General features: G+C 63.4%; 55 protein-coding genes and 5 tRNA genes (2 of these 60 cut by a window edge). 25 read left to right on the top strand and 35 right to left on the bottom strand.

Going from position 1 to position 54457, the window contains the following annotated elements; genetic code table 11:
• Positions 1-283, top strand: the 3' portion of a protein-coding gene (locus ACWKWX_RS01055) for a DUF6124 family protein (RefSeq protein ID WP_483826838.1). It extends 41 nt beyond the left edge of the window; 283 of the gene's 324 nt are visible here — the last part of the coding sequence; the start codon falls outside the window, past its left edge; its stop codon occupies positions 281-283.
• A gap of 139 nt (positions 284-422) precedes the next feature.
• The gene (locus ACWKWX_RS01050) at positions 423-2114 is read left to right on the top strand and encodes an acid phosphatase (RefSeq protein WP_483826837.1); all 1692 of its coding nucleotides are present in this window, start codon (positions 423-425) and stop codon (positions 2112-2114) included.
• A 103-nt stretch (positions 2115-2217) separates the two neighbouring features.
• Here ACWKWX_RS01050 and ACWKWX_RS01045 read toward each other — a convergent pair whose 3' ends face one another.
• Positions 2218-2904: a TerC family protein gene (locus tag ACWKWX_RS01045; RefSeq protein WP_483826836.1), complete on the bottom strand. Its 687-nt coding sequence runs from the start codon at positions 2902-2904 to the stop codon at positions 2218-2220.
• Between the two features lie 93 nt (positions 2905-2997).
• Between ACWKWX_RS01045 and ACWKWX_RS01040 the strand changes: the two genes are divergently transcribed.
• Positions 2998-3939, top strand: coding sequence for a 2-hydroxyacid dehydrogenase (locus ACWKWX_RS01040; RefSeq protein ID WP_483826835.1), 942 nt, complete (start codon positions 2998-3000; stop codon positions 3937-3939).
• Positions 3940-3942: 3 nt separating this feature from the next.
• Here the strand turns inward: ACWKWX_RS01040 and ACWKWX_RS01035 are convergent, their stop codons facing one another.
• Positions 3943-4341 carry a tautomerase family protein gene (locus ACWKWX_RS01035; RefSeq protein ID WP_483826834.1) on the bottom strand — a complete coding sequence of 133 codons (399 nt, stop codon included), beginning with the start codon at positions 4339-4341 and terminating at the stop codon, positions 3943-3945.
• Positions 4342-4446: 105 nt separating this feature from the next.
• Here ACWKWX_RS01035 and ACWKWX_RS01030 point away from each other — a divergent pair, with 105 nt between their 5' ends.
• Positions 4447-5304 carry a LysR family transcriptional regulator gene (locus ACWKWX_RS01030; RefSeq protein ID WP_483826833.1) on the top strand — a complete coding sequence of 286 codons (858 nt, stop codon included), beginning with the start codon at positions 4447-4449 and terminating at the stop codon, positions 5302-5304.
• Here the strand turns inward: ACWKWX_RS01030 and ACWKWX_RS01025 are convergent.
• Positions 5296-5883: a D-Ala-D-Ala carboxypeptidase family metallohydrolase gene (locus ACWKWX_RS01025; RefSeq protein ID WP_483826832.1), complete on the bottom strand. Its 588-nt coding sequence runs from the start codon at positions 5881-5883 to the stop codon at positions 5296-5298. The genes ACWKWX_RS01030 and ACWKWX_RS01025 overlap by 9 nt on opposite strands.
• 190 nt (positions 5884-6073) lie before the next feature.
• Here ACWKWX_RS01025 and ACWKWX_RS01020 point away from each other — a divergent pair, with 190 nt between their 5' ends.
• Positions 6074-7234 carry a hypothetical protein gene (locus ACWKWX_RS01020; protein WP_416426918.1) on the top strand — a complete coding sequence of 387 codons (1161 nt, stop codon included), beginning with the start codon at positions 6074-6076 and terminating at the stop codon, positions 7232-7234.
• Between the two features lie 99 nt (positions 7235-7333).
• Here the strand turns inward: ACWKWX_RS01020 and can are convergent, their stop codons facing one another.
• Complete coding sequence (gene can / locus ACWKWX_RS01015; protein ID WP_416426919.1) at positions 7334-7969, bottom strand: carbonate dehydratase; 636 nt, start codon at positions 7967-7969, stop codon at positions 7334-7336.
• 148 nt (positions 7970-8117) lie between these two features.
• Here can and ACWKWX_RS01010 point away from each other — a divergent pair, with 148 nt between their 5' ends.
• Positions 8118-8531, top strand: a complete 414-nt coding sequence (locus ACWKWX_RS01010) for a serine kinase/phosphatase (protein WP_416426920.1) — start codon at positions 8118-8120, stop codon at positions 8529-8531.
• Between the two features lie 41 nt (positions 8532-8572).
• Here ACWKWX_RS01010 and ampE read toward each other — a convergent pair whose 3' ends face one another.
• The 3 genes from ampE to ACWKWX_RS00995 are packed head-to-tail and all read right to left on the bottom strand — an operon-like array spanning position 8573 to position 12226.
• On the bottom strand, positions 8573-9409 hold the full coding sequence (gene ampE, locus ACWKWX_RS01005) for a regulatory signaling modulator protein AmpE (RefSeq protein WP_483826831.1): 837 nt from the start codon (positions 9407-9409) through the stop codon (positions 8573-8575).
• On the bottom strand, positions 9406-9969 hold the full coding sequence (gene ampD / locus ACWKWX_RS01000) for a 1,6-anhydro-N-acetylmuramyl-L-alanine amidase AmpD (protein ID WP_416426922.1): 564 nt from the start codon (positions 9967-9969) through the stop codon (positions 9406-9408). The genes ampE and ampD overlap by 4 nt, the downstream gene beginning before the upstream one ends.
• Positions 9970-10000: 31 nt before the next feature.
• Complete coding sequence (locus ACWKWX_RS00995) at positions 10001-12226, bottom strand: DUF1631 domain-containing protein (protein WP_483826830.1); 2226 nt, start codon at positions 12224-12226, stop codon at positions 10001-10003.
• Positions 12227-12597: 371 nt separating this feature from the next.
• Here ACWKWX_RS00995 and nadC point away from each other — a divergent pair, with 371 nt between their 5' ends.
• Together nadC and ACWKWX_RS00985 are read left to right on the top strand one after the other, a co-directional pair.
• Positions 12598-13446, top strand: coding sequence for a carboxylating nicotinate-nucleotide diphosphorylase (nadC, locus tag ACWKWX_RS00990; RefSeq protein WP_416426924.1), 849 nt, complete (start codon positions 12598-12600; stop codon positions 13444-13446).
• Between the two features lie 43 nt (positions 13447-13489).
• Positions 13490-13753, top strand: a complete 264-nt coding sequence (locus tag ACWKWX_RS00985) for a hypothetical protein (RefSeq protein ID WP_416426925.1) — start codon at positions 13490-13492, stop codon at positions 13751-13753.
• Positions 13754-13847: 94 nt separating this feature from the next.
• On the opposite strand, the gene ACWKWX_RS00980 is transcribed toward ACWKWX_RS00985, so the two are convergent.
• Entirely contained in the window at positions 13848-14624 is a 777-nt protein-coding gene (locus ACWKWX_RS00980; protein WP_416426926.1) for an EAL domain-containing protein, read from the bottom strand.
• A 289-nt stretch (positions 14625-14913) separates the two neighbouring features.
• On the opposite strand from ACWKWX_RS00980, the gene ACWKWX_RS00975 reads away from it, so the two are divergent.
• Positions 14914-15303, top strand: coding sequence for a hypothetical protein (locus ACWKWX_RS00975; protein ID WP_473004492.1), 390 nt, complete (start codon positions 14914-14916; stop codon positions 15301-15303).
• Positions 15304-15334: 31 nt separating this feature from the next.
• On the opposite strand, the gene ACWKWX_RS00970 is transcribed toward ACWKWX_RS00975, so the two are convergent.
• From ACWKWX_RS00970 to ACWKWX_RS00960, 3 genes are all read right to left on the bottom strand, one after another.
• Positions 15335-15410, bottom strand: a tRNA-Thr gene (locus tag ACWKWX_RS00970).
• Between the two features lie 55 nt (positions 15411-15465).
• Positions 15466-15882: a pilin gene (locus ACWKWX_RS00965; RefSeq protein ID WP_483826829.1), complete on the bottom strand. Its 417-nt coding sequence runs from the start codon at positions 15880-15882 to the stop codon at positions 15466-15468.
• A 55-nt stretch (positions 15883-15937) separates the two neighbouring features.
• Positions 15938-16351, bottom strand: a complete 414-nt coding sequence (locus tag ACWKWX_RS00960; RefSeq protein WP_483826828.1) for a pilin — start codon at positions 16349-16351, stop codon at positions 15938-15940.
• A gap of 224 nt (positions 16352-16575) precedes the next feature.
• Here ACWKWX_RS00960 and pilB point away from each other — a divergent pair, with 224 nt between their 5' ends.
• The 5 genes from pilB to yacG are packed head-to-tail and all read left to right on the top strand — an operon-like array spanning position 16576 to position 21189.
• Positions 16576-18273, top strand: coding sequence for a type IV-A pilus assembly ATPase PilB (gene pilB, locus ACWKWX_RS00955; RefSeq protein ID WP_483826827.1), 1698 nt, complete (start codon positions 16576-16578; stop codon positions 18271-18273).
• A gap of 3 nt (positions 18274-18276) precedes the next feature.
• Positions 18277-19497, top strand: coding sequence for a type II secretion system F family protein (locus ACWKWX_RS00950; protein WP_483826826.1), 1221 nt, complete (start codon positions 18277-18279; stop codon positions 19495-19497).
• Positions 19497-20366 carry a prepilin peptidase gene (locus tag ACWKWX_RS00945; protein ID WP_473004498.1) on the top strand — a complete coding sequence of 290 codons (870 nt, stop codon included), beginning with the start codon at positions 19497-19499 and terminating at the stop codon, positions 20364-20366. The genes ACWKWX_RS00950 and ACWKWX_RS00945 overlap by 1 nt, the downstream gene beginning before the upstream one ends.
• On the top strand, positions 20366-20989 hold the full coding sequence (gene coaE / locus ACWKWX_RS00940) for a dephospho-CoA kinase (RefSeq protein ID WP_416426933.1): 624 nt from the start codon (positions 20366-20368) through the stop codon (positions 20987-20989). Before ACWKWX_RS00945 ends, coaE begins: the two co-directional genes overlap by 1 nt.
• On the top strand, positions 20986-21189 hold the full coding sequence (yacG, locus tag ACWKWX_RS00935; RefSeq protein ID WP_416426934.1) for a DNA gyrase inhibitor YacG: 204 nt from the start codon (positions 20986-20988) through the stop codon (positions 21187-21189). Before coaE ends, yacG begins: the two co-directional genes overlap by 4 nt.
• A 127-nt stretch (positions 21190-21316) precedes the next feature.
• On the opposite strand, the gene ACWKWX_RS00930 is transcribed toward yacG, so the two are convergent.
• Together ACWKWX_RS00930 and ACWKWX_RS00925 are read right to left on the bottom strand one after the other, a co-directional pair.
• Complete coding sequence (locus ACWKWX_RS00930; RefSeq protein ID WP_473004500.1) at positions 21317-21994, bottom strand: energy-coupling factor ABC transporter permease; 678 nt, start codon at positions 21992-21994, stop codon at positions 21317-21319.
• Entirely contained in the window at positions 21991-22458 is a 468-nt protein-coding gene (locus tag ACWKWX_RS00925; protein WP_473004501.1) for an FAD/FMN-containing dehydrogenase, read from the bottom strand. Before ACWKWX_RS00925 ends, ACWKWX_RS00930 begins: the two co-directional genes overlap by 4 nt.
• A gap of 111 nt (positions 22459-22569) precedes the next feature.
• On the opposite strand from ACWKWX_RS00925, the gene ACWKWX_RS00920 reads away from it, so the two are divergent.
• From ACWKWX_RS00920 to hutC, 5 genes are all read left to right on the top strand, one after another.
• On the top strand, positions 22570-23199 hold the full coding sequence (locus tag ACWKWX_RS00920; RefSeq protein ID WP_416426936.1) for a DUF1780 domain-containing protein: 630 nt from the start codon (positions 22570-22572) through the stop codon (positions 23197-23199).
• A 175-nt stretch (positions 23200-23374) separates the two neighbouring features.
• A complete protein-coding gene (locus tag ACWKWX_RS00915) occupies positions 23375-23548 on the top strand; it encodes a DUF3094 domain-containing protein (RefSeq protein ID WP_483826825.1) in 174 nt (57 codons plus the stop codon).
• A 63-nt stretch (positions 23549-23611) separates the two neighbouring features.
• Positions 23612-24907: an NAD(P)/FAD-dependent oxidoreductase gene (locus ACWKWX_RS00910; protein ID WP_416426938.1), complete on the top strand. Its 1296-nt coding sequence runs from the start codon at positions 23612-23614 to the stop codon at positions 24905-24907.
• Positions 24908-25131: 224 nt separating this feature from the next.
• Positions 25132-26667: a histidine ammonia-lyase gene (hutH, locus tag ACWKWX_RS00905; RefSeq protein ID WP_483826824.1), complete on the top strand. Its 1536-nt coding sequence runs from the start codon at positions 25132-25134 to the stop codon at positions 26665-26667.
• On the top strand, positions 26664-27386 hold the full coding sequence (gene hutC / locus ACWKWX_RS00900) for a histidine utilization transcriptional repressor HutC (protein ID WP_416426940.1): 723 nt from the start codon (positions 26664-26666) through the stop codon (positions 27384-27386). The genes hutH and hutC overlap by 4 nt, the downstream gene beginning before the upstream one ends.
• A 171-nt stretch (positions 27387-27557) precedes the next feature.
• Here hutC and ACWKWX_RS00895 read toward each other — a convergent pair.
• The 7 genes from ACWKWX_RS00895 to rluD form a co-directional block, all read right to left on the bottom strand.
• Positions 27558-27634, bottom strand: a tRNA-Pro gene (locus tag ACWKWX_RS00895).
• Positions 27635-27730: 96 nt separating this feature from the next.
• Positions 27731-27806, bottom strand: a tRNA-Lys gene (locus ACWKWX_RS00890).
• Between the two features lie 5 nt (positions 27807-27811).
• Positions 27812-27888 (bottom strand) — tRNA-Pro (locus tag ACWKWX_RS00885).
• 10 nt (positions 27889-27898) lie between these two features.
• Positions 27899-27974: transfer RNA gene (locus ACWKWX_RS00880), tRNA-Asn, on the bottom strand.
• 416 nt (positions 27975-28390) lie between these two features.
• A complete protein-coding gene (clpB, locus tag ACWKWX_RS00875) occupies positions 28391-30955 on the bottom strand; it encodes an ATP-dependent chaperone ClpB (RefSeq protein WP_416426941.1) in 2565 nt (854 codons plus the stop codon).
• 246 nt (positions 30956-31201) lie between these two features.
• Positions 31202-31942, bottom strand: a complete 741-nt coding sequence (gene pgeF / locus ACWKWX_RS00870) for a peptidoglycan editing factor PgeF (protein WP_416426942.1) — start codon at positions 31940-31942, stop codon at positions 31202-31204.
• Positions 31939-32901, bottom strand: coding sequence for a 23S rRNA pseudouridine(1911/1915/1917) synthase RluD (gene rluD, locus ACWKWX_RS00865; RefSeq protein WP_416426943.1), 963 nt, complete (start codon positions 32899-32901; stop codon positions 31939-31941). The genes pgeF and rluD overlap by 4 nt, the downstream gene beginning before the upstream one ends.
• A 149-nt stretch (positions 32902-33050) precedes the next feature.
• Between rluD and ACWKWX_RS00860 the strand changes: the two genes are divergently transcribed.
• The 4 genes from ACWKWX_RS00860 to ACWKWX_RS00845 all read left to right on the top strand — a co-directional run bounded on the left by ACWKWX_RS00860 (position 33051) and on the right by ACWKWX_RS00845 (position 37412).
• A complete protein-coding gene (locus ACWKWX_RS00860; protein ID WP_416426944.1) occupies positions 33051-34076 on the top strand; it encodes an outer membrane protein assembly factor BamD in 1026 nt (341 codons plus the stop codon).
• Between the two features lie 177 nt (positions 34077-34253).
• Positions 34254-34487 carry a PP0621 family protein gene (locus tag ACWKWX_RS00855; protein WP_473004506.1) on the top strand — a complete coding sequence of 78 codons (234 nt, stop codon included), beginning with the start codon at positions 34254-34256 and terminating at the stop codon, positions 34485-34487.
• Positions 34477-36069, top strand: coding sequence for a sensor histidine kinase (locus ACWKWX_RS00850; protein ID WP_416426946.1), 1593 nt, complete (start codon positions 34477-34479; stop codon positions 36067-36069). Before ACWKWX_RS00855 ends, ACWKWX_RS00850 begins: the two co-directional genes overlap by 11 nt.
• Positions 36070-36071: 2 nt before the next feature.
• Positions 36072-37412 (top strand): sigma-54-dependent transcriptional regulator, encoded by a 1341-nt coding sequence (locus tag ACWKWX_RS00845; protein ID WP_416426947.1) that lies wholly within the window; start codon positions 36072-36074, stop codon positions 37410-37412.
• A gap of 53 nt (positions 37413-37465) precedes the next feature.
• Here ACWKWX_RS00845 and thiO read toward each other — a convergent pair whose 3' ends face one another.
• The 7 genes from thiO to ACWKWX_RS00810 form a co-directional block, all read right to left on the bottom strand.
• Positions 37466-38569 (bottom strand): glycine oxidase ThiO, encoded by a 1104-nt coding sequence (thiO, locus tag ACWKWX_RS00840; RefSeq protein WP_483826823.1) that lies wholly within the window; start codon positions 38567-38569, stop codon positions 37466-37468.
• Positions 38570-38594: 25 nt separating this feature from the next.
• Positions 38595-38999 carry a type IV pilin protein gene (locus tag ACWKWX_RS00835; protein WP_416426949.1) on the bottom strand — a complete coding sequence of 135 codons (405 nt, stop codon included), beginning with the start codon at positions 38997-38999 and terminating at the stop codon, positions 38595-38597.
• 12 nt (positions 39000-39011) lie between these two features.
• Positions 39012-42131 (bottom strand): pilus assembly protein, encoded by a 3120-nt coding sequence (locus ACWKWX_RS00830; protein WP_483826822.1) that lies wholly within the window; start codon positions 42129-42131, stop codon positions 39012-39014.
• The gene (locus tag ACWKWX_RS00825; RefSeq protein WP_483826952.1) at positions 42121-42582 is read right to left on the bottom strand and encodes a pilus assembly PilX family protein; all 462 of its coding nucleotides are present in this window, start codon (positions 42580-42582) and stop codon (positions 42121-42123) included. Before ACWKWX_RS00825 ends, ACWKWX_RS00830 begins: the two co-directional genes overlap by 11 nt.
• A 65-nt stretch (positions 42583-42647) precedes the next feature.
• Complete coding sequence (locus tag ACWKWX_RS00820; protein ID WP_483826821.1) at positions 42648-43370, bottom strand: PilW family protein; 723 nt, start codon at positions 43368-43370, stop codon at positions 42648-42650.
• A complete protein-coding gene (pilV, locus tag ACWKWX_RS00815; RefSeq protein ID WP_483826951.1) occupies positions 43367-43855 on the bottom strand; it encodes a type IV pilus modification protein PilV in 489 nt (162 codons plus the stop codon). The genes ACWKWX_RS00820 and pilV overlap by 4 nt, the downstream gene beginning before the upstream one ends.
• Positions 43852-44316 carry a GspH/FimT family pseudopilin gene (locus tag ACWKWX_RS00810; protein ID WP_483826820.1) on the bottom strand — a complete coding sequence of 155 codons (465 nt, stop codon included), beginning with the start codon at positions 44314-44316 and terminating at the stop codon, positions 43852-43854. The genes pilV and ACWKWX_RS00810 overlap by 4 nt, the downstream gene beginning before the upstream one ends.
• A 143-nt stretch (positions 44317-44459) precedes the next feature.
• Here ACWKWX_RS00810 and ACWKWX_RS00805 point away from each other — a divergent pair, with 143 nt between their 5' ends.
• Positions 44460-44975, top strand: a complete 516-nt coding sequence (locus ACWKWX_RS00805; RefSeq protein WP_483826819.1) for a GspH/FimT family pseudopilin — start codon at positions 44460-44462, stop codon at positions 44973-44975.
• Here the strand turns inward: ACWKWX_RS00805 and ispH are convergent.
• From ispH to murJ, 6 genes are all read right to left on the bottom strand, one after another.
• Positions 44955-45899, bottom strand: a complete 945-nt coding sequence (gene ispH, locus ACWKWX_RS00800; protein WP_483826818.1) for a 4-hydroxy-3-methylbut-2-enyl diphosphate reductase — start codon at positions 45897-45899, stop codon at positions 44955-44957. The two genes, ACWKWX_RS00805 and ispH, sit on opposite strands and share 21 nt — an antisense overlap.
• Positions 45900-45932: 33 nt before the next feature.
• A complete protein-coding gene (gene fkpB, locus ACWKWX_RS00795; RefSeq protein WP_416426955.1) occupies positions 45933-46370 on the bottom strand; it encodes an FKBP-type peptidyl-prolyl cis-trans isomerase in 438 nt (145 codons plus the stop codon).
• Positions 46363-46878, bottom strand: a complete 516-nt coding sequence (gene lspA / locus ACWKWX_RS00790; protein ID WP_416426956.1) for a signal peptidase II — start codon at positions 46876-46878, stop codon at positions 46363-46365. The genes fkpB and lspA overlap by 8 nt, the downstream gene beginning before the upstream one ends.
• Entirely contained in the window at positions 46871-49702 is a 2832-nt protein-coding gene (gene ileS / locus ACWKWX_RS00785) for an isoleucine--tRNA ligase (protein WP_483826817.1), read from the bottom strand. Before ileS ends, lspA begins: the two co-directional genes overlap by 8 nt.
• Position 49703: 1 nt before the next feature.
• The gene (ribF, locus tag ACWKWX_RS00780) at positions 49704-50657 is read right to left on the bottom strand and encodes a bifunctional riboflavin kinase/FAD synthetase (protein WP_483826816.1); all 954 of its coding nucleotides are present in this window, start codon (positions 50655-50657) and stop codon (positions 49704-49706) included.
• Positions 50658-50765: 108 nt separating this feature from the next.
• Positions 50766-52304 (bottom strand): murein biosynthesis integral membrane protein MurJ, encoded by a 1539-nt coding sequence (gene murJ, locus ACWKWX_RS00775; RefSeq protein WP_476301114.1) that lies wholly within the window; start codon positions 52302-52304, stop codon positions 50766-50768.
• Between the two features lie 254 nt (positions 52305-52558).
• On the opposite strand from murJ, the gene rpsT reads away from it, so the two are divergent.
• On the top strand, positions 52559-52834 hold the full coding sequence (gene rpsT / locus ACWKWX_RS00770) for a 30S ribosomal protein S20 (RefSeq protein ID WP_027981210.1): 276 nt from the start codon (positions 52559-52561) through the stop codon (positions 52832-52834).
• Between the two features lie 69 nt (positions 52835-52903).
• On the opposite strand, the gene ACWKWX_RS00765 is transcribed toward rpsT, so the two are convergent.
• Positions 52904-53659 carry an autoinducer binding domain-containing protein gene (locus ACWKWX_RS00765; RefSeq protein ID WP_483826815.1) on the bottom strand — a complete coding sequence of 252 codons (756 nt, stop codon included), beginning with the start codon at positions 53657-53659 and terminating at the stop codon, positions 52904-52906.
• A 470-nt stretch (positions 53660-54129) separates the two neighbouring features.
• Positions 54130-54457: the 3' portion of a CreA family protein gene (locus ACWKWX_RS00760; protein ID WP_483826814.1), read on the bottom strand. The gene runs 137 nt beyond the window's last position; the window shows 328 of its 465 coding nt (coding positions 138-465); the start codon falls outside the window, past its right edge — the gene reads right to left on this strand; the stop codon is at positions 54130-54132.

Raw genomic sequence — 54457 nt, 5'->3', positions numbered from 1 at the left:
CGCAGCCCCCAGCGAACGCTTCTTCACCACCCACACCGAACCTCACAACGACGAACACCACCTCTTCACCGTGCGCGAAGGCATTGGCATCGACGACATCCTGCAGCACGCCAGCGAACTGCTGACCTGCACCGCCAGCTCAGCCTACGAACTCGCCGACAACTACATCGGCGACCAACGCGGCCAGGCCATGGCCCTTTACCATCTGGTGAACATGGCGAACACTCTGGTGGGTGCTGCGCTGGAAAGCCGTGATCGGCAGGGCAATCGGCTGGGGCAGTAAGCGGGTAATCATTACCTTGGGAAAGGCCTTCGCTTTTCCCGAGGGAACCCGCTGAAACAAACCCGCCCCACAACCGTCACAAACCACTGCTACCCTCCCGACCAGTATTTTTTTGTTACGCCTGACCAGGGATGCCGTGATGAGTGACAAGACTGACGATATCCAAGCCCCCTCCTCCCCCTTGCTGCCCGACACCAGCCGCCGCCGTTTCCTGGGTGGCGTGGCGGTGCTGGGCGTGGGCGCGGCGACGCTGAGCGCCTGTGGCAGCACCAATGACCAGCCGGGCAAGGCCGACGAGCACCCGCTGTCGCCCAGCGAGCTGGACAAGGCGCTGGCCGACAACGTCAAGACGGTGGTGGTGATCTACGCCGAGAACCGCAGTTTCAACAACTTGTTCGCCAACTTCCCTGGCCTGGAACAACCGCTGGCGACGCTCAAGCCCGAGGAGCACCAGCAGCGCGACCGTGACGGCAGCCTGCTCAAGACCCTGCCACCGGCCTGGGGCGGCACCCTGCAGCTTGGCCCGCAAACCGTGGATGGCGTGACCTACGCCCCGGGCGTGCAGTACCAGGAAAACCTGCCCAACGCGCCGTTCGCGCTGAAAGGCCCGAACCAGGAAGACCTGCCCCTGGGCGTGGTGACCCGCGACCTGTGGCATGTGTTCTACCAGAACCAGATGCAGATCAACGGCGGCAAGAATGACCAGTTCGTGGCCTGGGCCGACTCCGGCGGCCTGACCATGGGCTACTACGCGCAGACCCAGTATTCCCTGCGCCTGTGGGACGTGGCGCGCGAGTTCGTGCTGTGCGACAACTTCTTCCAGGGCGCCTTCGGCGGCTCGTTCCTCAACCACCAGTACCTGATCAGCGCCACCGCGCCGTTCTACCCCAACGCCAGCAGCTCGGTGGCCAAGGAGCAGATCGCCACGCTGCAGAGCGATGACCCGCTGGACACGCGCCTCAAGCCCCTGGACAAGTCCCCGGCCAGCGCCATGACCGGCGCCCCGGCGTTCGGCCCCAGCGCGCTGACCCCGGACGGCTTCGCCGTGAACACCATGGCGCCGCCCTACTGGCCAACCTGGATCCGCGACCCGGAACGCCCAGACTACTCCAAGCCGGACCTGGCCAGCGTGCTGGTACCCCAGAGCCACGAACACATCGGCGACAAGCTGAGCAAGAAGAACGTCGACTGGGCCTGGTACGCGGGCGCCTGGCAGGCCACCCTGGACCAGTACAAGGACTCGGGCGGCATCCCCAAGATCCCCAACTTCCAGTATCACCACCAGCCGTTCAACTACTTCAAGCAGCAAGGCCCGGAGAACCCGGCCGAGCGCCAGAAGCGCCTGCGCGACGGTGGCCTGGGCGACGAGCCCGGCAGCAACAAGTTCCTCGCCGACGCGGCCGCCGGCAAGCTGCCCGCCGTGACCTTCTACAAGCCCCAGGGCAACCTCAACATGCACGCCGGCTACGCTGACGTGGCCGCCGGCGACCGGCATATCGCCACCGCCCTGAAGGTGCTGCGCAACAGCCCGCAATGGAAAAACATGGTGGTGGTGGTCACTGTCGATGAGAACGGCGGCTGGTGGGACCACGTGGCGCCACCCAAGGGCGACCGCTGGGGCCCGGGCACGCGCATTCCGGCGCTGGTGGTGTCGCCGTTCGCACGCAAGGGCACGGTGGACCACACGGTGTATGACACCGCGTCGATCCTGCGGCTGATCACCCGGGTATTCAAGCTGGAGACGCTGGACGGCCTCAAGCAGCGCGACGACGCCATGGTGGCACGTGGACAGAAGCCCATGGGCGACCTGACCAATGCCCTGAAATTCTGAGACCGTAGCAGTGGCCGCCAGGCCGCGTCATGGCGGCCACGGTGCGTCAGGCTAACCGCACATGCCGTCTGACGCAGCCTGGCGGCAGCTGCTACGCGGCTGCTCACAGGCGCCGCGCCACCAACCGCCGGTTCCACGCCTGCCCTACCACCAGCACCAACCCTGCACCCACCACGCTGGCGGCATAATGCTGCACCGCCACGCTACCCGGCAGGTACCCCGCCAGCGCCGGATCCGCCACCGCCATGCCGCCGGCAATCCAGCCAATCAACGCCCCGCCCAGCTGAATCACCACCGGGAAACGCTCCATGGCCGTCAGCACCAGGCGGCTGCCCAGCACGATCACCGGGATGCTGATCAACACCCCGAAGCTGACCAGGTAGATATTCCCAGCGCCCGCAGCCGCCACCGCCAGCACGTTGTCCAGCGACATCACCGCGTCGGCGATGATGATGGTCTTGATGGCATTGAACAGGTGCACATCGCCACGAATGTCGGCATGCCCGTCCTCTTCGCGAATCAGCAGCTTCACGCCGATCCACAGCAACAGCAGCGCCCCCGCCAGTTTCAGGTAAGGCAGCGACAACAGTTGCATGGCAAAGAACAACAGCACCACGCGCAGCAGGATTGCCCCCGCCACACCGCCCAAGATGGCCTTGCGCCGTTGTTCGCGCGGCAGGTTGCGGCAGGCCAGGGCGATGACCACGGCGTTGTCGCCACCCAGCAGCAAATCGATGGCGACAATCTGCAACAGCGCGGTCCAGACAGCGGGGTCGGTCAACCAGGACATGAAATAAACTCGCAGGGCCTTGAATAGTCATTGACCATTGTCGCCAGGAATCGGTCAATGGGCGCCTGACTTACTTTATTCCGGAGGGAACCCATGAGCGCAACGGTCCTGGTGCTGGTGGAAGCCGTCAACGACTACCTGCATATCCTCGAAGACAGCGGCTTCACGCTGATTCTGGCGCCCACCCGCGAGCTGCGCGCCGCCGCCATCCGCGACCACGGCCAGCGCATCACCGCCGTGCTCACCCGTGGCCCGCTGGGGTTCTTCGCCGATGAAATGGCGGCGCTGCCGCACCTGAAAATCATCTGCGTGATCGGCGCCGGCTACGAGCACGTGGACCTGGCCGCCGCCCATGCCGCCGGCATCACCGTGACCAACGGCGCCGGCGCCAACGCCTCGTCGGTGGCCGACCACGCCATGGCCCTGCTGCTGGCGCTGGTGCGCGATATTCCAGGGGCCGATGCCTCGGTGCGCCGCGGTGAATGGCGCAAGCTCAGCCGCCCCACCCTGGAAGGCGGCCGCCTGGGCATCCTGGGCCTGGGCGCAGTGGGCCTGGCGATCGCCAAGCGCGCCGCGCGCGGTTTCGACATGACCGTCACTTACCACAACCGCCGCCCACGCACCGACGTCGACTACCACTACTGCGCCAGCCCGGTGGAACTGGCGGCCTCCTGCGATTACCTGGTGATCGCCACTCCCGGCGGCCCGAGCAGCCAGCACGCCATCGACAAAACCGCGCTACTGGCCCTGGGGCCGCACGGTTTCGTGGTGAATATTGCCCGCGCCAGCGTGATCGCCACCGCCGACCTGATCGAGGCCCTGCAGCAACGCACCATCGCCGGCGCGGCGCTGGACGTGTTCGACGACGAGCCCGCCGTCCCTGACGCGCTCAAGGCCCTGGACAACGTGGTGCTCACGCCACACGTCGCCGGCCTGTCGCCCCAGGCCTCCGAGGCCACGGTAAACCTGGTGAACCAGAACCTGCTGGCCTTCTTCGCCGGCCAGCCGGTGCTGACGCCCATTCCCTACCCGTGAAGCTCAGGCCTGGGGGTGCTGGTAGCGGTACTCCTGGGTAATGCCGGCGTAGCTGTAGGCCGAGGCGCGGCAATCGATCAGGTGCACGTTGGAGTGCGAGTGCAGGTTGCCGATGCGCTCGGCCAGCAACGCGTAGGCCTCGCGCTGGAACCGCGCCTTCTGGTCCTTGGTGGTGGTTTCGTCAGTAATGGTCACCTGCAGGCGGAAGGCGTCCTTGCCCAGCTCGGCCAGGCTGCGGTTGTAGATAAACCACTGGGCGCGGGGCAGGAAATCCACGGTCACCGTGGTGCTCTGCTGCTGTTTGTCGAGGATGGCGCAGGTGAGCTCGGTCAGTTCGCGCGCCAGCACGGGCACCAGGGCGTCCTTGGGTTCACCGGAAATCAGTAAGGTCAGGCCAGGCATGATGTTGCTCCTTGTGGGTGGATTGCGCCCTGATCATCGCCCTTGCTCCATCATCGGAAAAGCGGGATATTCAGAGCACATCCATCGGCAAAAGGCGTGATGACCGTGAGCCGCTTTGACCTCGATTTGCTCAACACCCTGACCGTGGTCGCCGAGGCCGGCACCCTGGCAGCGGCGGCCGAACGCCTGCACCGCTCGCAGTCCGCGGTCAGCGAGCAACTACAGAAACTGGAAAGCTTCTGCGGCCAGCAACTGTTCACCCGCAGCAAGCGCGGCACCCGCCTCACGCCTGCGGGCGAGCGCCTGCTGGGCCACGCGCGGCAGTTGCTGGACCTCAACGACCAGGTGCTGCACGACATGCGCGGCACCGGCCTGAGCGGCGACCTGCGCCTGTTGATAACCGACTACTTCCGCCCCAACGCCATCGCCCCGCTGCTCAAGCGCCTGGCCGAACGCTACCCCGGCCTGCGCCTGCACGTGACCGTGCGCAAGAGCGCGCTGATCGAGGCCGAACCGGCAGATTTCGACATCGGCCTGTACATGCAGATCCTCCACGACCACGCCCAGCCGCTGCTGGCGGGCGTGGAACCGGTGCGCGACGAACGCCTGCACTGGGTGATCGCCGAACACCTGGCCGCCGAACGCCCCGCGACCCTGCCACTGGTGGTGCTGCCCGCCACCTGCTCGCTGCAGGGCCTGGCACTGGACATTCTCGAACGGGCCCGGCGGCCCTACCTGGTGGCCCATTCAGCCTCGGGCGTGGCCGGCCTGCAATCAGCGTTGAGCGCCGGGCTGGGGGTGGCCTGCCTGAATGAGTCGTCGATACCGCCGGGCACTGTGCCGGTGCCGGCCAGCTGGCAATTGCCGGCGCTGCCAGCCGTGCAGTTTCGCGCCAAGGTCAACGCGCACAGCGGCGCCTTCGCCCGCGACGTGCTGGGCGTGCTCAAGGCGCATTTAACCTGACGCTGGCTGCAGGCAATAGGACGTGCGCGCGCTGTAGTCGTCACCCCAGGTGCGGTAGCCCGTGGTGTCCAGGTGCACGCGCCCGGATGGGTAACGGCTGAGGCCCAGCTGCCATTCGCCGCCGTGCTGCTTCCAGAAATCGCACAGGCGCTGCGGGTCGGCGCTGCCCTCGGGAAACGCCAGGTCCACGGCAAACGCCTGCACATGGGCGCTGTGGGCGGCGCCGCCGGCGCAGGCGTTCAGGCGCTTGCCGCGGTACGCCGAGACCACCTCGAAATGGTTCAGCACACCTTCGCGCTTGAGCGTGGCCAGCAGCTGCAAGGTCGACTCCACCGCCGGCCAATGACTGGCCGGCGGCACCGCAAACGGCTGTGCCTGGCACTGCTGCCAGTCGCTGGCCGTGCGCAGCAGCTGGTACAGCGGCACCACGGTGTCGACCTTGCGCTGCACCAGGAAGCGCTCGAAGGCCGCGGTATCGTGATGGCGAAACCAGGCCACGAACAGGGCTTCGTCGCGTGGGTCGTCAGCGTGGGCCACCGCGCCATACAGCAGCATCCCCAGGATAAAAATGGTTTTCATGACACCGCAGTGTAGCCGCTGCCGCAGGCTGCGCTGGGCCTATGTCTTGCTGCAATTTTTGGGTTGTTCATCCTGGCCAGCGCAGCCTGGCGGCAGCGGCTACATGACCACACACTTTTTTTCTCGGAAAGCATTCCCCGGTAACGCACACTCGCGCACTATTCGGCCTCTCACTGACAAGGAGTTATGCATGCCAAAGGTTTCCGCGCTCGCCACTGCACTTGCCGCCCTGACCCTGGCCGGGGCCGCCCAGGCAGACATCCAGATCGACCTGGGCAGCACCCAGCGTGTGACCCAGTTGTTTGCCTACCCCAACAACTGCAATGTCATCTGCTACAAGAACTGGACGCTGGAGCAGACCGTCGAGCACTACCTGGACCAGAGCCTGAAACGCGACGGCTACAGCCAGGCCACCGTGCGGGTGACCACCGACAACCAGCAGGTGTTCGCCACCCTCAAGGGCGTGCCCGACAACTACGACCAGCCGCTGGTGCAGTTGCTCAACGCCGGCGACCTGGCCTACAAGGGTGCCAGCCAGCTCAACGCCGACAACAAGTGGGCCTACAACTGGTACCTGTTCCTGCCCCTGGGCATGGCCCTGGAAAACCGCCGCAGCGTCGAGCTGCTGCACTTCCCGCCAGACTATTCGCTGACCCAGGCCCAGGACTACCTGCGCTCCAACACCACTGACCGCTGGGCCCAACTGCTCACCGACAACGGCGTGGCCGCCGAGCAGACCCCGGGCTACCAGACCATCATCGACATCGCCCCCATCGCCGCGCCCGCCACCGCCGGCAAGGACCTGGAAGGCGTGTACGGCTACTTCCAGGATTACCAGACCACCATGGTCAAGCAGGTCAGCCAGAACCTGGCCGGGCAGACCCTGCCCATGGTCGCGTTTGGCGCGCCGGTACGGGCCTGGATCAAAGCGCAATACGGCCAGAGCCTGAACGTGCTGGGCCTGGCCAGCATCAGCCCCAACCCTGGCCAGAACGTGCCGGTGCTGGGCGCCAACCACCCCAGCTACATCTGGAACGCGGCAGACCCGGCCAACTACGACAACAACGTGCAGGAAGCCGATGCCGTGGGCCTGAAGGTGATGGGCCAGGACCTCAGCGCCGCCTGCTGGCAGGCCGGCATGGGCGGCAACCCGAAGGCCGACGCCCAGGCGACCCTCAGCGCCTGCATGCAGAAATGGCAAGTGACGGACAAGGAGCAGACCTGCGAACTGTTCTACACCTCGGTGCGCCATGACACGGCCGAGCAGGCCAAGGCGAAATGCGCCACGGCGCCGGTGAGCAAGGTGCTGAAGACCCTGAAGGCACCGCTGGTGGTGCCCGAAAGCATCTAACTCGTAGCAGCTGCCGAAGGCTGCGTCCGGGCCCGACGCGATAGGCGTGGGGCCTTTGACGCGGCCTGGCGGCCGCTGCTACGGGAGTCAGTCTGGCTCTTACAGCGGGCGCAAACGGTACTGCGGCGGCAGTTGCTCGAAGCCGCTGATGTTGGCGCCCAGGCTTTTCCACAGGCCATCCTTGATGCCGTAGATGCAACCGTGCACCGACAGCGGCTGGCCGCGGTGCCAGGCGTTCTGGACGATGCTGGTGTGCGCCACGTTGGCCACCTGCTGAATCACGTTCAGCTCGCACATACGGTCCACCCGCTCTTCCTCGGTGGGCAGCTCGGCCAGGGCCAGGCGGTTTTCGTAGTACAGGTCGCGAATCGAGCGCAGCCAGCCGTCGATCAGGCCGAACTGGCGGTCCTGCATCGACGCCCGCACGCCACCACAGCCGTAGTGGCCGGTAACCAGGATGTGCTTGACCTTGAGCACGTCAACCGCGTACTGGATCACCGACAGGCAGTTGAGGTCGGTGTGCAGTACCACGTTGGCGACGTTGCGGTGCACGAACAGGTCGCCCGGCAGCATGCCGACGATCTCGTTGGCGGGCACACGGGCGTCCGAGCAGCCAATCCAGAGAAACTCCGGGGTCTGCTGGCGCGCCAGCTTGGCAAAGAAGTCGGGATCCTTCTGCTTGATGCCTTCGGCCCAGCGGGCGTTGTTATCAATCAGTTCCTGTAGATCGTTCATGTTCTAGCCTCGAAATTGGTGCGCAACCTATGACTGGCGCCGGGCGCGCCGGGTCACGCGCAAGCCGCGATGGCCGGCTCGATACAGGGGGAATCTTCATGAAGGCCACGGGTCCACCCTATTAAGGCCCCAAACATGAGGAATTGCCATGACCGAGTCACACCGCCCGATGCACGCGCCACAACCGGCGCCCATCGACGACAACGAAGACCGCATGGGCTCCATGGAAGAGCTGCACCTGGACCAGGATGAGCCATCGGCAAAGATCGGCGACGAGATGACCAACCCGGAGCTGGAACAGCAACTGCCACCACGCCGCGCCCGCGAAGCCGGCATGACCGGGGCCTCGATGGACGACCATGAGCCCACTGACGACGACATGAGCCCCGAGACCTTGATAGAGGAAGACGGCGCCCGCGACGCCGACGAACCCGGCCGTGGCCGCGCGGCAGACTCATCGCTGAGCGTGGTGGACGAGGACGACATCGGCGGTGGCGATGGCCTCGACGAAGCGGAGTGGGCGCAACTGGACCCGCTGGACGGCAAGCCGGAAAACCGCTGACGGCATGCGGCGCTGCCACTACGGGCAGCGCCGCGCCTACCTCAGAACAGCACCGTCCACAGGGCGATCACCGCGTACCACAGCACCGCCGAGCGCAGCAGCAGGTCCCACAGATTGTCCAGGCTGGCGACGCCGGCCTCGCCCGCGGCCGAATCCGGCAGCTCGCCGGCGACACGGCCGACGTCGGCAATCAGCTTTTTCGCGCCGATGTGCCAGTGCAGCACTTCATGCAGCATCACCTTGCCCACCGCGACGAAGTTGCCCACCAGGGCGAAGCTGGCCGCCAGCACCCGCACCGGCAGCCAGTCGAAGGCATGGCGAATGCTGCCTGCGCGCGCAACGACGCCCGGATGTTTCGAATGCGCCACCGCCAGGGCCAGCAGGCGATACACCAGCGCCGCCACCGGGCCCAGCAGCACGTACCAGAAAATCACCGCGAAGAAGCTCTGGTAGGCCTGCCACAGGAACAGGTTCTGCACCTTGGCCAACAGGCTCGCCTCGTCGTCCCCGGTAACCCCCAGGTCACGCTCGGCCACGTGCACTGCGGCCTGCTCGTCACCCCGGCGCCAGGCGTCACGGAACGGCCCCAGCGAAGCCTTCACGTCACCGCGCCCCAGGCTGTAGATCACCACCCACAGGTGGATGGGAAACGCGATCAAGCCGTAGGCCACAGGCTTGAGCGCCAGCAGCACGACGCCCAGCACGATGGCCGGCAACAGCACCCACAGGGCCAAAATCAGCGCCGGCTCCTTGGCCAGTTTCGGTTTCGCCTCCAGCCGCGCCAGCTCCTTGAGCCAGGCGCCATCACGTTGCAGGCGGTGACGCAGGGCGGAGAATTTCTCGACCCACAGCACCAGCACCAAGACCAGAAAACTCATTGTTCGCCCTCGTTGGCCGCCAGGCTGGCGCGGTAGCGCGCCCAGTCGAAATGCGGCCCTGGATCAGTCTTGCGCACCGGGGCAATGTCGCTGTGCCCGCAGATGCGCGTCGGGGTAATGCCCGGGTAATGCGTCAACAGCTGCCGGGTCAGCTGCGCCAGCGCCTGGTACTGGGCATCGGTGAAGGGTTCGAAGTCAGTACCTTCCAGCTCGATGCCCAGGGAGAAATCGTTGCAGGCCTCGCGCCCCTCGAAACAGGACACGCCGGCATGCCACGCACGCTGCAAGCAGGAGACGAATTGCGTCACCTCACCGTCACGCTCGATCAGGAAGTGCGCGGACACCCGCAGCTCGGCGATGGTCTCGAAGAAAGGGTGGGCCGTGGTGTCCAGCTGGTTCTGGAAGAACTGCTGCACGCGGCCGGTCTTGAACTGCCCCGGCGGCAGGCTGATGTTGTGGATCACCAGCAGGGAAATCTCGCCATCCGGGCGCTCGTTGAAGTTCGGCGAAGGGCAGTGCTGGGCGCCCTGGCACCAGCCAGTGGCAGGATCGATGTGCATCCGTGGCTCCAGGAAGAGGGTTGCTGGCAGTCTACTTGCTTTTCAGCTGCCGCAGGTTGCTGACCACCGAATCCAGGGCGCGGTCGAACAGCAGGGCGTCATCGAGGATGCGCACGCTGCCATTACGGAATTCCAGGGCCAGGCCGTTGCGAGTCTTCTCCAGCACCTTCATGCCGGTGCGGTTGACGAACACGTACTTGTCGGTGGCCTCGATGATCGCGGTCAGCTTGCAGCGCAGGCGGTGGTCGTGGTCTTCCTGGATCTCCACCCAGCAGCCAGGCCGCAGCTTGGCCACCTGCAACAGGCCCGGGTCATCGGCAGGCAGGCGCACTTGAGGCTCGCTGGCCTCGGCGTCGCCATGGCCGGCCAACACGATCTCCTCCACCACGGCCACCAGCGCCGGCGGCTCCTGCCCCGCCACCAACGGCGCCGGGTGCAGGGCGTCACGCTTGAGCGCCTGCACGTGCAGCAGCTCCAGCTGGCTGAAGAATTCGCTGGTGGCAAAGGGGTCGAACGCCGAGCTGGTCAGGCCATCGCGCAGCGCCTTGAGCAGGCCGGGCACCACCTCCAGCAGGCGCTGGTGGGCGTCGGGCTCGTCATGGGGTTCCACGCTCCAGATCAGCTCGTCCATGGTGTTCAGGCCGTCCTGCCATTGCGTGGAACCGTCGCCGTGCTTGAGGCACACCAGCAGCAGCACCTTGCTCCAGGCTTCCTCCAGCAGGCGCACCACGACCACCGGCAACACCTTGCCCAGCAGCCGGCGGTTAAGCTCCTGTTGCACCCGGTGGCGCGCCAGCTCGGCCTTGGCGCGGCCTTCCTCGGCGTCGCGGGTGCGCTGCTCCAGCAATTCGCTGCGGCGGCGCTCGTCGGCGGTAAAGGCCAGGAAGTCGGCGAGCAGCTCGGAGAAAATCGCCGGGTCGTCGACAAAGTCGTTGAGCAGGCGCTGCACGATCTGCTCGATGCGCAGGTACAGGCTGTCGCGTTGATAGTCGTCGCGGTTGCCCCAGCCCATGGCAGCCGAGGCAATTTCGTTGAGCAGCCGCCGCGCCGGGTGGCTGCCGCGGCTGAAGAAGCTCTTGTCGAGCACTGCCACCTTGAGCATGGGAATCTGCAGGCGGCCGATCAGCGCCTTCAGCGAGTCTGGCAGGGTGCGATCATCGAGGATGAATTCGAACAGCATGGCGATCAGGTTGATGACGTCTTCGTCCACCACCCCGATCACCCGAAACTTGCCACTCTTGACGCTGACCCGGGTCAGCAGCTGTTCCAGCTGGTAGCGCAGGTCGTAGTCGTCCTGCGCCGCCTGGGACGACGGCACGTACTGCTGCAAGTGCGACAACAGGCGCATCAGGTCGTTGGTGGTGATGGGCTGGGCTTCGTGGCTGGCCTCAAGCTTGGGCGCCACACTGCCACGCAACTGGCGCAGCAGGTCCTGCAGGGCGCCGAACACCTCCTGCACGCTTTCATCCAGCTGCGCGGCACTTGGCGCGGCGGGGCCGGTGGCGTCATCGCGGCGCGGGTGCTCGCGGGCCGGGGGCCGGTCGGCGCTGCGGCGGGCCGGCGCGGCCTTGAGTTCGGGCAGCACGCCGGTGGCAATCAGCAGCTGGTTGGCCTCGGCGTACAGCTGGTCGCAATCGCTGAGCACGTACTTTTCGAACAGCTTGAGCACGATCAGCTTGACCTTGATCTCCACGCCCAGGTTGCGCCCCGCCTCCAGGAAATAGTCGCAGAGCATGGCCGGGCCCAGGGGGTTGCTGGCGTCTTCCAGGCGGCGCAGCACCAGGGAGTTCAGGCGCGCGGTCAGCTGCCCCAGGGCAAAGCCGTCGCGGGCCAGCACCTTGCCCACCATGGCGTCCAGCGCCACGGTGCGCTCCAGGTCGTCGTTGGCCACCAACTCTAGCTTGTCGTAGTTGACCGGGGCAGCCACCACCGGCTCGGCGATTTCGTACTGGCCGATGGCGACGAAGGCTTCGTAGAGGCGTTCGAGGAAACCGCGCTCGATGCTCTTGCGCTTGAGGCGCAGGTCGCGCATGGCCTCGAAGAACGTATTCTGTTCGACATTGTTCTGGGCCCGGTCGGCCATCTCGAACAGCGTGTCGTCGGCGTTGTCGAACAGTGCCTGCAAGCCCTGGCGCAACTGCTGGGCGGCCTTGTCGCGCACTTGCAGGAGGACAACGGGCAGGCGTGCCAAGGGCGTCTGACTGGCTTGGTCAGCAGCGGCCTTGTTCAACGGCACGACTTTCCCATCGTTGTGCATCCCGTCCTCCTGAAAGAATGAGGTCCTGTTTGCGTGTCGCTCTAGTATGCAGGTTCCCGGCACCCGCCCACAGCTCTCTGCGCAACGCTTTTTGTAAGCGCCAGCACGCAGAACGAAAACAATATGGACCGACGTCAAAGTCATGACGCCAATAACAAGGCGCTCATTATCTGCAAATCCGGGCGGCAGCGCTAGAGCGCCTGAACGGGTTATTTGCAACCCGATGCGAAGTGGACAACAAAGATGGCAAAAAGCTCCCACGCACGGCTCTATTTCGTCGCCTGGCGCCACCGGGCCGCAAGCCGCTCGCAAGGCTTCGCGCCAGGGCATCACTGCCCTATAATCCGGCCACTTTGCCTGTGGAGCCTGCTATGCCGAATCTACGCCTCGCCGACCTGACTGCCGAGATCGAAGCCAACGTGCGCCGTGCGTTGCTCGAGGACATTGGCAGTGGGGACATCACCGCCCAGCTGATCCCGGCCGAGCGCCTGGCAAAAGCCACCATCATCACCCGCCAGGACTGCGTGGTGGCCGGCACCGCCTGGGTGGACGCGGTGTTCCGCCAGCTCGACCCGCGGGTGGCCGTGCACTGGCAGGTCAGCGACGGCCAGCGCGCCAGTGCCAACCAGGCCCTGTTCCACCTCGAAGGCCCGGCGCGCTCGCTGCTCAGCGGCGAGCGCACGGCGCTGAACTTCCTGCAGATGCTGTCCGCCGTGGCCACCCAGGCCCAGGCGTTGGCCGACAAGGTCGCCGGCACCCAGGTCAAGTTGCTGGACACCCGCAAGACCCTGCCCGGCCTGCGCCTGGCGCAGAAGTACGCGGTAACCTGCGGCGGCTGCCATAACCACCGCATTGGCCTGTACGACGCCTTCCTGATCAAGGAAAACCATATTGCCGCCAGCGGTGGCATTGCCCAGGCCATCAGCGCCGCGCACCGCATCGCCCCCGGCAAGCCGGTGGAGATCGAGGTCGAAAGCCTGGACGAACTCAAGGAAGCCCTGGACGCCGGCGCCGACATCATCATGCTCGACGAGCTGAGCCACGACGACATGCGCGAGGCCGTGCGGCTGAACGCCGGCAAGGCCAAGCTGGAAGCCAGCGGCGGCATCAATGAAAGCACCCTGTTGCCCATTGCCCAGACCGGTGTGGACTACATCTCCATCGGCGCCATGACCAAGGACGTCAAGGCCATCGACCTGTCGATGCGCCTGAGTCTGTGACACCACCACCCACGAGATGAACGAAGGTATTGGAGTACTCGCAGTGACGAACACGCTCAACCCCGGGGCCGACAAGGTCTACATCATCCGCATCGACGGCACCCGCCTGGGGCCCTTCCAGACCCGGGTCGAACCCAACAAGGCGCTGATCTACGAAGTAACCCTCAACGCCGGCGCCGGCGACACCCTGGAACACCACCGGGACAACGGCCAGGTGGACAAATACCTGATCACCAACACCCACTTCCAGCCGCAGATGACCAGCGTGGCGGCGCACTACACCGTGCGTTGGCGCCAGGAAGGCTGACGCCCCCCGTAGCCGCTGCCGCAGGCTGCGCTGGCCCTGATATTCACTGGAGATTTCCAGCGAGGTTCAAGGTCTGCGCAGCCTGCGGCAGCGGCTACAGTGGCTTGAGCGGCAACGCGCCCACCTGCGGCCGCGCAAACAGATAGCCCTGCATCAACTCAATGCCCAGCGCCAGCAGCGCATCACGCTCGCCATCCGTCTCCACGCCCTCGGCCAGCAAGGTTATCCCCAGCCGCTGCGCCACCAGCACGATCCCCGCCACGATCGCCTCGCGCACGCCGTCACTGTCGATATTGCGCGTCAGCGCCATGTCCAGCTTCAACACCTGGGGCTGGAACGTCGCCAACAGGTTCAACCCCGAATAGCCCGAACCGAAATCGTCGATGGCGGTGGTAAACCCCTGGCGCTCATACGCCTTGAAGATCGACTTCAAGTGCTCGGGGTCTTCCACCTTCTCGCCCTCGGTCACCTCGAACATCAGCCGCTCCAGCGGAAACGCCGAGGCCTGGGCCGCCTCCAGCGTCGCGCGGATGCAGGTTTCGGCGCGGTACACCGCGTTGGGCAGGAAGTTGATGCTCAACTTGCAGTCGGGGATATCCACCAAGCCCAGCCTGGCAGCCGTCTCGATGGCCTTCACCCGGCAAGCCTGGTCGAAGCGGTAGCGATTGCCGTCATTGACCTGCCCCAGCACGCTGGCCGCCGACTCGCCATTGGGCCCGCGCACCAACGCCTCGTAGGCGTACAGCAGGCCGCTGCGCACGTTGACGATGGGCTGGAAGGCCATGGTGAAGTCAAAATCCAGCGCTTCCAGGTTGCGGCATTGGGCGCAGCTGGCGGGCTCGAAAGGCGTAGGAAAAAAGGTACGGGTCATAGGCCCCCCTGAAAACGTGGCACGTGGGTAATTTCGCAGCTGGAGCACTTGGCCATCATCGCATTTGACTAACGTCCGGCGCGCAATTTTCTTCAATCAACTCGATAGCAATGCCATTGCATTGCCGAACCGCGCGCGCCCTGGTTAGTTCCGAAAACATGCAGAACCGTTGCGCATCACCGCCACGCGCCCTATCGCCAATCAACATAGCCCCGCCCCTTCCCCTGACTACGCTGGAATATGCAAATCTCCCCTCAGTGGGCCCTCCAGCCAATACAGGTACTTCACCATGAAAGGGATCTGCTTGACCGCCCTGGTCATTCTGCTCGCCGGCTGCGCCATGCACGACGAACGCACCAACGACCCCCGCGACCCTTCGGCCAACGCCATGGACCTCAAGGGCGACGCCATCAGCAGCGCACTGGTAGGCCGCCCGCACCGCGGCATCAACCGTGACGGCCAACCCTACAGCGAGACCTTCCAACCCGACGGAACCGCCGTACTGAGCATGGGCGGCACCGGGCCGCAGAAAGGCAGCTGGCAAGTGACCGAAAGCACCCTGTGCGTGAACTACGCGGCGTATGGCAACAAGTGCAACAACGTGAAGGCGGATGACCAGTGGATCTGGTTGATCGATACCACGAACATGACCACGAACAATCGCATATCGCGGCATTGAGGGAGGAAGGTGCTGGTGACGCGGGGGGAGATGGTGCCGGGGATAGGAATCGAACCTACGACCTTCGCGTTACGAGTGCGCTGCTCTACCGACTGAGCTACACCGGCATTCCAGCAGCTACGCTAGCATTCCGCCTATCGGTGAGCAAGATATGACTGTTCATCAGCTTCCAGGGCAGCTAAACGGTGCCAATGCAGCAGGCGCTGTAGTCGCACAGGTCCAAGCTCCCGCTGCCGCCTTCGTCCACCGAACAGTCTGCCCATCTACGGTAGCAGGCGCATTCGTCAAGACGCATACAACTGAGGCAACGCCGGTAAGAGCACTTCCTGAAAGTGTCATTGAGCTGCAGTTGTTCGAGGAGGCTGATGCGCCGACGTCGGAAGCGGAACTAACATCGTGTCCTTGGTCCAGCTCTACCTGAACGAGTGATTTGAGGCTAGCGGTCTCTGTAATTCCTGCGGTTACTTTCGTTCGGGCCAAATAGTTTGAGTAAATCGGCAGAGTAATCGAGACCACTACCCCGATTACCGCGACTACCACCATCAGCTCAACCAGCGTGAACCCCTCCTCCCTGTTCATTTTTACTCCTCAACGACTTCACGGATGAGCAGACGCTCACCCGTGAAGGAATCCATCAACCAGCGTTAGCTGCTGCAGCGCAACCTTTAGGCAGGTAAGTCGAAGCAATGGAGCTGGAGGTGCATGTCCAGCCGGTGGTTGAGCGGGTCAGCAAAATGGTACCACCGGCAATAACGGTAGGCGGGTTGACCAAGGCGCATTGGATGGTGCCCGTCACGCCGTCGGTGAAGGTGAAGGTGCAGTTGCCAGTGGAAGCCGGAGCGTTCAGGTTAGCCTGGCTGATAGTGGTACCCGAGTTAAGCAAATCCTCGAAACCACTTTTATACGAAGCAGCTTCTGCCAGGCCAGCAGAGACCTTGGCACGTGCTTGGTATTTAGAGTACTGGGGGATCGCGATCGCGGCCAGAATGCCAATGATTGCAACAACCACCATCAATTCGATCAGGGTGAAGCCCTTTTGATTTCTCATTTCGTTTCTCCGATGTGAATACCCGGCCGAGCGACCTTGCTGAGGACGAGCAATGTATGTGCCAGCCCTTGCACGACTGCCGATGCGGGAGCATTCTTTGGCCCCAGCCAACAAAACGTGTCGAAAAGCGCTTTAAAGTGACGTTTTTTGTCACGAATACAACAGAATTTGGCACCTTGGGCTGACTAAGCTATAAAACACCGAATAGATGTTATCGGTGCCCCATGAACGATATTACCCTCAGTGGCCTTGCCAAGCATTTGGTCCAAGCCGAGCTGCTCTCGGACAAAAGTGCACAGCAAGCTTTTCAGCAAGCCCAGCGAAATCGTACGTCCCTCGTACATTTCCTGGTACAAAACAAGTTGGTCACCAGCAGGGCAATTGCTGAAATAGCGTCCGAGCAATTCGGCGTTTCTTTTCTTGATCTTTCGACGCTAGACAAAGATTCGCAGCCCAAAGGGCTTGTCAGTGAAAAACTCGTTCGCCAGCACCATGCACTCCCCCTATGGCGGCGCGGAAATAAATTGTTCGTGGGCGTGTCCGACCCTACTAACCATCAAGCCATTACTGACATCCAGTTCAGCACGGGCCTGACAACGGAAGCTATCATCGTTGAGGACGACAAGCTGGTGGAGGCGATCGACAAGCTTTTCGATCACGACACCACGGGCCTCGAGGAAATGGCCGATGTTGATCTGGACAACGTCGATGTCCAAAGCACCACGGAAGACGACGGCCCGATAGCCGGCCAAGATGCAGATGACGCGCCCGTGGTGCGTTTTGTAAATAAAATGCTCTTGGACGCCATCCGGGGAGGATCCTCTGACTTGCATTTTGAACCCTACGAGAAGGTTTACCGTGTCCGCCTGCGGACTGACGGCATCCTTCGAGAAGTTGCTAAGCCCCCCATCAACCTCGCCGGGCGAATTGCAGCCCGACTCAAGGTAATGGCTAGCTTAGATATCTCGGAGCGCCGCAAACCTCAAGACGGCCGTATCAAGATGCGTGTATCTAAAACCAGATCAATTGACTTCCGCGTCAACACCCTGCCAACCCTTTGGGGGGAAAAGATCGTGATGCGTATTCTTGATCCTTCAAGTGCGCAAATGGGCATCGACGCATTAGGTTACGAGCCTGAACAAAAGGAACTTTACCTGCAGGCATTGCGCCAACCGCAAGGGATGATTCTAGTAACAGGTCCAACTGGCTCAGGCAAGACCGTGTCACTCTATACAGGCCTAAACATACTCAATACAGTTGACATTAATATTTCAACCGCCGAAGACCCGGTAGAAATAAACATGGAAGGAATCAACCAGGTTAATGTGAACCCCCGCCAAGGGCTGGACTTCGCCCAAGCGCTGCGCTCATTTCTTCGTCAAGACCCAGACGTAATCATGGTCGGCGAAATTCGCGACCTAGAAACAGCAGAGATCGCGATCAAAGCAGCACAAACTGGCCATCTTGTATTATCGACACTGCATACAAATAGTGCCGCAGAGACTTTGACTCGCTTGCAGAACATGGGGGTAGCAGGATTTAATATCGCCACATCTGTCAACTTAATAATTGCTCAGCGACTCGCTCGCAAATTGTGCCCCCACTGTAAACGGGAGGCTGATATACCCCAAGAAACCCAGCTCAAAGAAGGCTTCCCATCGCATCTTATCGGGACATTTAAAATCTATGAACCGTCAGGATGTGCTCATTGCAATAGTGGATATAAAGGCCGCCAAGGGATTTATGAGGTAGTACGTAACACCCAGGCCCTGCAACGCCTCATTATGGAGGACGCAAACTCGATTGACATTGCCAATCAGATGCGAGCGGAGGGCTTCAACGATCTACGCACCTCAGGCCTATCTAAGGTTATGCAAGGTGTGACGAGTCTCGAGGAAGTCAACCGGGTTACCAAGGATTAAGCAATGGCAGCGAAAGCAGGTACAAAAGTCGGCACTTACGTCTGGGAGGGCACTGATCGTAAAGGAGCCAAAGTTACCGGGGAGATGAGCGCACCCTCGCTCGCATTGCTCAAGGCCCAATTGAGAAAGCAAGGAATCAGTCCCGGAAAAATAAAGAAAAAAAGCGTTTCGATCTTCAGCAAAGGGAAGAAGATCAAACCAATGGATATCGCGCTTTTCACCCGGCAAATGGCGACAATGATGCGAGCGGGTGTACCACTGCTTCAGTCGTTCGACATTATCGCTGAAGGGGTAGACAACCCAAACATGAGAAAGCTTGTGGAGGATCTGAAGTCTGAAGTAGGCGCAGGTAATTCATTTGCGTCTGCCTTACGACAGAAGCCAGAATACTTTGATGATCTTTATTGTAATTTGGTAGACGCAGGCGAGCAGGCGGGCGCACTTGAAGCCTTACTGGATCGCGTTGCAACATATAAAGAGAAAACCGAGGCACTGAAAGCAAAAATCAAAAAAGCCATGACGTACCCTATCGCGGTACTGGTGGTCGCCGTAATTGTTTCGTCAATTCTTCTGATTAAAGTAGTCCCGCAATTTCAAACGGTATTTCAAGGCTTCGGCGCACAACTGCCCACCTTTACGTTGCTGGTAATTGAACTTTCCGAGATACTCCAGCACTGGTGGTGGATTGTACTGGCCGGGGTTTTCGCCGCCATATTCATGTTCCGCCACATTTATAAAACGAGCCGGAAATTTCGTGATGGGCTGGATCGAGTACTCCTTAAGATGCCAATCATAGGGATGATAATCTATAAATCATCAGTCGCGCGCTACGCCCGCACTTTATCCACAACTTTTGCGGCTGGGGTGCCGCTAGTTGAAGCGCTGGACTCGGTAGCGGGAGCGACTGGTAACGTAGTATTCAGGAATGCCGTAAATCAGATCAAAGCAGATGTCTCCACCGGCATGCAACTTAATTTCTCTATGCGCTCCACGGGCGTATTTCCAAGCATGGCTATCCAGATGACGGCTATCGGAGAGGAGTCAGGTGCCTTGGATGACATGCTGGACAAGGTCGCGAGCAACTACGAGGCGGAAGTCGATAACATGGTTGATAGCTTAACCAGCTTAATGGAACCGATGATCATGGTTGTATTAGGGCTTGTCGTCGGCAGTTTAGTAGTTGCGATGTATCTACCCATATTCCAACTCGGCGACGTGATTTAATGCCCCTATCCGACTACCTGGCCACCACCCCCGTGGCCTTCACCCTCTGCGCCCTGATCCTGGGCCTCGTAGTGGGTAGCTTCCTCAACGTCATCATCCACCGCCTGCCGAAAATGATGGAGCGCGACTGGAAAGCCCAGGCCCGTGACATCCTCGGCCTACCCGCCGAGCCAGAGGGCCCGCGCTACAACCTGATGCTGCCCGCCTCGGCCTGCCCGCACTGCCAGCACAAGATCCGCGCTTGGGAAAACATCCCCGTGGTCAGCTGGCTGGCGCTGAAGGGCCAATGCAGCCAGTGCAAAGCCCCCATCAGCAAACGCTACCCGCTGGTGGAGCTGGCCAGCGGCCTGTTGAGCGCTTTCGTGGCCTGGCATTTCGGCTTCGGCTGGGCCGCCGGGGCGATGATGCTGCTGACCTGGGGCCTGCTGGCCATGAGCATGATCGACGCCGATCATCAGTTGCTGCCCGATGCGCTGGTGTTGCCGCTGCTGTGGCTGGGGCTGATCCTCAATGCCTACGGCATTTTCACCAGCCTGAGCGACGCACTGTGGGGCGCGGTGGCCGGCTACCTGGCGCTGTGGCTGGTGTTCTGGCTATTCAAGCTGGTGACCGGCAAGGAAGGCATGGGCCATGGCGACTTCAAGCTGCTGGCGATGCTCGGCGCCTGGGGTGGCTGGCAGGTGTTGCCGCTGACCATCCTGCTGTCGTCGCTGGTGGGCGCCATTCTCGGGGTGATCCTGCTGCGCCTGCGCAATGCTGCGCACAGCACGCCGATCCCTTTCGGGCCGTATCTGGCCATTGCGGGCTGGATCGCATTGCTGTGGGGTGGTCAAATAACCGCTTCCTACATGCAGTTTGCTGGTTTCTGATGACTACAGCTTCTTCGACGCCCTGGATCCTGGGCCTTACCGGCGGTATCGGCAGCGGCAAGAGTGCCGCCGCCGAGCGCTTCGCCGAGCTGGGCGTGCACGTGGTGGACGCCGACCAGGCGTCGCGCTGGGTGGTCGAGCCGGGGCGCCCGGCCCTGGCCGAGATTGCCCGGCACTTCGGGCCCGGGGTATTGCAGGCCGATGGCACGCTGGACCGCGCGGCGCTGCGCCGGCTGATTTTCGAGGACGCCGAGCAGCGGCGCTGGCTGGAAGGCCTGTTGCACCCGCTGATTGCCACCGAGATTGCCCAGGCGCTGGCCAGGGGCACTTCGCCCTATGCGGTGTTCGTCTCGCCGCTGATGGTGGAGTCAGGGCAGTACCGGCTAGCCCAGCGCCTGCTGGTGATCGATGTGCCCGAGGCGCTGCAGATCGAGCGCACCCTGCGCCGTGACAACACCAGCCTTGAGCAGGTGCAGGCCATCCTCAAGGCCCAGGCTACCCGCGAGGAACGCCTGCGCCACGCTGATGACGTGCTGGTCAATGACCGCGACCTGGGCGCCTTGCGCGCCGAAGTCGAGCGGCTGCATGATTTTTACCTGACGTTGACTGGAGGCCAATCATGAGCCAACCCCTGACCGTACAATGCCCCACTTGCGGGGCGCCGGTGGAATGGACCGCGGCCACCCCTACCCGGCCATTCTGTTCCGACCGTTGCAAGCTGATCGACCTGGGCGCCTGGGCCGCCGAGGAACACAAGATCCCGGTGGCGCCGGACGCCGAGGATGAGCTGTTCTCGGGCGACCTGCCCCACAGCGAGCACTGATATATCCCCGTAGCCGCTGCCGTAGGCTGCGCTGGCCTCGTGCCCCACTGTAGATTTTCAGGGTTCACACCGGCCAGCGCAGCCTGGCGGCAGCGGCTACAGAGCTCCGCGCGCCATCCGGGGGGCATCACTCATCCTTCCACGGCGCCGCCAGGTACCGCGTGCGGTTAAAGGTTTCCAGCCACTCGGGGCAGAACACCACCAGCGCCGTGACGATCACCCCATTGATAAACGCCTCGGGAAAGATCACCAGCCACAGATAGCCGACAAAGTCCCAGATCCACTCCGGCAGCGCGAAGCGCCCGTCCAGCCACAACAGCCCCAGCCCGGCGAACACGCACAGCAACGCCGCCAACGCGGCAGGAAAGAACCCTGAGCAGAAGATGTAGACGAAGGGATTCTTCGGCTGCGCGCGCTCCACCAACACGGCACAGACTTCCGTCACCAGCACCGGCAGGCCGATCAGCAGCAGGCCATTGATGCCGGCGGCCAGCAGGTCCTGGCGCCCCAGCAGCACCAGGCCCATCTGCGCGGCCAGGCCGCCGAGCAGCGCCAGCGGCCAGTCCAGCAGCAAGGTCACGGCGGTCATGCCGATGAAATGGTAGGACACCCCGGTGTCGAAATCGCGCCGCACCAGCCACAGCAGGAACAGCGCCAGCACCGTGCCGAACAGCAGGTGCTGGCGGCGGCTGTCACTGAACAGTTCAACCCAGGGCGCGCGCCAGGCGGCCCAGCCCAACACCGGTATATACAGGCACCAGCCCACGCTTAGCGTCGCGCCGGACAGCACCTGCGCGCTGATCATTTTTGCGCCTGTTCCAACGCCGTCCTCAACGCAGCGGCGTCGGTGAACGCGTGTTGGGCTACCACCCGCTGGTGGTCCAGCTCCAGCCACAGCACCGAGTCATCGGCCACGCCGTAGTTGGGGGCGATGCGGCCTTCGCGGTCGAGCACCACGCGGTAGTCGTAGGAACGCATGGACGGCAGCGCGAACATCCTGGCAATCAAGGCCGGCATGCGCTGGATGTCCGCCAGGAACACCGCCTTGCGCCCTTCCAGGTAGCCCTTGGGCTGGCCTTGCAGGGCGGCGTTGACCAGCTTGGCGCCGCCCATGTCGCGGGCCACCAGCAGAATGCGCGCGTCTTCGTTGAGGCTGTAGGGCGCGTCGAACTGGTCCAGCAGCGTCCACGGCGGCAACCGTTCGCCCACCTCCAGGGCCATGGCCCAGCAGGGCAGCAGGCTGAGCAGCAACAGGGTCCAGAACTTCATGTGCAGGTTCCTCTGGCGAATGTGCTTGTTGGCAGTTTACACCCCACACCGTGACACAGCGTGTGCAAGTCATTCACGGCAAAGCGCATTTGACCCGCTAAGCTTGTGTGCATGGATGACTCAGATTACCTGCGCCTGCTTACCATCCAGGCCGAACAAGCCAATGCGTTCCTATCCAATGCCCGCAAATGGGAGCGCGAGCGTTGGGTGTGCCAGCGCCTGCTGCAAGGCCTGAACATCCCGTACCGCGCCGAGGAGTTCAACCCGGCGGGCCAGGAGCCGCCCGACGTGCTGTTCCGCGACGCCAGTTTCGAGGTGTTTTTCGTGCTGGACGAGGGCCGGCGCCTGAATGACGAGTGGCGCGAGGAGCTGCAACGGCGCCGCAGCGCCTTTTCCCTGGCCCAGCTGGTGCGGCGCGAGGCCCGGCCCAAGCGCATCGGCGCGCCGGAACTGCTGCAGCGCCTGGCCCCCACCCTGCGCAAGAAGTCGCACAACTACAAGGAACGCGGCCTGGACCTGGGCGAGTTGGACATCATTGCCTTCGCCAGCCTGAAGCGCGAGGTGCTGGACCTCAACAGCCATTTCCCGCCGCCGACCGAATACCTGCGCCAGGGCTGGCGCTCGCTGTCGCTGGTGGGCCCGACCTTCGCCCGGGTGCTGTTCGCCCATCCGGATGCGCCGGACTTCCTGCGCAGCAACCTGGGGCGCAGCATTGTGTTTGATGTGGGCATCAGCCTCTAACCCCCGTAGCAGCGGCCGCCAGGCCGCGTCTCAGGCGACGCGTTCCTGCAGGCATACCTCGTGGGGGCCGGACGCCGCCTGCGGCAGCTGCTACGGGGGTGGAATGGTTGTATGATTTGCGGTGGGAACACTGTACTTTTCCTACAGTCAGAAGCGTCTACCTTGCGAGGCCATGATGAGCAGCCGTCTGAATCCCAAAGATCAGCAACGCGTGGATCACTACCTGCAGCTGCCCCAGCACAAAGTCGAGCGCCGGCCCTTTCGGCCGTGGATGCTCCTGGTGCTGACGGTAGCCGTCACCATCGGCCTTGGCCTGTTGAGCCGCCTGATCAGTTACCTGGTGCTTTGAGCTGCCTTGCGCTCGCCCTTCCCACTGACCTACAGAATTCCGTAAACCTTATGAGTACTTTGAATGACACATCGTATCGTGATTGTCGGCGGCGGCGCCGGCGGCCTGGAGTTGGCGACCCGCCTGGGTAAGACCCTGGGCAAGCGTGGCACCGCCAGCGTGACCCTGGTCGACGCCAACCTGACGCACATCTGGAAACCGCTGCTGCACGAAGTGGCTGCCGGCTCCTTGAACTCCTCGGAAGACGAGTTGAACTACGTGGCCCAGGCCAAGTGGAACCACTTCGAGTTCCAGCTGGGGCGCATGAGCGGCCTGGACCGTGCCGCCAAACAGATTCAGCTCGCCGCCACCATCGACGAGAACGGCCTGGAGCTGCTGCCTGCGCGCACCCTGGGCTATGACAGCCTGGTGATTTCGGTGGGCAGCACCACCAACGACTTCGGCACCCTGGGCGCGGCGCAGAACTGCCTGTTCCTGGACACCCGCAAGCAGGCCGAGCGCTTCCACCAGCAGCTGCTCAACCACTATTTGCGCGCCCATGCCCACAGCGACCTGGACAGCCAGATCAGCGTCGCCATCGTCGGTGCCGGCGCCACTGGCGTGGAGCTGGCCGCCGAGCTGCATCACGCGGCCCACGAGCTGGCGGCCTATGGCCTGGACAAGATCAAGCCGGAAAACATGCGCATCACCCTGATCGAAGCCGGCCCGCGGGTGCTGCCTGCCCTGCCGGAGCGCATCGGCGGGCCGGTGCACAAGACCCTGGAAAAACTCGGCGTCACCGTGCTGACCAACGCCTCGGTCAGCGAAGTGGGCCCCGACAGCCTGAAGACCGCCGATGGCAAGGTCATCCCCGCCAGCCTGAAAGTCTGGGCGGCAGGCATCCGTGCGCCGGCGTTCCTCAAGGACATCGACGGCCTGGAGACCAACCGCATCAACCAGCTGCAAGTGCTGCCGACCCTGCAGACCACCCGCGACGAGAACATCTTCGCCTTCGGTGACTGCGCGGCCTGCCCGCAGAAAGGCACCGACCGCAACGTGCCACCGCGCGCCCAGGCGGCCCACCAGCAGGCGTCCCTGCTGGCCAAGTCGCTGAAGCTGCGCATCGAGGGCAAGGAGCTGCCGGAATACACCTACAAGGACTACGGCTCGTTGATCTCGCTGTCGAAGTTCTCTGCAGTGGGCAACCTGATGGGTAACCTGACCGGCAGCGTGATGCTGGAAGGCTGGCTGGCGCGCATGTTCTACGTGTCGCTGTACCGCATGCACCAGATGGCGCTGTACGGCACCTTCAAGACCATGATGCTGATGCTCGGCAGCCGCATCGGCCGCGGCACCGAGCCGCGCCTGAAACTGCACTAACAGCCCCCGCAGTTACGTAGCCGCTGCCGCAGGCTGCGCTGGCCCTGAGCCCCACTGAAAATCTCCAGTGAGGCATGGGGCCAGCGCAGCCTGCGGCAGCGGCTACGTCGTTTGTGGCGTATGGATTTGCGACAAGGTGCGCTTTACCGGCGACAGGGCTCTTGCTATACCTGTATATACAGGCTTATATAGCTACCCTCTCAACCTGACACCAGGACACCGCCATGCCCGCCACCCTGCAGATCCTGCCCGGCCATTTCGACCTCGACCAACTGCGCGCCATCTATCAGCACCAGGCTCCCTTCGAGCTCGACGCCTCGGCCCGGGATGTAGTGGCGGCCAGCGCCAACACCGTCAGCCAGATCATCGCCAACGAACGCACCGTCTACGGCATCAACACCGGCTTCGGCCTGCTGGCGCGCACCTCCATCGCCACCGATAAGCTGGCCAAGCTGCAGCGCAACCTGCTGCTGTCGCACTGCACCGGCACCGGCCCGCTGCTGGATGACGCCAGCGTCGGCCTGATCATGGCGCTCAAGGTGGCCTCCCTGGCCCGTGGCTTTTCCGGCGTGCGTTGGGAGCTGATCGAGGCGTTGCGCCAGCTGTATGCGGCCAAGGTGTTCCCGTGCATTCCGTCCCAGGGTTCGGTGGGCGCATCGGGCGACCTGGCGCCCCTGGCGCATATATCGGCGGTGCTGATTGGCGTCGGGCGCGTGCGCCATGAAGGCCGTGAGATGGACGCGGTCGAAGGCCTGGCCATCGCTGGCATGACGCCGCTGGAGCTCGGCCCGAAGGAAGGCCTGGCGCTGATCAACGGCACCCAGGTGTCCACCGCCCTGGCCCTGCGCGGGCTGTTCGCCGCAGAAAAACTGTTCAGCGCCGCCGTGGTTGCCGGCAGCCTGACCGTGGAAGCGCTGAAGGGCTCGGCGGTGCCGTTCGACCCACGTATCCAGGCGGTGCGTGGCCAGCCTGGGCAAATCGCCGCCGCGGCCTATTATCGCGACCTGCTGGGCGCCACCAGTGAGATCCGCCAGTCCCACGCCGACTGCAAGCGCGTGCAAGACCCTTATTCCCTGCGCTGCCAGCCGCAGGTGATGGGCGCCTGCCTGGATCATATGCGCTTTGCCGCCGGGGTATTCCTGCGCGAAGCCAACGCCGTGTCCGACAACCCGCTGGTGTTCAGCGCCGACGGTGACGTGCTGTCGGGCGGCAACTTCCACGCAGAACCGGTGGCCATGGCCGCCGACGTGCTGGCCCTGGCCATCTCGGAAATCGGCGCGCTGTCCGAGCGCCGCACCGCGCAGCTGGTGGACCCGGCGCTGTCCGGCCTGCCGGCGTTCCTGGTGCGCGAAGGAGGCCTGAACTCCGGGTTCATGATCGCCCAGGTCACCGCTGCCGCCCTGGCCTCGGAAAACAAGACCCTGGCCCACCCCGCCTCCATCGACAGCCTGCCCACTTCCGCCAACCAGGAAGACCACGTGTCCATGGCCACCTTCGCCGCCCGCCGCCTGCTGGACATGGCCGGCAACAGCAGCGCCGTGGTCGCCATCGAACTGCTGGGCGCAGCGCAGGGCATCGACCTGCTGGCACCGCTGCAGACCTCGCCAAAGCTCACCGAAGTCATGCACTTCATTCGCGAGGGCGTGGCCCACTACGACGAGGACCGCTACTTCGCCCCGGATATCGCCGCCGCCCGCAGCTGGGTGGAAGATGGCGTGTTTGGCCGCTGGCTGGCCTTCGCCGAGCTGTACCAGGGATGAACACCCGGCCAGCCCAGGCGCTGTACCAACGCGCCAAGGACTTCGTGCTGGACAAGGTCCACGCCGGGCACTGGAAGCCCGGTGACCTGATTGCCTCGGAAAACCAGCTGGTGCAGACCTTGGGCATGTCGCGCATGACCGTCAACCGCGCCCTGCGCGAGCTGGCCGAGGAAGGCCGGCTGGTGCGGGTCAACGGCGTGGGCACTTTCGTGGCCGAGCCCAAGCCGCAGTCCAACCTGATGCGCATCAGCAATATCGGCGACGAGATCCTCGCCCGTGGCCACCGTTATGAATGCCGCATGCTGCACATGGGGCGTGAAGCCGCGTCCCTGCAGGTGGCGGCGGCCATGGGCCTGGCCACCGGGGCATCGGTGTTTCACCTGCTGTGCGTGCACCTGGAGGAAGGGGTGCCGGTGCAGCTGGAAGATCGCTACGTGAACCCGGACCTGATCCCGCAGCTGCTGGCACAGGACTTTGGCGCCCAGCTGCAACCTGCCAGCTACCTGCTGCAGGTGATTCGCCCGGACGAGATGGAGCACATCGTCGAAGCCGGGCACCCCAGCGAGGAGGAAGCGCGGCTGCTGCAGATGGAGATGGATGAGGCGTGCCTGGTGCTGCTGCGGCGCACGTGGAATGCGGAGCGGGCGGTGACCTATGTGAAGCTCACCCATCCGTCTTCGCGGTATCGGCTAGGTAGCCGAATGACCGTCAAAGCCTGATACCCGTAGCCGCTGCCGCAGGCTGCGCTGGCCCTATGCCCCACTGGACTTTTTCAGCGTTCACAAGGGCCAGCGCAGCCTGGCGGCAGCGGCTACGGATCGTGTTTGGAGTCGGAGAAGTTTTTCAGGCATAAAAAAAGGCGTCCACGAGGGACGCCTTTTTTCTGAAGATGGTCGGGGTAAGGGGATTCGAACTCCTGACATCCTGCTCCCAAAGCAGGCGCGCTACCGGACTGCGCTATACCCCGGTACAAAAAAGGCACCCAGAAGGCGCCTTTTTTGATGCCTTCCAGTGTTACCCGGAAGGGCTTTTAAGATCTGACCCAGCGAACTGGAATCAAAAATGGTGGGTCGTGTGGGACTCGAACCTACGACCAATTGGTTAAAAGCCAACTGCTCTACCAACTGAGCTAACGACCCAAAAATGGTCGGGGTAAGGGGATTCGAACTCCTGACATCCTGCTCCCAAAGCAGGCGCGCTACCGGACTGCGCTATACCCCGATATGAAATTTGGCTCCGTGACCAGGACTCGAACCTGGGACCCAATGATTAACAGTCATTTGCTCTACCGACTGAGCTATCACGGAACTATCAATTTCAGTACTGCAAGTTTCGAACCTGTATTCCTACCGCTTCGAACTCTTCGGCTTTCCCGTATCGCTACGTTAGTGCCTCTGAGGCGCGCTATTCTACAACCTTCAAAACCCTTGTCAACCCCTAATTTTCATTCAACTTACTGAATTTCAAACTATTTTCAGATCCCGGTGCAGCGTGGTGATCTGTGGGTTGCCGTTACAGCGAGGCGAACTTTACTCAACCTTTTTGAGAAATGCAAATAGAAACATGCATTTAGCTGCAATTTTTTTCAAAGTGCCGATTTTCCAGGGCCGAAACGCCGTAGCCGCTGCCGCAGGCTGCGCTGGCCCTATGGCACACCTGTAATTTCCCGGGTGTACTACAGGGCCAGCGCAGCCTGGCGGCAGCGGCTACAGAGACTCAACCATCAGGCGAAGACGATTTCGTCGTCCGCAACGCTAGCAGTAATGGTCGTGCCCGGCAGGAACTGCCCGGACAGAATCAACTGCGCCAACGGGTTCTCGATCCAGCGCTGGATCGCGCGCTTCAGCGGCCGCGCGCCATACACCGGGTCGTAACCCACGGCAATCAGCTTGTCCAACGCCTCTTCGCTCAGCTCCAGGTTCAGCTCGCGCTCGGCCAGGCGGCGGCGCAGGCGGCCGAGCTGGATCTGCGTGATGCCGGCGATCTGGTCGCGCGCCAGCGGCTCGAACACCACCACCTCGTCGATACGGTTGATGAACTCCGGCCGGAAGTGCGAGCTTACCGCGTCCATCACTGCGGCACGCTGGGCCTCACGGTCCCCCACCAGCTCCTGGATCTGCGCGGAGCCCAGGTTGGAGGTCATCACGATCACGGTGTTGCGGAAGTCCACGGTGCGGCCCTGGTTGTCGGTCAGGCGGCCGTCGTCCAGCACCTGCAGCAGCACGTTGAACACGTCCGGGTGAGCCTTCTCCACTTCGTCCAGCAACACCACCGAGTACGGCCGGCGGCGCACGGCCTCGGTCAGGTAGCCGCCCTCTTCATAGCCGACGTAGCCCGGTGGTGCACCGATCAGGCGAGCTACGGAATGTTTCTCCATGAACTCGGACATGTCGATACGCACCATGGCCTCCTCGGTGTCGAACAGGAACTCGGCCAGGGCCTTGCACAGCTCGGTCTTGCCCACGCCGGTAGGGCCCAGGAACATGAACGAGCCGCTGGGGCGATCCGGGTCCGCCAGGCCGGCACGGGAGCGACGCACGGCACTGGAAACCGCTTCCACAGCCTCGTTCTGGCCGATCACGCGCTTGTGCAGCAGGCTTTCCATTTTCAGCAACTTCTCGCGCTCGCCTTCGAGCATCTTCGCCACCGGAATGCCGGTCCACTTCGACACTACCTCGGCGATCTCTTCCTCGGTGACCTTGCTGCGCAGCAACTGGTTGTCGCTCTTGCCGTGCTGGTCGACCATCTGCAGGCTGCGCTCCAGGTCAGGGATCACCCCGTACTGCAGCTCGGCCATGCGGCTGAGGTCGCCACGCCGGCGGGCGGCTTCCAGTTCCTGGCGCGACTGTTCGATTTTCTGCTGGATCTGCGCCGAGCCCTGCACTTCGGCTTTCTCCGAGGTCCAGATCTCTTCCAGGTCGGCGTACTCACGCTCGACGCGGGCGATTTCCTCGGTCAGCTTCTCCAGGCGCTTGATCGCCGCTTCGTCGTCTTCTTTCTTCAGGGCCTGGGACTCGACCTTGAGTTGAATCAGGCGACGCTCCAGGCGGTCCAGCACCTCGGGCTTGGAGTCAATTTCCATGCGGATGCGGCTGGCGGCTTCGTCGATCAGGTCGATGGCCTTGTCCGGCAGCTGGCGGTCGGTGATGTAGCGATGGCTGAGCTTGGCCGCGGCAATGATCGCGCCGTCGGTGATCGCCACCTTGTGGTGCACCTCGTAGCGCTCCTTCAGGCCGCGCAGGATGGCGATGGTGTCCTCCTCGCTCGGCTCGTCCACCAGCACTTTCTGGAAGCGCCGCTCAAGGGCCGCGTCCTTCTCTATATATTGGCGGTACTCGTTGAGCGTGGTGGCGCCCACGCAGTGCAGCTCGCCACGGGCCAGGGCCGGCTTGAGCATGTTGCCGGCGTCCATGGAGCCCTCGCCCTTGCCGGCGCCGACCATGGTGTGCAGCTCGTCGATGAACAGAATGATCTGCCCTTCCTGCTTGGACAGGTCGTTGAGCACGCCTTTGAGGCGCTCTTCGAACTCGCCGCGGAACTTGGCACCGGCGATCAGCGCGCCCATGTCCAGGGACAGCAGGCGCTTGCCGCGCAGGCCGTCCGGCACTTCGCCATTAATGATGCGCTGGGCCAGGCCCTCGACGATGGCGGTCTTGCCCACGCCCGGTTCGCCGATCAGCACGGGGTTGTTCTTGGTACGGCGCTGCAACACCTGGATGGTGCGACGAATTTCGTCGTCACGGCCGATAACCGGATCCAGCTTGCCCTCTTCGGCGCGCTTGGTCAGGTCGACGGTGAATTTTTCCAGGGACTTGCGCGAGTCTTCGGCGTTGGCGTCATTCACCGCTTCGCCGCCGCGCAGGTTGGTAATGGCGTTTTCCAGGGCTTTCTTGCTCACGCCCTGGCCGAGCAGCAGCTTGCCCAGCTTGCTGTTCTCGTCCATGGCCGCCAGCAGCACCAGCTCGCTGGAGATGAACTGGTCGCCTTTCTGCTGCGCCAGGCGGTCGGCCTGGTTGAGCAGGCGCGCCAGGTCCTGGGACATGTTGACGTCGCCGGTAGGGTTCTGGATTTTCGGCAGGCGGTCGAGCTCCTTGCTCAATTCCTTGCGCAGGCTGTTCACGTCGAAGCCCACCTGCATCAGCAGCGGCTTGATGGAACCGCCCTGCTGGTCGAGCAAGGCCTGCATCAAATGCGCAGGCTCGATGGCCGGGTGGTCCATGCCCACCGCCAGGGATTGGGCATCGGACAGCGCCAACTGCAACTTGCTGGTCAAACGGTCTATACGCATATGTCACCTTCCTATAGGGGCAGGCCGGAGCGATGGACACACCTGATGAAGAAAAACCTGCCTGAGATACCGATATAGATGGGGGGCATTGTTCAAGATTCAAGCGGCAGGGGCTTGACCCACATCAATAACGCACACTACCCGTAGCCGCTGCCGAAGGCTGCGCTGGCCCCGTGCCTCGCTGAAGATTTTCAGGGTTCACACAGGCCAGCGCAGCCTTGCGGCAGCGGCTACGAAGTGTCGTGGTCAGGCGTTATCGAGCCAGATCAGCGACGCGAAGCGGCCGGTCTGCGGCGCACGCCGGTAGGAGAAGAAGCGTAGATCCTCGATGGTGCATTCACCACCGCCGTACACCGCGGTAATGCCCATCGCCGCCAGGCGCAGGCGCGCCAGGGCGTAGATATCGGCCATGAACTTGCCCGGCGCGGCGCCCGGCACGAAGGCTGCGGCGGTCTGCGGGTGGCTGGCCATGAAGATGTCGCGCACCTCGGCGCCCACCTCGAAGTTGCGCGGGCCGATGGCCGGGCCCAGCCAGACCAGGATCTCGCTGGCCGGCACCGCCAGGCTTTCCGCCGTGGCCTCCAGCACCCCGGCGGCCAGCCCGCGCCAGCCGGCATGGGCAGCGCCCACGCGGGTGCCGGCGCGGTCGCAGAACAGCGCGGGCAGGCAGTCGGCGGTCATCACCGTGCAGGCGATGCCGGGGGTGGCCGTCCAGCTGGCGTCCGCCTCGGCGATGACCGCCGGGTTGGCGTGCGCCACGTGGATGCCGTGCACCTGCTTGAGCCACGCCGGCTGGATGCCGAACGTGCGCGTCAGGCGCAGGCGGTTCTCGGCCACCGCCGCGGGCGCGTCGCCCACGTGGTCACCGAGGTTGAAATGCTCGAAAGGCGCGGCGCTGACGCCGCCCTCTCGCGTGGTGACGCAGGCCTTCACGTTGGCCGGTGCCGGCCAATCGGGGAAAATCAGGTCCTGCGTCAGGTCACTCATCCGACGAACGCCTCGCGGTCCTGCTTGAGCAGCGACAGCAGCCAGACGAAGTCATCCGGCAGTGGCGATTCCCAGCTCATGCGCTGGCCGGTGGTGGGGTGTTCCAGCTCCAGGAAGCGCGCGTGCAGCGCCTGGCGCGGGAAGGTCTTCAGGGCATCGACCATGGTCGCGCTGGCGGCCGGCGGAATGCGGAAGCGCCCGCCGTAGGCCTGGTCACCCACCAACGGGAAGTTGATGTGCGACATGTGCACGCGGATCTGGTGGGTACGGCCGGTTTCCAGCTTGACCCGCACGTGGGTGTGCGAGCGGAAGCGCTCGAGCACGCGGTAGTGGCTGACGGCTGGCTTGCCGCCTTCCATGACCGCCATGCGCTGGCGCTGCTGGCCGTGGCGACCGATGGGGGCGTTGATCTTGCCCCCGGCGGTGACCACGCCGATGACGATGCACTCATAAATCCGACTGACGGTACGGCTTTGCAGCTGCGCGACCAGCTTGGTCTGCGCCTGGATGGTCTTGGCGACCACCATCAGGCCCGTGGTGTCCTTGTCCAGGCGGTGCACGATGCCGGCGCGCGGGACATTGATGATGTCCGGCACGTGGTGCAGCAAGGCGTTGAGCAGGGTGCCATCGGCGTGGCCAGCAGCCGGGTGCACCACCAGGCCCGCAGGCTTGTTGATGACCAGGATGTCGTCGTCCTCGTAGACGATGTCCAGCTCGATGTCCTGGGCGATCCACTCGCCCTGGGCTTCCTGTTCGGCGGAAAGGGCCAGGATGGCGCCGCCGTGAACGATGTCACGTGGGCGCAGCACGCCACCGTCCACGGTCAGGCGGCCTTCTTTGATCCAGGCGGAAAGGCGCGAGCGAGAGTGCTCGGCGAACAATTGTGCGGCGACTTGATCGAGGCGTTGGCCGCCCAATTCGGACGGTACCTCTGCGCTAAGTTGTATGATCTCGGACATGCTCGGACTGTGCGGCGGCACAGCCTTTGGTTTCGGCTGCACGCTTGTGGTTAAATACGGCGTCTTTTGCCCCGAGGCTTCCACGGGGCGCTCATCATAACAGGACGGTCACGCCCAAGACAGCGGCCGTCATAGGGACGCAAGCCGCCATGCAAGTGAAACACCTGCTGCTGATCGCCATCCTCGGACTCACGGCCGCCTGTTCGTCGAAGAAGGAAGTGGTCGACGAAAACCTGAGCGAAACCGAGCTGTACCAGCAGGCGCAGGCCGATCTGGACAACCACAGCTTCACCAGCGCCACCGCCAAGCTGAAGGCGCTGGACTCCCGCTATCCGTTCGGGCGCTACGCCGACCAGGCGCAGCTCGAGCTGATCTACGCCAACTACAAGAACTCCGAGCCTGAAGCGGCCAAGTCGGCTGCCGAGCGTTTCATTCGCCTGCACCCCCAGCACCCGAACGTCGACTACGCCTACTACCTCAAGGGCCTGACCTCGTTCGACCAGGACCGCGGCCTGCTGGCGCGCTTCCTGCCGCTGGACATGACCAAGCGTGACCCGGGTGCTGCCCGCGACTCCTACAACGAGTTCGCCCAGCTGACCAGCCGCTACCCCAACAGCCGCTACGCCCCTGACGCCAAGCAGCGCATGATCTACCTGCGCAACCTGCTGGCGGCCTACGAGATCCACGTGGCCGACTACTACCTGACCCGTCAGGCCTACGTCGCCGCCGCCAACCGTGGCCGCTACGTGGTGGAAAACTTCCAGGAAACCCCGTCCGTGGGTGACGGCCTGGCCGTGATGGTGGAAGCCTACCAGCGCATGGGCCTGGACGACCTGGCCGCCACCAGCCTGGAAACCCTGAAGCTGAACTACCCTGACCACCCGCAACTGGTGGACGGCAAGTTCGTGCCGCAACAGGCCGAGGCGGACAACCGCTCGTGGCTGACCAAGGCCACCCTGGGCCTGGTAGGCACCAGCGCACCGCTGCCACCGGGTGAGACCCGCGCCAACCAGGAACTGACCAAACAGTTCCAGGATGACAAGGACGCCATCCCGCACGAGCTGCTGCCAAAGGACCAGGGCGGTACCGCCGACGAGCCGGCCAAGCCGGTAGACGACGCACCGAAGAAGAAGCGCGGCTTCTTCAGCTACCTGACCTTCGGGCTGTTCGACTGAGCAACGCCGCAGCAAAAAAGAGGCCTTCGGGCCTCTTTTTTTGTATCCGCAGAAATATATTCAGCTGTAGCCACCCAGGCCATCAAAAAGATATCACCGCCGATACCCGGCACCGCTTGTCCCCTGCCCGGCCCGCTCCTACACTGCCGCATCTCCCTCAAGTTCGAGCCGCTGAACATGATTCGCCTGATTTTCTGGATCGCCATTGTCTTCGCCATCCTGTGGCTATGGCGCAAGGTCAAGCCACGGCCCCAGGGCCCGGCCCGCACCGGCAACGATCAGCCGCTGCTGATGGTGCGCTGCGCCCACTGTGGCGTGCACCTGCCGCAGAACCGCGCGCTGGGCAACGGCCAGCAGTGGTACTGCAGCCAGGCCCACCTGGACCAGGGCCCGGCGCCACGTGAGCGCTGAGACTTTCCTGCCGGGCGGCCCCCAGGCGCGGCGCCTGCTGCGCCTGTACCATCTGTACCGCCTGACCATCGGCATCACCCTGATCCTGCTGATTTCCAGCAACATGGATGACAAGCTGCTGGAGCTGGCCAACGGCGCCTGGTTCCGCACGGGCAGCTGGGCCTACCTGTTGTTCAACATCGCCGCCGTCATCCTCCTGGAAAAGCTGCGCCCGCCCGGCCACGTGTTCGCCCTGGCGCTGCTCGACATCCTCATGCTCTCGGGGCTGTTCTACGCCGGTGGCGGCACGGGCAGCGGCATTGGCAACCTGATGATCGCCTCGGTGGCCATGAGCAACTTGCTGCTGCGCGGGCGCAATGGCCTGCTGATCGCTGCGCTGGGCAGCATCGGCATCATCTACCTGACCTTCTACCTGAACTTCCTGCGCCCCAACTCCGCCACCAACTACGTGCAGGCCAGCACACTGGGGGTGCTGTGCTTTGCCGTGGCGCTGATGGTGCAGGCCCTGACGCGGCTGCTGCGGGTCAGCGAGAGCCTGGCCGAGCAGCGCGCCAGCGACGTCACCAACCTGGAAGAGCTCAACGCGCTGATCCTGCAGCGCATGCGCACCGGCATCCTGGTGCTGGATACGGTCAACCGCGTGCAGCTGGCCAACGAAGGCGCGCTCAAGCTGATCGGCCAGTTCAACCTGGGCGGCCAATTGATCACCGCCTACTCACCGGAGCTGGTGGAGCGCCTGCTACAGTGGCGCACCAACCCTACCCTGCGCCTGCGCAGCCTGAAGTTCACGCCCACCGGCCCTTCGGTGCAGCCCAGCTTCATCGCCCTGCGCCGCGGCGAGCAGCAGCAGACCCTGGTGTTCCTCGAAGACCTCTCGCAGGTCGCCCAACAGGCCCAGCAACTCAAGCTGGCTGCCCTGGGCCGGCTGACCGCGGGCATCGCCCATGAAATCCGCAACCCGCTGGGGGCCATCAGCCACGCCGGCCAGTTGTTGCAGGAGTCGGAAAACCTCGACCCCGCCGACCTGCGCCTGACCGAGATTATCAAGGACCAGTCCAAGCGCATGAACCTGATCATCGAGAACGTGCTGCAGCTGTCCCGGCGCCGCCAGGCCGAGCCCGAGCCGCTGGACCTGCGGGCGTTCCTCGAGCGCTTCCTCGCCGACTTCCGCACCACCGCCACGCCGCGCCAGGCCCTGCACCTGTACGTCACCGACGGGCCGATCGAGACCCGCATGGACCCGCACCACCTGACCCAGGTGCTCAGCAACCTGGTGGAAAACGGCCTGCGCTACAGCGCCCACGCCCATGGCCAGGCCCAGGTGTGGCTGAACCTGTTCGTCGACCCGACCAACGGCCTGCCGATTCTCGACGTGCTGGATGATGGCCCGGGGTTTTCAGCCGATCAACTGCAACACATCTTCGAACCTTTCTTCACCACCGAAACCAAAGGAACAGGATTGGGCCTCTACATTTCCCGTGAACTGTGCGAAAGCAACCAGGCGCACCTAGACTACAAGCCACGTGAACGCGGCGGCAGTTGCCTGCGTATCACGTTCGCCCATGCACGGAAGCTGAGTTGAACATGAGCCAACGGCAAAAGATCCTGATCGTCGACGATGAGCCGGATATCCGCGAACTCCTGGAAATCACCCTGGGCCGGATGAAACTCGACACGCGCAGCGCGCGCAACGTCAAGGAAGCCCGCGAGCTGCTGGCCCGCGAGCCGTTCGACCTGTGCCTGACCGACATGCGCCTGCCCGATGGCACTGGCCTTGAGCTGGTGCAACATATCCAGCAACGCTTTCCCCAGCTGCCGGTGGCGATGATCACCGCCTATGGCAGCCTCGACACCGCCATCAACGCCCTCAAGGCCGGTGCCTTCGACTTCCTGACCAAGCCCGTGGACCTGGCGCGCCTGCGCGAGCTGGTGGCCAGCGCCCTGCGCCTGCAAGGCCCGGCCGGCAGCGAGCAGAGCATCGACGACCGCCTGCTGGGCGACTCGCCACCGATGCTGGCCATGCGCAAGCAGATCGGCCGGCTGGCGCGCAGCCAGGCGCCGGTGTACATCAGTGGCGAGTCGGGCAGCGGCAAGGAGCTGGTGGCGCGGCTGATCCATGAGCAAGGCCCGCGCGCCGAACTGCCGTTCGTGCCGGTGAACTGCGGCGCCATTCCCTCGGAGCTGATGGAAAGCGAATTCTTCGGCCACCGTAAAGGCAGCTTTACTGGTGCCGTGGAAGACAAACCCGGGCTGTTCCAGGCCTCCAACGGTGGCACGTTGTTCCTCGACGAGGTCGCGGACCTGCCGCTGGCCATGCAAGTGAAACTGTTGCGCGCCATCCAGGAGAAGGCGGTGCGCAGCATCGGCGGCCAGAGTGAAGTGGTGGTGGACGTGCGCATCCTCTGCGCCACCCACAAGGACCTGAACGCCGAAGTGGCGGCCGGGCGTTTTCGCCAGGACCTCTACTACCGCCTCAACGTCATCGAACTGCGCGTGCCTTCCTTGCGCGAACGCCGCGAAGACATCGCCCTGCTGGCCACTCGCGTGCTCAAGCGCCTGGCCCACGGCAGCGGCCTGCCCCCGGCGCAACTGAGCCCGGCGGCGCTGGAAACCCTGAAGGGCTACCGTTTCCCCGGCAACGTGCGCGAGCTGGAGAACATGCTCGAACGCGCCTACACCCTGTGCGAGAACGAGCGTATCGAGCCCAGCGACCTGCGCCTGAGCGAATCGGCCCCGACCACCGAAGGCGGCCTGCCCGACCTGACCAATGTCGACAACCTGGAAGACTTCCTCGAGAACATCGAGCGCAAGCTGATCCTGCAAGCCCTGGAAGAAACCCGCTGGAACCGCACGGCAGCGGCGCAACGGCTGAGCCTGTCGTTCCGGTCGATGCGTTACCGCCTGAAAAAGCTGGGGCTGGAGTAAACCCCACGAACTACGCAGCGCCCGTGACGCGGCCTGTGGCCGCTGCTACGGGGTTAGGCCAAACGTTCGGTGGGGTTGTAGGGGGCGGGGTCGATGATCGGCTCGCGCCCCAGCATCAGGTCGGCGAACAGCTGGCACGAGGCCGGCGCCAGCACCAGGCCGTTGCGGTAGTGGCCACAGTTGAGCCACAAACCCTCGAAACCTTCCAGCCGGCCAATGAACGGGATGCCTTCCGGCGACCCTGGCCGCAAGCCCGCCCAGTGTTTCACCGGCGTCGCCTGCGCCAGCGCCGGCAACAGTTCCACGGCCGAAGCCTTGAGGCTTTCCAGCGCACTGACGGTCGGCGTCTTGTCGTAACCTTCATGCTCCAGCGTGCTGCCCACCAGGATATGCCCGTCGCGCCGCGGGATCGCGTAGCGCCCTTTGGCCAGCACCATGCTCGGCAGGAAGTCCGCCTCGCACTTGAACAAAATCATCTGGCCCTTCACCGGCTCCACCGGCAAACGCACGCCCAGGCTTTCCAGCAGGTCGCCGCTCCAGGCGCCAGCGGTCAGCACCACCTGGTCGGCACGTAGCACGCCCTCGGCCGTGTCCACCCCGACCACTGCCTGCCCGTCGCGCAGGAACCCGCGCACCTCGCAATGCTCACGCACGGTGACGTTGGCGCAAGCCAGCAGCGCCGCCTTCAGCGACTTCACCAGGCGCGGGTTGCGCACGTTGGCCACGTCGGCCATGTACACCGCGCTGCGGTAGCCACCGCCCAGCACTGGCACGGCGTCGTAGGCGGCGGAAATATCCACCTTGCTCAGGGGCCGGTTCAACCGCGCCGCCCAAGCCAGGGCCTCGTCCTCATCAGGCAGGTCCAACCAGTACAGGCCGGTGGTGTGCACCTCGGGGTCGATGCCGGTGTTGGCGAACAACCGCGCGCCCAATTGCGGGTAGAAGTCCTGGGACCAATGCGCCAGCGCCGTCACTGCCGCGCTGTAGCGCCAGGGGTACAGCGGCGAGACGATGCCGCCACCGGCCCACGACGACTCCTGGCCAAGACCCGAACGGTCCAGCAGGGTGATATGGCCCACGTGGGGGGCCAGGTTGAGGGCGGTCAGCAGGCCGATGACGCCGCCGCCGACGATGATCAGTTCTTGTTGTGTGGGCATGCTTGGTCCAAGGGTGAAAAGGTGATCAACGGCCCCAGCAGGTGGCCAGGCTGGTGGAGCCGCTGACAGTGCGGGTGCCATCCTGCTGCAGGGTAAAGATGCCGCAGGTATCAGATGCCATCAAGGTACCGGCAATCGGCGTGGCTGTCAGGGTATAAGTGGTCGCCAGGCGGCTGGTGAACTGCACGGTGTACCAGGCGTTGCTCGACGGCGGCGTGAAGCTCGAGGTGCCATCGGCGTAAGAACCGGTCTTAGAATAGAAGCGCTCCAGGTTCTGCGCCGTCTCCGACATAAGCTCGACGATCTCCGCCCGGTGTGTGCGCCTCACGTAGTTGGTGTATGAGGGATAGGCAATGGCGGCCAGGATGCCAACGATCGCCACCACGACCATCAGTTCTACCAAGGTAAAGCCAGCTGTCTTGCTACGCATGCTCATGTTCCTTCATTGAATTTGCCGCCACATGATCCGCCCTGGCGACGTTGTCACCCCCAGCTCCCCTTGGGACTTTTTCTCGCCACTGGACAGGTTGACGATTTTCACCTGGGCGCCATTGGTCGAAAGGATGGCGTTGATGTTGGGGATACCCGTCGAGTAGTAAACCCCGGCGACGATAGTGTCACTTGAATTGACCAGCAGGTCCCCCGTGGTGTCCAGCACCGGGTAGCTGAACATGCTGCCATTGATGGCGTCCAGCTCCACAAGGTAGCCCGAGCCCTGGCTGGAACAGGGGTCGGTGGTATCGACGTAGGCAGTGGTGAAGATGATCCGCCCGTTGGTGGTCAGTGCCGGGTAGATCACCCGCTGGCCGGTCAGCTGGGTACCCAGCACCAGCGGCAGGTACCAGCCCTTGAGCGAGGCATAGTTGGTGGCCGTCGTGGATGTCAGCAAGTACTGGCTGGTGCCCACGGTGGTGATGGCGGTGATCGACTGGGGCTGCAGGTTGGCCACGGTGTAGTTGCCGGCACCGTTGTCGGCGTCCCACACCGCGTAGAACCCCTGGGCGGCGGTGGTGGTCTTGTCCGCTGTTTCCAGCAGCTTGCCAGTGCCGAAGTACACCATCTTGCCGCTGGTGGTGTTGTTGATCAGCAGCGGTTGCGCGGTAATGGGCTGGTTGGCGCCGCCTGGGGCGGTGAACAGCGGGTTGCCGGAAAACGCCACGCCCCAGCTGGCCGTGGAAGTGCTGCTGAGGTCGAACTTCCACATGTGCCCCAGCAGGTCGCCGCCGTAGGCAGCCTGCACCACGTTGGAGGCGTTGACCTTGAGCTTCACCGACGACAGCCCATTGCTGCCGTTGGTACTCTCGGCGACGATCTCCTTGATCAGCGCACCGGTGGCCAGGTTCACCACGAACAGCGAAGCCACGCCTTTGGTGCTGCCATAGCCGTTGGCGATGAACGCGGCCCAGGTGCCATCGGGCATGCGCGCCACTTCCGGCTTCGAATAGGCGTAGCCCAGGTTGGCGAACGCCGTGGCGGTGTCGGGGCGTAATTCCCACAGCGCCTTGACCACGTTGCCGGCGGTGGCGTCGTACAGCTGGATAGCCTCGTAGGCCTTGCCACCGGCCCCGGTGCCTCCCAGGGCCAGGGTCTTCCAGCCGCTGTTGATCTGCGCATCGTAGATGCCTATCTGCCCATCGTTGAGGAACGCGTGGGCAGTGCCATTGATGTAGCCGGTGTCCGACACCTTGTACAACGATGCCAGCGCTGTCGAGGGCATGTAGGCGTAGGTCCGCGCGCCTGTTGCGGCGTTGAGGACGTTGGTGTAGCCGTCGTTGGCGTTGACCACAAGGCTGGCGGTCATGCCGACGGCCTTGGTGGCCAGGTAGGCCGTGTAGGTGGTGTCGTTGGTCAGGTCCGAAGCGGTTTGCGCGGTGGGCGACGCCAGGGCCAGGGTCGAGTTGATGATATCGCCCATCAGCACGCTGCGCGTGCGCAGCCCGGTGATGTTGGTGCCCTGGCTCCAGGCCACCAGGTTGGCACCGGTGATGCCGGTGGGCAGGTTGGCGTTGAGCACCGTCTGCTGCGCGCTCGAGTAGTTGCCGTAGGCCATGGTGATGGGCGCGGCGGTGCTGGTGTTGTACGACTCGAACAGCGGCGTGATAGTGCCTGCCGCCATGGTGGTGTTGGTGGTCCAGGTGGGCGTGGTGCCGATGACCCCAGTACTGCTAAGTGGGTAGTTGTTGACGATGCCGCGCCAGTCCACCGGGTCATACAGGGTCTGGTAATAGGCCGTGCTCGCGCTCAGGGTGGATGAACTGGTGGTACCGGCGCCCCCGGAGCCCGCCTTGGAGGTGATGTCGCTCAACGCCGAAGACAACGCGGTGGTCAGCGTGGCGCTGTCGGTGGCCAGGTAATACTTGCCGTGGCCATAGCTGGCGGTGTCGAGCAGCATCTGGTTGCTGGCGGTGAAACCCACGGCGTAGGTCGACATGTTCTGCGTGGGGAAATCCACCGCGTCCCAGCTCTTGCCGGCGGCATCGGTGCCGTTGCTGGCAGTGCGCATGTCGATGTCGTAGGCGAACTTGGCAAGGTCATCAAGGTACAGCGTGTCGCCCTCGGCATCGCCGTTGAGGTTGTTGCCGTCGTTGTTGATGCCGTCCCAGTTGGGCAGGTTTTTGCCACCCAGAGGATCGTTGGTCGGGAACGTCCGGTCATAGGTGGGCAGGCCGTCAGTGATCACCACGCCGAAGTTTTTCTGGCAGCGCCACTGGATGGGGCTGGTGTAGGTGTTGGGCGTGGAGTTGTAGTACGGCGCCATGCCGCGCATGTAGCGGGTGATTTCGTAGTAGGTCTCTGCCAGCGGCGTGTTGGAACTGGCGGTCAGCGCGGCGATCGAGTTCTTCAGGTTGTTGAAGTTGCTGTCCGCCGTGGCCTGGCTGACGGCGGTCACCGTACCGCTTGCCGCCACCGGCGACAGGTCACTGATGGCCTGGGCGATCTTGCCGCCGGGGCCGGGGTCGGAGTTGGTCGGCGGGTTGAAGGTGGCCAGGCCGATGCGCAGCGCCCGGTTGGCGGTGATCAGGCTGGTGGCCACGCTGATGGCCGTGAGGATCCGCGTGCTGTTGGTCACCGTGATGGTGTTGCCGGCTATGGCTTGCGCTACCAGGTAGTTGATGTAGTTGATCGGGTAGCGGGTCAGGCCGCTGCCACGGGGGTCGGGTAGCGTCAGGCAGAGCACGGTGGTGGCGTTCTTGTAGAACGAATATTGGCCGCTGCTGCAGTAGGAGGTGCTGAGATTGCCCACGAACACGTAGTCGGCGCTGCCGTTGCTGATGGCGTTACCCGGGGCATAGCCACCACAGATGAACAAGATGCACCCACGCGTTACCGCGTAGCTGGTGGGGTAAGTCAGCGCGGAGTTGAAGCCCGAGTCCATCAGGATGCTGTCCATGCTGCCGGAGTTGTCCACCAGCAGCATGAGGTTGGGCGGCACGGCGGCGGCGCTCAACAGCGGCGAAGTCGAGGGCGCGAACGCGTCAGCCGGGGTGCCGATGAACAGGGTCAGCACCAACCCCATGAGCAGGCTCAGCCACCGTGGCAATGGCTGCTTGTTACTTGACATAGATGCTCTCCACCACGCTGCGCGGGTTGGTCGTGGCTACCGCAGTGAAACCGATGGCCGTGATGCGATAGAGCGAGGCGCTGGTGGTACCCGAGGTGTTGTTCACCGGATCGCTGGTGGTGCCCACCAACTGCACGCCGTAGAAACCGGTGGTGCCCACGGCGACCCAGGTGATGCCCGCAGTGCCGTACACCCCTGCAGCAGTGACGTTGTTGTAGTCCGACGCTGGCGGCGGCGCGCAGCCGGCGACGCCCGAGCAGGCCGTGAGGCTGTACGAGGTGGCGGCCACCGCGTTTTCACCCACGCGCAGTGCGGCTTCGGCAGCCTGGAAAGTGGTGTTGCGGGTCTGCGCGCTACTGGCCATCTTTTCCTGCATCGTCGCGTTCTGCATGGACGAGACGCCGATCATAGTGATCAGCAGGAGCATGACCAGTGCCACTAACAACACCATGCCCTGCTGCCTTCCGCCGCCAGGGGCGCAGCTGATATTTCGCAGGTTGCTCAAGGGCGCCTCCTTCAGGGCAAGCGGTTGCGAATGCCCGCCACGGCCGCGAACGTGCGCGGCTGCAATCGGCCATTGGGGTCGGTGAGGGTCAAGCTGATCCGCACACTGCGGATCAGGCCGGGCGTGACGGGTGCGGCGCTGTAGGACGTGATGGGGCTGGAAAGGCTGGTGTCGGTGGCCACGCCGAACATCACGCCGAAGCTGCTGACATTGCTCAGCAACGTGTACGCCGTGGTACCAACGGTGGTGGTCAAGGTCTGCGCGCTGCTGTTGTAGGTGTAGATGACCTTGCGGATCGGCAATGCCATCTGCCCGGTGCCCGCGGCCTTGGCGCCGCCGTAGGCCGTGGCCGGGCTGGTGATGCAATCGGTGAGAATTGTCCAATTGGGTACGCCACCACTGCTGCCGACGTCACCGGTAATCAGCGTCAACACTTGCGTGGTGCCAGTGGTGACGTAGCTGATCGGCGTGGCAGCTGCCAGCTGGAAATCAGGGGCACTGGCATCGGCCGTCACCGTGGCGATGCAGCCGAACATGCCCACCATACGCACCTCCTGGAGCATTTTGCTGAGACCGTAGCGGGCGTCTTCCTGCATTGCCGCGGCGGCGTTCTGCGCAAGATAGGTATTTTTTGCGGAGACAAAAATCTGCGTCACCCCCAGCAGAATGACCAGCCCCAGGGTCAGCGCCACCATCAACTCGATCAGCCCGAAGCCGGCTGCCTGCTTTCTCATTGGGTCACCGTGGCGTTGTTGAAAGCTCTGGAGACCAGCGTGAAGGTCTGCGTGGTGGTGGGGTTGGTTACCGTGGTGGCATTGATGGCGTTGAGTGACATTCCGGCACGCGAATCATCCCAGGTAATAGTGATGGTAATCACGTTGCTGGCGATGGCAATGGTGCCTTCCCCCGTGTTGTTGCTGAAGGTGGCGATATTGCTCTTGAAGTCGGACCAGTCGTACGCTCGCGGGTTGGTGGTGTCGGTGCTGGTCGCTACGGCCTTGGCCGAGGCCAGGCTGTAATTCGCCCCACTGTTGGCGCGGATACGGTCCAGCATGTCATAGGCTATGAAGCTTGCCTGGGTACGCATGGATGAACTGTCGGTGTATTTCAAGGCATTGAGCTGGATGGCCGCTGCCCCCAGCAAGCCGATGCACATCACCAGCAAGGCCACCAGCACCTCAATAAGGGAGAAGCCCCGCTGTATGGGTTTCAAGCTCATGAGCATACCCCGCTCAATACCACGCGCCCGTTCAGGCATACCCCAAGGTTGCGGGTGACCGTAGCCTGGGTGTAGGTGAACGTGAGCGCGGCCGCCGGGTAGGTCAGCCCCCCAAGGTTGTTGAACTCGATGTAGGTGGGTGCCGTGTTGAACGTCAGGCCCGCACTGCTGGACATGCCCGGTATGACCCGCAATGTAGTACCCGTGGAGCTCAGGGTGATGTTCAGCACGCCGGTCCAGACGCCTGGGCTGGCCGGCGTGATACGCACGCTCAAGCCGCGATTGATGGCTTCCAGCCGGGTGTAGTTGAGGGCCCGGTACAGGTCACCGGTCTCGGAGTCGGCGCGGTTGTTGGCGATGAGCTTACTGAAGGAAGGCAATGCGACAGCGGCCATGATCGCCAGTACCGCTACGGTCACCACCATCTCCACCATGGTAAATCCATTACGTCTTGAATCCATTTTCCCCACTCCCCCCGGATGCGCTGGACTATAAACCAGCAGTGCCTGCGCCAAAGCACGGCACAGGATATACGGTTGTTCCAGAGGGATCAGCGTTCATCTGTACAAAGACGTCTCGGGTTTGCCACGCAAGGAGCACAGGCATGCACCAACAAGGTTTTTCACTGCTGCAATTGATGATCGCCACGGCGGTCGCCGGGGTGCTGATGCATCTGGCCCTCCCCCACTACCAGGGCATGACCCAGGCACTGCGCCGCCAGGTGCTGGCGCAGGAGCTGCACGACAGCCTGCGTGCCACGCGCACCGAGGCGGTGCTGCGCGGCCGCGATGTGCTGATGCATCCACTGGAAGGCAACTGGGCCAATGGCTGGCGGATCGTGGTGGCGCCTGACGAGGCGGTGCTACGGGTGCACCAGGGCAACCCCAAGGTGCGGGTACAAGGCAACGGCCCGGTGCGCGGCCAGGTGCGCTTCAATGCCAATGGCTGGGGAAGGCTGGAAGGCGGCGGCTTTCTGGCCGGTACTATCCATGTGTGCGATGGGCTGGGCTACAGCGATTATCAGGTGGTGGTGGCCATGTCCGGCCGCGTGCACCTGACAAACAAAAGGGCCCATGAGGCCCTTTGTTCAGTACAACGTTCAGATCGCCTTGACGCGTAGTTCCTTGGGCATCGAGAACGTGATGTTCTCCGGGCGGCCGTCCAGTTCCTCGGCGCCCGTGGCGCCCCACGCGTGCAGCTGGTCGATCACGCCGCGCACCAGCACTTCGGGTGCCGACGCGCCGGCGGTGATGCCGATGCGCTGCACGCCGTCGAACCAGGCCTTTTGCATGTCCTCGGCACCGTCGATCAGGTACGCCGGGGTGGCCATGCGCTCGGCCAGCTCGCGCAGGCGGTTGGAGTTGGAGCTGTTGGGGCTGCCCACTACCAGCACCACGTCGCACTCGTCTGCCAGCTGCTTGACCGCGTCCTGGCGGTTTTGCGTGGCGTAGCAGATGTCGTCCTTGCGCGGGCCGCCGATGTTGGGGAAGCGTGCGCGCAGGGCGTCGATGACGCGACTGGTGTCGTCCATCGACAGGGTGGTCTGGGTGACGAAGGCGAGGTTGTCGGGGTTGCGCACATCGAGCGTGGCCACGTCCTTCTCGTCTTCCACCAGGTAGATGGTGCCACCGTTGCTGGCGTCGTACTGGCCCATGGTGCCTTCCACCTCGGGGTGGCCGGCGTGGCCGATCAGGATGCATTCGCGGCCGTCACGGCTGTAGCGGGCGACCTCGATGTGCACCTTGGTCACCAGCGGGCAGGTGGCGTCGAACACCTTCAGGCCCCGGCCAGCGGCTTCCTGGCGCACGGCCTGGGAAACCCCGTGGGCGCTGAAGATGACGATGACGTCGTCCGGCACCTGGTCCAGTTCCTCGACGAAGATGGCCCCGCGGTTGCGCAGGTCCTCGACCACGAACTTGTTGTGCACCACTTCATGGCGCACGTAGATCGGCGGGCCGAAGACTTCCAGGGCGCGGTTGACGATTTCGATCGCCCGGTCCACGCCAGCGCAGAAGCCACGGGGGTTGGCGAGTTTGATTTGCATGCTAGGCCTCGTGTCAGCGCGCTGGCGTCAGGCTCAAAGAGCCTTGACGTCGATGATTTCCACTTCGAAGTTCAGGGTCTTGCCAGCCAGCGGGTGGTTGAAGTCGACGGTCACTTGCGCGTCGTCGAACGCTTTCACCACGCCAGGCAGTTCAGTATTGGCCGCGTCGTTGAAAATCACCAGCAGGCCTTCCGACAGCTCCATGTCCTGGAACTGGGAGCGTGGCATGATTTGCACGTTCTGCGGGTTGGGCTGACCGAAGGCGTTCTCCGGCGGCACGACCACGGTGCGCTTGTCCCCGGCCTTGAAGCCGAAGATGGCGGCCTCGAAGCCTGGCAGCAGGTTGCCGTCGCCCACCTTGAACACGGCCGGGGCCTTGTCGAAGGTGCTGTCGACGGTGTCACCGTTTTCCAGGTGCAAGGCGAAGTGCAGGGTCACTTCGGTGTTTTGAGCGATACGCTGCTCAGTCATTGACCGCTTCTCCGGTTTTCTTGCTCTTGAACATATCCAGGGCCAGCATCACGGCGCCCACGGTAATGGCGCTGTCGGCCAGGTTGAACGCCGGGAAGTACCAGCGGTTCTGCCAGTGCACCAGCACGAAGTCGATCACGTGGCCCAGTACGATGCGGTCGTACAGGTTGCCCAGCGCGCCGCCCAGTACCAGCACCAGCGCCACGGCCAGCCAGTTCTCGTTGCGCCCCAGGCGCTTGAGCCACACCAGCAGCACGGCGCTGACCACCACGGCGATCAGCGCGAATAGCCAGCGCTGCCAGCCCGAGCTGTCAGCCAGGAAGCTGAACGCCGCACCGGTGTTGTAGGCCAGGGTCCAGCTGAAGTAGTCGGGAATGACCACCATCTGCTGGTACAGGCTCAGGTTGCTCTGGAAGTAGAACTTGCTGGCCTGGTCGAGGACCAGGACCAGCACGCTCAGCCAGAGCCAGCCCAGGCGCCCGAAGCGCCCGGCATCGGCCTTAGGCATAGTGACGTACCTCACCGGCACCGCTGATGTTGTCGACGCAACGGCCGCAGATTTCCGGATGCTCGGCGTTCACGCCGATGTCATCGCGGAAGTGCCAGCAACGGGCGCACTTGGTGTAGCCGGACTTGACCACTTTCAGCTTCAGGCCCGCCACTTCGGTGACCACGGCATCGGCCGGGGCATCGACGAACGGCGCGACCGTGGCCTTGGAGGTGATCAGCACGAAGCGCAGCTCGTTGCCCAGCTTGGCCAGGTCGGCGCTCACGGTTTCGTCGGCGTACAGGGTGACCTCGGCCTGCAGGTTGCCACCGATGGCTTTCGCCGCACGCTGGTTTTCCAGTTCCTTGTTGACCGCGGTCTTCACCGCCATCACGCCTTCCCAGTACTGGCGACCCAGCTCGAAGCCTTCCGGCAGTTCGGTCAGGCCCTGGTACCAGGTGTTGAGCATCACCGATTCGTTGCGCTCGCCCGGCAGGTACTGCCACAGCTCGTCGGCGGTGAACGCCAGGATCGGCGCGATCCAGCGCACCAGCGCCTCGGAAATGTGGAACAGCGCGGTCTGGCACGAACGGCGCGCGGTGCTGTTGGCGCCGGTGGTGTACTGGCGGTCCTTGATGATGTCCAGGTAGAAGCCACCCAGCTCCTGCACGCAGAAGTTGTGGATCTTGGAGTACACGTTCCAGAAGCGGTATTCGCCGTAGTGCTCTTCCAGCTCGCGCTGCAGCAGCAGGGCGCGGTCGACGGCCCAGCGGTCCAGGGCGATCATTTCCTCGGCCGGCAGCAGGTCGGTGGCCGGGTTGAAGCCCGACAGGTTCGACAGCAGGAAGCGCGCGGTATTGCGGATACGACGGTAGGCGTCGGCGCTGCGCTGCAGGATGGTGTCCGACACGGCCATTTCGCCCGAGTAGTCGGTGGCCGATACCCACAGGCGCATGATGTCGGCGCCCAGGGTGTCGTTGACCTTCTGCGGGGCGATGACGTTGCCCAGCGACTTGGACATCTTGCGGCCGTTCTCGTCCACGGTGAAGCCGTGGGTCAGCAGCTCGCGGTACGGCGCGTGGTTGTCGATGGCGCAGCCGGTCAGCAGCGACGAGTGGAACCAGCCGCGGTGCTGGTCGCTACCTTCCAGGTACAGGTCGGCGCGCGGGCCGGTCTCGTGGCCCATCGGGTGCGAACCGCGCAGCACGTGCCAGTGGGTGGTGCCGGAGTCGAACCACACGTCCAGGGTGTCGCTGATCTTGTCGTACTGGGCCGCTTCGGCGCCCAGCAGCTCGGTGGCGTCCAGCTTGAACCAGGCCTCGATGCCCTCCACTTCAACGCGCTTGGCGACTTCTTCCATCAGCTCGACGGTGCGTGGGTGCAGCTCGCCGCTTTCCTTGTGCAGGAAGAACGGGATCGGCACGCCCCAGTTGCGCTGACGCGAGATGCACCAGTCCGGACGGTTGGCGATCATCGAGTGCAGGCGCGCCTGGCCCCAGGCCGGGACGAACTTGGTCTCTTCGATGGCTTTCACCGCGCGGTTGCGCAGGGTGGCGCCTTCGACCGGCTGCTTGTCCATGCCCACGAACCACTGCGCGGTGGCGCGGTAGATCAGCGGGGTCTTGTGACGCCAGCAGTGCATATAGCTGTGGCTGATGGTCTCGGTGTTCATCAGCGCGCCGACTTCGGCCAGCTTGGCGATGATGTTCGGGTTGGCCTTCCAGATGAACTGGCCACCGAAGAACTCCAGCGAGTCCACGTACACGCCGTTGCTCTGCACCGGGTTGAGGATGTCGTCGTTGACCATGCCGTACTTCTTGCAGGTCACGAAGTCGTCTTCACCGTAGGCAGGCGCCGAGTGAACCACGCCGGTGCCGGCGCCCAGTTCCACGTACTCGGCCAGGTAGACTGGCGAAGTGCGGTGGTAGAACGGGTGCTGGAAGTGAATGTTTTCCAGGGCCGAACCCTTGGCGGTGGCAATCACGTTACCGGTCAGGCCGTAGCGGCTCAGGCAGGCTTCCACCAGCTCTTCGGCCAGGATCAGCAGGCGGTCACCGACGTCCACCAGGGCGTAGGTGAAGTCCGGGTGCACGTTCAGCGCCTGGTTGGCCGGGATGGTCCACGCGGTGGTGGTCCAGATGACGATGGCGGCGGTCTTTTCCAGGCCCGGCAGGCCGAACGCGTCGGCCAGGCTCTGCTGGTCGGCGACGTTGAAGGCTACGTCGATGGTGTCGGATTTCTTGTCCTGGTATTCCACTTCCGCCTCGGCCAGGGCCGAACCGCAGTCGAAGCACCAGTTCACAGGCTTCAGGCCCTTGAACACGAAGCCGTTCTTGACCATTTCCGCCAGGGCACGGATCTCGCCGGCCTCGTTGGTGAAGTTCATGGTCTTGTACGGGTTGGCCCAGTCACCCAGCACACCCAGGCGGATGAACTCGGCCTTCTGGCCCTCGATCTGCTCGCTGGCGTAGGCGCGGCACAGTTCGCGGGTCTTGTCGGCGCCCAGGTTCTTGCCGTGGGTGACTTCGACCTTGTGCTCGATCGGCAGGCCATGGCAGTCCCAGCCCGGCACGTACGGCGCATCGAAGCCGGCCAGGGTCTTGGAACGAATGATCATGTCCTTGAGGATCTTGTTGACCGCATGACCGATGTGAATGCTGCCGTTGGCGTACGGAGGACCGTCGTGCAGGACGAACTTTGGACGGTCCTTGCCAATCTCACGCAGCTTCTGGTACAGGCCAATGCTGTCCCAGCGCTGCAGAGTTTGCGGCTCGCGCTGGGGCAGGCCGGCCTTCATTGGGAAGGCGGTGTCCGGAAGGTTTAGCGTGGCTTTGTAGTCGGTCATTTCAGGCTCTTGGGTTAGCAGTTGGCCGATGCTCAAGGGCATAGGCTCGGGCGGCGGCGACATCCGCATCGATCGCCGACTTCAGCGCCTCAAGGGAGGCGAAACGCTGCTCATCACGCAGCTTGTGGTGGAATACCACCGTCAAACGCCGGCCATAGAGGTCACCGGCAAAGTCCAGCAAATGTACTTCCAGGTGGGCACTGCCATCACCTGCAACGGTTGGCCGCACGCCTATGTTGGCGACTCCCGGCCATAGCGTGCCGTCGATTTCGGCGCTTACCTGGTATACCCCGGTAAACGGCACGCGACGGCGCTTGAGCTGCACGTTGGCGGTGGGCCAGCCCAATTGGCGGGCCAGCTTCTGGCCGTGCAGCACCCGCCCGGCAATGCGGTACGGGCGGCCGAGCAGTTGCTCGGCCAGGGAAAAATCGGCGGCGGCCAGGGCCTTGCGCACCTGCGTGCTGCTGACGCGCACGCCATCGAGCTCGACGGTCTGCGCCGCTTCCACGGTGAAGCCCTGGACCACGCCTGCCTGCATCAGGAAGTCGAAGTCGCCCAGGCGGTCGCAGCCGAAGCGGAAGTCATCCCCCACTTCCAGGTGCTGCACACCCAGGCCATCGACCAATATGGTGTCGACGAACTCGGCGGCACTGAGCTTGCTCAGGCGCTGGTTGAAGGCCAGGCACAGCACCCGGTCCACGCCCTCCTCGGCCAGCAGCGCGAGCTTGTCACGCAGGCGCGCCAGGCGTGCCGGGGCCGTCTCGGGGGCGAAGTACTCGCGCGGCTGCGGCTCGAAGATCACCACGCAGCTGGGCACGCCCAGCTCCAGGGCACGCTCGCGCAGCCGCGCCAGGATAGCCTGGTGGCCACGGTGAACACCGTCAAAGTTGCCAATAGTGGCGACACAGCCCCGATGTTGGGGCCGCAGGTTGTGGAGGCCTCGAACCAGCTGCATAACGCGCTTCTTGCTCATAAAGTGGCCGATTATAACCACACACGGGCGCTGGCGACAGGCGCCACCGCCCGCCATGGGGCACTAAACCGGAAAACCGACGCCGGACGGTCAGGCCAGCCCGCGGCGGGCAAAGTCCCGCAGCCGGAAGCCAAACGCAAACAGCACACCGAAATACACTACCACGCCTGTCAATACCAGGGCGCCCAGGCGCAGGAAACGCGCCAGCATCTGGCCGTCGGACCAGGCCGGCATATAGTGCATCAAGCCCAGCAGCACCGCGGCCATGGCGATTACTGCCAGCAACAGCTTGACGAAAAATTTCATCCAGCCCGGCTGCGGCTGGAACATGTCCTGCTTGCGCAGCTGCCAGAACAGCAACCCGGCGTTCAGGCAGGCACCACCGCTGATAGCCAGGGCCAGGCCGGCGTGGGCCAGCGGGCCGATGAACACCAGGTTCATCAATTGCGTGGCCACCAGGGTAAAGATAGCGATCTTCACCGGCGTGCGGATGTTCTGCTGGGCATAGAAGCCGGGGGCCAGCACCTTGATCAGGATGATCCCCAGCAGGCCCACCGCGTAGGCGATCAGCGCGCGCTGGGTCATGGAGGCGTCGAAGGCGTCGAACTTGCCGTACTGGAACAGCGCCACGGTCAGCGGCTCGGACAGCAGCGCCAGGGCCACGGAACACGGCAGCACCAGCATGAAGCACAGGCGCAGGCCCCAGTCCAGGATGCGTGAGTACTCCTGGCGGTCACGGTTGGCGTAGGTTTTGGCCAGGGTGGGCAGCAGGATGGTGCCCAGGGCCACGCCCAACACGCCGGACGGCAGCTCCATCAGCCGGTCGGCGTAGTACATCCACGACACCGAGCCCGCCGCCAGGAACGAGGCGAAGATGGTGTTGATGATCAGCGAGATCTGGCTCACCGACACGCCGAGGATGGCCGGCCCCATCTGCTTCATCACCCGCAGCGCACCGGTGTCGCGCCAGCTGAAACGCGGCAGCACCAGCATGCCGATCTTCTTCAGGTGCGGCAGCTGGTACAGCAGTTGCGCCAGGCCACCGGCCAGCACGCCCCAGGCCAGCACCATGATGGGCGGGTGGAAATAGGGGGTCAGGAACAGCGCGAAGATGATCTGCGCGATGTTCAGCAGCGTCGGGGTAAAGGCCGGCACCGAGAAACGGTTCCAGGTGTTGAGGATGGCGCCGACGAACGATGACAGCGAGATCAGCAGTATATAGGGGAAGGTCACCCGCAGCAGGTCAGCCGTGAGCTGGAATTTTTCCGGCGTGTCGGCAAAACCCGGGGCCGTGACCCAGATGACGAACGGCGCGGCGATCATCCCCGCCACCGTCACCAGGGCCAGCACCAGGGTCAGCATGCCGGCTACATAGGCAATGAAGGTGCGCGTGGCCTCCTCGCCCTGCTGGCTCTTGTACTCGGCCAGGATCGGCACGAAGGCCTGGGAGAAGGCCCCTTCGGCGAAGATCCGCCGCAGCAGGTTGGGCAGCTTGAAGGCAATGAAAAAGGCGTCGGTAGCCATGCCGGCACCGAAGATACGGGCGATCAGGGTGTCGCGCACGAAGCCCAGCACCCGCGAGATCATGGTGATGGAGCTGACCGCGGCCAGTGACTTGAGAAGATTCATCGAAAGTTTTTTCTGCCTTCTGGACGAAAGAGCAGCGCGAGAATGCGCCCAACTGTGCGATACTCCGCGCCGCATCAGCAGGCAGAGCCAAAACTCGCGAGTTTACAGGTCATGCGCCAGAAGTGAATCACTTCACTCTGGAGAGTGACCACTCAGCGGAACGTCTCACCCACCCTTGACAATAGATCCAGTCATCGGCATGATTCGCGGCCTATTTTGTTTGCTATTTAAAAAGTCTTTCGAGGAGCTCGACGGTGGCCAACTCACCTTCCGCCAAAAAACGTGCTAAACAGGCTGAGAAGCGTCGCAGCCACAACGCCAGCCTGCGTTCCATGGTCCGCACCTACATCAAGAATGTAGTCAAAGCCATTGACGCAAAAGACGCCGAAAAAGCACAAGCTGCTTACGTTCTGGCCGTGCCAGTTATCGACCGTATGGCCGATAAAGGCATCATCCACAAGAACAAGGCTGCTCGCCATAAAGGCCGTCTGAATGGCCACATCAAAGCACTGGTTCAGGCTGCCGCCTAAGCAATTGCTTGATGTACCAAAAAACCGACCCTAGGGTCGGTTTTTTGTTGCCCGCGATAAAGCCACCGCTTAAAACGTGATCAGGCCTTGGGACACAGCAATGCCGATGGCATGCCCGCGATTGGTCGAGCCCAGCTTGTGGCCCGCGTTGGCGATGTGAAAGTCCACGGTGCGCTCGGCACAGCCGATGATGCGACCAATTTCCCAACTGGTCTTGCCCATGCTCGCCCAGCCCAGGCACTCCGCCTCCTTGAGCGTCAGGCAGGTCTCTGGCGACTGCTCGATGACCATGCGCCGCTGCAAGCCCTCGATCAGGTAGGGCACCAGCATGAACAGCATGCCCAGATCATCGTCACGCCCAACCTGCACCCCCTCCCCCGCAACATGCGCCACACTGAGCGCCCCCACCAGCGTCTTGCCGCGCAGCGGAATGCTGACCCCACCCTGCAAGCCCTCGGCCGCCAGCGCCTCCCAGTACTCCTTGGAGCGCCCTCGCGCGCGACGCTGGGCACGCTCCCAGAACAGCGGCTTGAGGTGCTGGCGACAGTGGCGAGCAATAGGATCGATGTCCTGGTAGTGCTCGCGCTCATAATGCTCCAGCCAGCCACTGGGAAAGTTGGTCAATGGGCGAACAGGCTCGGCCCCCTTGACCGAACCAAACGACATCGAATAATAACGAAAGCTCATGCGCTTCAATATTCGGCGCAATCGCAATTCCCAACCGCGCTGATGAGCACGCCCCGCCAACAAGGCAAAGTCTGCCAGCAATGAACTTTCCAACAGACGAACGCTGTCGACCGACTGATTCGAAATCCGGCTTTTCATATTATTTCGCACTCAATTTACACTGCAACCATTACAAGGGGGACAGCGCTATCCCCCTCCATGGCAACACCCACGACCCATGGGCCCTGCCGTCGCGCCGGCGTGCGACGGGCGGGACACTACGCATGGACGGAAAACGTGTCAATGCGCCGAAACACTTTGGATTAGCCGGGAAGTGCAACCCTGGAAAGTGAATGGCGAGGGAACATTCAGCATTGAATCAAGGCGCCAAGCTTTGTTTCAACGGGCTAAAAAGATATTTTCGAAAATAGCCAACAGCAACCCACATAACAAAATTCCCGGCGCAGCAATACTGTACTTTCCCCAAGGAAACCAACCCCCCTTATTAATCAATGATTAATTAATAACAATAATATTCAAGAGGGAATAATAGTCCCGCACATTAACCCCGCACATAAAAAACGGCGAGCAATGCTCGCCGTTATGTGCAGCCGTCAGACCAGGCCCGGTTATGGCTGGGCCCAGGGCAGGATAGGAATGGCCGTCACCGCGTTCTGCGGGCTACCCTCGATCAGGCGGTCGCTGTACACCAGGTACACCAGGGTGTTGCGCTTCTTGTCCAGGAAGCGCACCACCTGCATGGTCTTGAACACCAGCGAGGTGCGCTCCTTGAACACCTCCTCGCCATCCTTCAGGTCATCAGGCAGGTGGATCGGCCCCACCTGCCGGCAGGCGATCGACGCTTCGGCACGGTCCTCGGCCAGGCCCAGGCCGCCCTTGATGCCACCGGTCTTGGCGCGCGACAGGTAGCAGGTCACGCCCTGCACCTTGGGATCA

The sequence above is a fragment of the Pseudomonas imperatae genome, from assembly GCF_057128625.1.
The sequence above is the reverse complement of the archived record's forward strand: the minus strand, read 5'-3'. Positions and strand labels throughout refer to the sequence as shown.

Bases quoted from the DNA above. Each gene is read 5' to 3' on its own strand.
- ACWKWX_RS01050 (WP_483826837.1), top strand. From the start codon at position 423: ATGAGTGACAAGACTGACGATATCCAAGCCCCCTCCTCCCCCTTGCTG.
- ACWKWX_RS01045 (WP_483826836.1), bottom strand. From the start codon at position 2,904: ATGTCCTGGTTGACCGACCCCGCTGTCTGGACCGCGCTGTTGCAGATT.
- ACWKWX_RS01040 (WP_483826835.1), top strand. From the start codon at position 2,998: ATGAGCGCAACGGTCCTGGTGCTGGTGGAAGCCGTCAACGACTACCTG.
- ACWKWX_RS01035 (WP_483826834.1), bottom strand. From the start codon at position 4,341: ATGCCTGGCCTGACCTTACTGATTTCCGGTGAACCCAAGGACGCCCTG.
- ACWKWX_RS01025 (WP_483826832.1), bottom strand. From the start codon at position 5,883: ATGAAAACCATTTTTATCCTGGGGATGCTGCTGTATGGCGCGGTGGCC.
- ACWKWX_RS01020 (WP_416426918.1), top strand. From the start codon at position 6,074: ATGCCAAAGGTTTCCGCGCTCGCCACTGCACTTGCCGCCCTGACCCTG.
- can (WP_416426919.1), bottom strand. From the start codon at position 7,969: ATGAACGATCTACAGGAACTGATTGATAACAACGCCCGCTGGGCCGAA.
- ACWKWX_RS01010 (WP_416426920.1), top strand. From the start codon at position 8,118: ATGACCGAGTCACACCGCCCGATGCACGCGCCACAACCGGCGCCCATC.
- ampE (WP_483826831.1), bottom strand. From the start codon at position 9,409: ATGAGTTTTCTGGTCTTGGTGCTGGTGCTGTGGGTCGAGAAATTCTCC.
- ampD (WP_416426922.1), bottom strand. From the start codon at position 9,969: ATGCACATCGATCCTGCCACTGGCTGGTGCCAGGGCGCCCAGCACTGC.
- ACWKWX_RS00995 (WP_483826830.1), bottom strand. From the start codon at position 12,226: ATGCACAACGATGGGAAAGTCGTGCCGTTGAACAAGGCCGCTGCTGAC.
- nadC (WP_416426924.1), top strand. From the start codon at position 12,598: ATGCCGAATCTACGCCTCGCCGACCTGACTGCCGAGATCGAAGCCAAC.
- ACWKWX_RS00980 (WP_416426926.1), bottom strand. From the start codon at position 14,624: ATGACCCGTACCTTTTTTCCTACGCCTTTCGAGCCCGCCAGCTGCGCC.
- ACWKWX_RS00975 (WP_473004492.1), top strand. From the start codon at position 14,914: ATGAAAGGGATCTGCTTGACCGCCCTGGTCATTCTGCTCGCCGGCTGC.
- ACWKWX_RS00965 (WP_483826829.1), bottom strand. From the start codon at position 15,882: ATGAACAGGGAGGAGGGGTTCACGCTGGTTGAGCTGATGGTGGTAGTC.
- ACWKWX_RS00960 (WP_483826828.1), bottom strand. From the start codon at position 16,351: ATGAGAAATCAAAAGGGCTTCACCCTGATCGAATTGATGGTGGTTGTT.
- pilB (WP_483826827.1), top strand. From the start codon at position 16,576: ATGAACGATATTACCCTCAGTGGCCTTGCCAAGCATTTGGTCCAAGCC.
- ACWKWX_RS00950 (WP_483826826.1), top strand. From the start codon at position 18,277: ATGGCAGCGAAAGCAGGTACAAAAGTCGGCACTTACGTCTGGGAGGGC.
- ACWKWX_RS00945 (WP_473004498.1), top strand. From the start codon at position 19,497: ATGCCCCTATCCGACTACCTGGCCACCACCCCCGTGGCCTTCACCCTC.
- coaE (WP_416426933.1), top strand. From the start codon at position 20,366: ATGACTACAGCTTCTTCGACGCCCTGGATCCTGGGCCTTACCGGCGGT.
- yacG (WP_416426934.1), top strand. From the start codon at position 20,986: ATGAGCCAACCCCTGACCGTACAATGCCCCACTTGCGGGGCGCCGGTG.
- ACWKWX_RS00930 (WP_473004500.1), bottom strand. From the start codon at position 21,994: ATGATCAGCGCGCAGGTGCTGTCCGGCGCGACGCTAAGCGTGGGCTGG.
- ACWKWX_RS00925 (WP_473004501.1), bottom strand. From the start codon at position 22,458: ATGAAGTTCTGGACCCTGTTGCTGCTCAGCCTGCTGCCCTGCTGGGCC.
- ACWKWX_RS00920 (WP_416426936.1), top strand. From the start codon at position 22,570: ATGGATGACTCAGATTACCTGCGCCTGCTTACCATCCAGGCCGAACAA.
- ACWKWX_RS00915 (WP_483826825.1), top strand. From the start codon at position 23,375: ATGAGCAGCCGTCTGAATCCCAAAGATCAGCAACGCGTGGATCACTAC.
- ACWKWX_RS00910 (WP_416426938.1), top strand. From the start codon at position 23,612: ATGACACATCGTATCGTGATTGTCGGCGGCGGCGCCGGCGGCCTGGAG.
- hutH (WP_483826824.1), top strand. From the start codon at position 25,132: ATGCCCGCCACCCTGCAGATCCTGCCCGGCCATTTCGACCTCGACCAA.
- hutC (WP_416426940.1), top strand. From the start codon at position 26,664: ATGAACACCCGGCCAGCCCAGGCGCTGTACCAACGCGCCAAGGACTTC.
- clpB (WP_416426941.1), bottom strand. From the start codon at position 30,955: ATGCGTATAGACCGTTTGACCAGCAAGTTGCAGTTGGCGCTGTCCGAT.
- pgeF (WP_416426942.1), bottom strand. From the start codon at position 31,942: ATGAGTGACCTGACGCAGGACCTGATTTTCCCCGATTGGCCGGCACCG.
- rluD (WP_416426943.1), bottom strand. From the start codon at position 32,901: ATGTCCGAGATCATACAACTTAGCGCAGAGGTACCGTCCGAATTGGGC.
- ACWKWX_RS00860 (WP_416426944.1), top strand. From the start codon at position 33,051: ATGCAAGTGAAACACCTGCTGCTGATCGCCATCCTCGGACTCACGGCC.
- ACWKWX_RS00855 (WP_473004506.1), top strand. From the start codon at position 34,254: ATGATTCGCCTGATTTTCTGGATCGCCATTGTCTTCGCCATCCTGTGG.
- ACWKWX_RS00845 (WP_416426947.1), top strand. From the start codon at position 36,072: ATGAGCCAACGGCAAAAGATCCTGATCGTCGACGATGAGCCGGATATC.
- thiO (WP_483826823.1), bottom strand. From the start codon at position 38,569: ATGCCCACACAACAAGAACTGATCATCGTCGGCGGCGGCGTCATCGGC.
- ACWKWX_RS00835 (WP_416426949.1), bottom strand. From the start codon at position 38,999: ATGCGTAGCAAGACAGCTGGCTTTACCTTGGTAGAACTGATGGTCGTG.
- ACWKWX_RS00830 (WP_483826822.1), bottom strand. From the start codon at position 42,131: ATGTCAAGTAACAAGCAGCCATTGCCACGGTGGCTGAGCCTGCTCATG.
- ACWKWX_RS00825 (WP_483826952.1), bottom strand. From the start codon at position 42,582: ATGGTGTTGTTAGTGGCACTGGTCATGCTCCTGCTGATCACTATGATC.
- ACWKWX_RS00820 (WP_483826821.1), bottom strand. From the start codon at position 43,370: ATGAGAAAGCAGGCAGCCGGCTTCGGGCTGATCGAGTTGATGGTGGCG.
- pilV (WP_483826951.1), bottom strand. From the start codon at position 43,855: ATGAGCTTGAAACCCATACAGCGGGGCTTCTCCCTTATTGAGGTGCTG.
- ACWKWX_RS00810 (WP_483826820.1), bottom strand. From the start codon at position 44,316: ATGGATTCAAGACGTAATGGATTTACCATGGTGGAGATGGTGGTGACC.
- ACWKWX_RS00805 (WP_483826819.1), top strand. From the start codon at position 44,460: ATGCACCAACAAGGTTTTTCACTGCTGCAATTGATGATCGCCACGGCG.
- ispH (WP_483826818.1), bottom strand. From the start codon at position 45,899: ATGCAAATCAAACTCGCCAACCCCCGTGGCTTCTGCGCTGGCGTGGAC.
- fkpB (WP_416426955.1), bottom strand. From the start codon at position 46,370: ATGACTGAGCAGCGTATCGCTCAAAACACCGAAGTGACCCTGCACTTC.
- lspA (WP_416426956.1), bottom strand. From the start codon at position 46,878: ATGCCTAAGGCCGATGCCGGGCGCTTCGGGCGCCTGGGCTGGCTCTGG.
- ileS (WP_483826817.1), bottom strand. From the start codon at position 49,702: ATGACCGACTACAAAGCCACGCTAAACCTTCCGGACACCGCCTTCCCA.
- ribF (WP_483826816.1), bottom strand. From the start codon at position 50,657: ATGCAGCTGGTTCGAGGCCTCCACAACCTGCGGCCCCAACATCGGGGC.
- murJ (WP_476301114.1), bottom strand. From the start codon at position 52,304: ATGAATCTTCTCAAGTCACTGGCCGCGGTCAGCTCCATCACCATGATC.
- ACWKWX_RS00765 (WP_483826815.1), bottom strand. From the start codon at position 53,659: ATGAAAAGCCGGATTTCGAATCAGTCGGTCGACAGCGTTCGTCTGTTG.